General features: G+C 60.9%; 52 protein-coding genes and 1 pseudogene (2 of these 53 cut by a window edge). 31 read left to right on the top strand and 22 right to left on the bottom strand.

What is annotated here, in order from left to right:
• Positions 1-658 (bottom strand): annotated as a pseudogene (locus AACW30_RS23740) (serine hydrolase domain-containing protein); it reaches 420 nt to the left of the window's first position.
• A gap of 185 nt (positions 659-843) precedes the next feature.
• Between AACW30_RS23740 and olsB the strand changes: the two are divergent.
• Positions 844-1,599 (top strand): L-ornithine N(alpha)-acyltransferase, encoded by a 756-nt coding sequence (gene olsB, locus AACW30_RS23735; protein WP_200623578.1) that lies wholly within the window; start codon positions 844-846, stop codon positions 1,597-1,599.
• Entirely contained in the window at positions 1,599-2,390 is a 792-nt protein-coding gene (locus AACW30_RS23730) for a lysophospholipid acyltransferase family protein (RefSeq protein WP_200623577.1), read from the top strand. The genes olsB and AACW30_RS23730 overlap by 1 nt, the downstream gene beginning before the upstream one ends.
• A 116-nt stretch (positions 2,391-2,506) precedes the next feature.
• Here the strand turns inward: AACW30_RS23730 and AACW30_RS23725 are convergent, their stop codons facing one another.
• Positions 2,507-3,091 (bottom strand): acyl carrier protein phosphodiesterase, encoded by a 585-nt coding sequence (locus AACW30_RS23725; RefSeq protein WP_119738883.1) that lies wholly within the window; start codon positions 3,089-3,091, stop codon positions 2,507-2,509.
• Between the two features lie 154 nt (positions 3,092-3,245).
• Between AACW30_RS23725 and AACW30_RS23720 the strand changes: the two genes are divergently transcribed.
• The 3 genes from AACW30_RS23720 to AACW30_RS23710 are packed head-to-tail and all read left to right on the top strand — an operon-like array spanning position 3,246 to position 5,830.
• Positions 3,246-3,563 (top strand): ArsR/SmtB family transcription factor, encoded by a 318-nt coding sequence (locus AACW30_RS23720; RefSeq protein WP_106577070.1) that lies wholly within the window; start codon positions 3,246-3,248, stop codon positions 3,561-3,563.
• A gap of 13 nt (positions 3,564-3,576) precedes the next feature.
• Positions 3,577-4,743: an MFS transporter gene (locus AACW30_RS23715; RefSeq protein WP_106577071.1), complete on the top strand. Its 1,167-nt coding sequence runs from the start codon at positions 3,577-3,579 to the stop codon at positions 4,741-4,743.
• Positions 4,744-4,774: 31 nt separating this feature from the next.
• Positions 4,775-5,830 carry an alkene reductase gene (locus AACW30_RS23710; protein WP_106577072.1) on the top strand — a complete coding sequence of 352 codons (1,056 nt, stop codon included), beginning with the start codon at positions 4,775-4,777 and terminating at the stop codon, positions 5,828-5,830.
• A 372-nt stretch (positions 5,831-6,202) separates the two neighbouring features.
• On the opposite strand, the gene AACW30_RS23705 is transcribed toward AACW30_RS23710, so the two are convergent.
• Positions 6,203-6,835 carry a TetR family transcriptional regulator gene (locus tag AACW30_RS23705; protein ID WP_106577073.1) on the bottom strand — a complete coding sequence of 211 codons (633 nt, stop codon included), beginning with the start codon at positions 6,833-6,835 and terminating at the stop codon, positions 6,203-6,205.
• A gap of 286 nt (positions 6,836-7,121) precedes the next feature.
• Here AACW30_RS23705 and AACW30_RS23700 point away from each other — a divergent pair, with 286 nt between their 5' ends.
• The 7 genes from AACW30_RS23700 (at position 7,122) to AACW30_RS23670 (ending at position 19,367) form a co-directional block, all read left to right on the top strand.
• Entirely contained in the window at positions 7,122-8,270 is a 1,149-nt protein-coding gene (locus AACW30_RS23700; RefSeq protein ID WP_119738874.1) for an efflux RND transporter periplasmic adaptor subunit, read from the top strand.
• A gap of 3 nt (positions 8,271-8,273) precedes the next feature.
• Entirely contained in the window at positions 8,274-11,438 is a 3,165-nt protein-coding gene (locus AACW30_RS23695) for an efflux RND transporter permease subunit (protein ID WP_119738872.1), read from the top strand.
• Positions 11,435-12,892 carry an AdeC/AdeK/OprM family multidrug efflux complex outer membrane factor gene (gene adeC, locus AACW30_RS23690; RefSeq protein WP_119738870.1) on the top strand — a complete coding sequence of 486 codons (1,458 nt, stop codon included), beginning with the start codon at positions 11,435-11,437 and terminating at the stop codon, positions 12,890-12,892. Before AACW30_RS23695 ends, adeC begins: the two co-directional genes overlap by 4 nt.
• Positions 12,893-13,438: 546 nt before the next feature.
• Positions 13,439-15,136, top strand: coding sequence for a molecular chaperone HscC (locus AACW30_RS23685; RefSeq protein ID WP_124416654.1), 1,698 nt, complete (start codon positions 13,439-13,441; stop codon positions 15,134-15,136).
• Positions 15,137-15,147: 11 nt separating this feature from the next.
• A complete protein-coding gene (locus AACW30_RS23680; RefSeq protein ID WP_200623576.1) occupies positions 15,148-16,767 on the top strand; it encodes a J domain-containing protein in 1,620 nt (539 codons plus the stop codon).
• 152 nt (positions 16,768-16,919) lie between these two features.
• On the top strand, positions 16,920-18,170 hold the full coding sequence (locus tag AACW30_RS23675; RefSeq protein WP_179606741.1) for an OprD family porin: 1,251 nt from the start codon (positions 16,920-16,922) through the stop codon (positions 18,168-18,170).
• Positions 18,171-18,482: 312 nt separating this feature from the next.
• Positions 18,483-19,367, top strand: a complete 885-nt coding sequence (locus AACW30_RS23670) for a polysaccharide deacetylase family protein (protein WP_106577080.1) — start codon at positions 18,483-18,485, stop codon at positions 19,365-19,367.
• Positions 19,368-19,481: 114 nt separating this feature from the next.
• On the opposite strand, the gene pcaC is transcribed toward AACW30_RS23670, so the two are convergent.
• The 11 genes from pcaC to pcaR all read right to left on the bottom strand — a co-directional run bounded on the left by pcaC (position 19,482) and on the right by pcaR (position 30,361).
• Positions 19,482-19,877, bottom strand: a complete 396-nt coding sequence (pcaC, locus tag AACW30_RS23665; RefSeq protein ID WP_106577081.1) for a 4-carboxymuconolactone decarboxylase — start codon at positions 19,875-19,877, stop codon at positions 19,482-19,484.
• 70 nt (positions 19,878-19,947) lie between these two features.
• Positions 19,948-20,739, bottom strand: coding sequence for a 3-oxoadipate enol-lactonase (gene pcaD / locus AACW30_RS23660; protein WP_106577082.1), 792 nt, complete (start codon positions 20,737-20,739; stop codon positions 19,948-19,950).
• 10 nt (positions 20,740-20,749) lie between these two features.
• Positions 20,750-22,114, bottom strand: a complete 1,365-nt coding sequence (locus AACW30_RS23655) for a 3-carboxy-cis,cis-muconate cycloisomerase (protein WP_200623575.1) — start codon at positions 22,112-22,114, stop codon at positions 20,750-20,752.
• Between the two features lie 9 nt (positions 22,115-22,123).
• Entirely contained in the window at positions 22,124-23,419 is a 1,296-nt protein-coding gene (locus tag AACW30_RS23650) for an MFS family transporter (protein ID WP_119738854.1), read from the bottom strand.
• A 186-nt stretch (positions 23,420-23,605) separates the two neighbouring features.
• Positions 23,606-24,172, bottom strand: coding sequence for a protocatechuate 3,4-dioxygenase subunit alpha (gene pcaG / locus AACW30_RS23645; protein ID WP_200623574.1), 567 nt, complete (start codon positions 24,170-24,172; stop codon positions 23,606-23,608).
• A 1-nt stretch (position 24,173) separates the two neighbouring features.
• Positions 24,174-24,878, bottom strand: a complete 705-nt coding sequence (pcaH, locus tag AACW30_RS23640; protein ID WP_119738850.1) for a protocatechuate 3,4-dioxygenase subunit beta — start codon at positions 24,876-24,878, stop codon at positions 24,174-24,176.
• A 17-nt stretch (positions 24,879-24,895) separates the two neighbouring features.
• Positions 24,896-26,098 carry a 3-oxoadipyl-CoA thiolase gene (pcaF, locus tag AACW30_RS23635; protein ID WP_200623608.1) on the bottom strand — a complete coding sequence of 401 codons (1,203 nt, stop codon included), beginning with the start codon at positions 26,096-26,098 and terminating at the stop codon, positions 24,896-24,898.
• Positions 26,095-26,877: a CoA-transferase subunit beta gene (locus AACW30_RS23630; protein WP_177410079.1), complete on the bottom strand. Its 783-nt coding sequence runs from the start codon at positions 26,875-26,877 to the stop codon at positions 26,095-26,097. The genes pcaF and AACW30_RS23630 overlap by 4 nt, the downstream gene beginning before the upstream one ends.
• Positions 26,874-27,731 carry a CoA transferase subunit A gene (locus AACW30_RS23625; RefSeq protein ID WP_200623573.1) on the bottom strand — a complete coding sequence of 286 codons (858 nt, stop codon included), beginning with the start codon at positions 27,729-27,731 and terminating at the stop codon, positions 26,874-26,876. The genes AACW30_RS23630 and AACW30_RS23625 overlap by 4 nt, the downstream gene beginning before the upstream one ends.
• Before the next feature lie 300 nt (positions 27,732-28,031).
• Positions 28,032-29,372: an MFS transporter gene (locus tag AACW30_RS23620; protein WP_200623572.1), complete on the bottom strand. Its 1,341-nt coding sequence runs from the start codon at positions 29,370-29,372 to the stop codon at positions 28,032-28,034.
• A gap of 146 nt (positions 29,373-29,518) precedes the next feature.
• Positions 29,519-30,361, bottom strand: a complete 843-nt coding sequence (gene pcaR, locus AACW30_RS23615) for a pca regulon transcriptional regulator PcaR (RefSeq protein ID WP_106577091.1) — start codon at positions 30,359-30,361, stop codon at positions 29,519-29,521.
• On the opposite strand from pcaR, the gene AACW30_RS23610 reads away from it, so the two are divergent.
• Entirely contained in the window at positions 30,350-30,637 is a 288-nt protein-coding gene (locus tag AACW30_RS23610) for a hypothetical protein (protein WP_200623570.1), read from the top strand. The genes pcaR and AACW30_RS23610 overlap by 12 nt on opposite strands.
• An 8-nt stretch (positions 30,638-30,645) precedes the next feature.
• Here AACW30_RS23610 and AACW30_RS23605 read toward each other — a convergent pair whose 3' ends face one another.
• Complete coding sequence (locus AACW30_RS23605; RefSeq protein WP_124416644.1) at positions 30,646-30,885, bottom strand: hypothetical protein; 240 nt, start codon at positions 30,883-30,885, stop codon at positions 30,646-30,648.
• 46 nt (positions 30,886-30,931) lie between these two features.
• Between AACW30_RS23605 and AACW30_RS23600 the strand changes: the two genes are divergently transcribed.
• Together AACW30_RS23600 and AACW30_RS23595 are read left to right on the top strand one after the other, a co-directional pair.
• Entirely contained in the window at positions 30,932-31,132 is a 201-nt protein-coding gene (locus AACW30_RS23600; RefSeq protein WP_057701255.1) for a hypothetical protein, read from the top strand.
• A 322-nt stretch (positions 31,133-31,454) separates the two neighbouring features.
• Entirely contained in the window at positions 31,455-32,930 is a 1,476-nt protein-coding gene (locus AACW30_RS23595) for an inorganic phosphate transporter (protein WP_200623568.1), read from the top strand.
• Between the two features lie 1,061 nt (positions 32,931-33,991).
• Here AACW30_RS23595 and ccoM read toward each other — a convergent pair.
• Together ccoM and AACW30_RS23585 are read right to left on the bottom strand one after the other, a co-directional pair.
• Positions 33,992-34,108, bottom strand: a complete 117-nt coding sequence (gene ccoM / locus AACW30_RS23590; protein WP_017137226.1) for a cytochrome c oxidase subunit CcoM — start codon at positions 34,106-34,108, stop codon at positions 33,992-33,994.
• A 143-nt stretch (positions 34,109-34,251) separates the two neighbouring features.
• Positions 34,252-34,413, bottom strand: coding sequence for a hypothetical protein (locus AACW30_RS23585; protein WP_017844811.1), 162 nt, complete (start codon positions 34,411-34,413; stop codon positions 34,252-34,254).
• 133 nt (positions 34,414-34,546) lie between these two features.
• Here AACW30_RS23585 and AACW30_RS23580 point away from each other — a divergent pair, with 133 nt between their 5' ends.
• From AACW30_RS23580 to AACW30_RS23570, 3 genes are all read left to right on the top strand, one after another.
• Positions 34,547-35,419 (top strand): LysR substrate-binding domain-containing protein, encoded by an 873-nt coding sequence (locus tag AACW30_RS23580; RefSeq protein ID WP_200623566.1) that lies wholly within the window; start codon positions 34,547-34,549, stop codon positions 35,417-35,419.
• Between the two features lie 90 nt (positions 35,420-35,509).
• Entirely contained in the window at positions 35,510-35,980 is a 471-nt protein-coding gene (locus AACW30_RS23575) for a RidA family protein (protein ID WP_200623564.1), read from the top strand.
• Positions 35,977-37,158, top strand: a complete 1,182-nt coding sequence (locus AACW30_RS23570; protein WP_200623562.1) for an aminotransferase class V-fold PLP-dependent enzyme — start codon at positions 35,977-35,979, stop codon at positions 37,156-37,158. The genes AACW30_RS23575 and AACW30_RS23570 overlap by 4 nt, the downstream gene beginning before the upstream one ends.
• On the opposite strand, the gene AACW30_RS23565 is transcribed toward AACW30_RS23570, so the two are convergent.
• Entirely contained in the window at positions 37,155-37,496 is a 342-nt protein-coding gene (locus AACW30_RS23565) for an aspartate-semialdehyde dehydrogenase (RefSeq protein WP_106577096.1), read from the bottom strand. The two genes, AACW30_RS23570 and AACW30_RS23565, sit on opposite strands and share 4 nt — an antisense overlap.
• A 219-nt stretch (positions 37,497-37,715) precedes the next feature.
• Between AACW30_RS23565 and rapA the strand changes: the two genes are divergently transcribed.
• Positions 37,716-40,562, top strand: coding sequence for an RNA polymerase-associated protein RapA (gene rapA / locus AACW30_RS23560; protein ID WP_200623560.1), 2,847 nt, complete (start codon positions 37,716-37,718; stop codon positions 40,560-40,562).
• 156 nt (positions 40,563-40,718) lie between these two features.
• Here the strand turns inward: rapA and AACW30_RS23555 are convergent, their stop codons facing one another.
• Positions 40,719-42,065, bottom strand: coding sequence for a spinster family MFS transporter (locus AACW30_RS23555; RefSeq protein WP_200623558.1), 1,347 nt, complete (start codon positions 42,063-42,065; stop codon positions 40,719-40,721).
• 251 nt (positions 42,066-42,316) lie between these two features.
• Here AACW30_RS23555 and AACW30_RS23550 point away from each other — a divergent pair, with 251 nt between their 5' ends.
• From AACW30_RS23550 to AACW30_RS23540, 3 genes are all read left to right on the top strand, one after another.
• Complete coding sequence (locus AACW30_RS23550) at positions 42,317-42,682, top strand: YkgJ family cysteine cluster protein (RefSeq protein ID WP_106577100.1); 366 nt, start codon at positions 42,317-42,319, stop codon at positions 42,680-42,682.
• A gap of 139 nt (positions 42,683-42,821) precedes the next feature.
• The gene (locus AACW30_RS23545) at positions 42,822-45,086 is read left to right on the top strand and encodes a putative bifunctional diguanylate cyclase/phosphodiesterase (RefSeq protein ID WP_106577101.1); all 2,265 of its coding nucleotides are present in this window, start codon (positions 42,822-42,824) and stop codon (positions 45,084-45,086) included.
• Positions 45,087-45,276: 190 nt separating this feature from the next.
• Entirely contained in the window at positions 45,277-47,454 is a 2,178-nt protein-coding gene (locus tag AACW30_RS23540; protein WP_200623556.1) for a hypothetical protein, read from the top strand.
• Between the two features lie 292 nt (positions 47,455-47,746).
• Here the strand turns inward: AACW30_RS23540 and AACW30_RS23535 are convergent, their stop codons facing one another.
• Positions 47,747-48,049: a DUF2288 domain-containing protein gene (locus tag AACW30_RS23535; protein WP_200623555.1), complete on the bottom strand. Its 303-nt coding sequence runs from the start codon at positions 48,047-48,049 to the stop codon at positions 47,747-47,749.
• A gap of 341 nt (positions 48,050-48,390) precedes the next feature.
• Here AACW30_RS23535 and AACW30_RS23530 point away from each other — a divergent pair, with 341 nt between their 5' ends.
• The 5 genes from AACW30_RS23530 (at position 48,391) to AACW30_RS23510 (ending at position 53,386) form a co-directional block, all read left to right on the top strand.
• A complete protein-coding gene (locus AACW30_RS23530) occupies positions 48,391-49,518 on the top strand; it encodes a branched-chain amino acid ABC transporter substrate-binding protein (RefSeq protein ID WP_106577103.1) in 1,128 nt (375 codons plus the stop codon).
• Between the two features lie 228 nt (positions 49,519-49,746).
• Positions 49,747-50,670 (top strand): high-affinity branched-chain amino acid ABC transporter permease LivH, encoded by a 924-nt coding sequence (livH, locus tag AACW30_RS23525; protein WP_106577104.1) that lies wholly within the window; start codon positions 49,747-49,749, stop codon positions 50,668-50,670.
• A complete protein-coding gene (locus AACW30_RS23520) occupies positions 50,667-51,920 on the top strand; it encodes a high-affinity branched-chain amino acid ABC transporter permease LivM (protein ID WP_064451210.1) in 1,254 nt (417 codons plus the stop codon). The genes livH and AACW30_RS23520 overlap by 4 nt, the downstream gene beginning before the upstream one ends.
• Positions 51,917-52,684 (top strand): high-affinity branched-chain amino acid ABC transporter ATP-binding protein LivG, encoded by a 768-nt coding sequence (gene livG, locus AACW30_RS23515; RefSeq protein ID WP_016975067.1) that lies wholly within the window; start codon positions 51,917-51,919, stop codon positions 52,682-52,684. Before AACW30_RS23520 ends, livG begins: the two co-directional genes overlap by 4 nt.
• Positions 52,685-53,386 (top strand): ABC transporter ATP-binding protein, encoded by a 702-nt coding sequence (locus AACW30_RS23510; protein WP_200623554.1) that lies wholly within the window; start codon positions 52,685-52,687, stop codon positions 53,384-53,386.
• Here AACW30_RS23510 and AACW30_RS23505 read toward each other — a convergent pair.
• Positions 53,346-53,948, bottom strand: a complete 603-nt coding sequence (locus tag AACW30_RS23505) for a hypothetical protein (protein ID WP_200623553.1) — start codon at positions 53,946-53,948, stop codon at positions 53,346-53,348. The two genes, AACW30_RS23510 and AACW30_RS23505, sit on opposite strands and share 41 nt — an antisense overlap.
• A 117-nt stretch (positions 53,949-54,065) precedes the next feature.
• Here AACW30_RS23505 and AACW30_RS23500 point away from each other — a divergent pair, with 117 nt between their 5' ends.
• The 4 genes from AACW30_RS23500 to AACW30_RS23485 are packed head-to-tail and all read left to right on the top strand — an operon-like array spanning position 54,066 to position 56,522.
• Entirely contained in the window at positions 54,066-54,365 is a 300-nt protein-coding gene (locus AACW30_RS23500) for a BufA1 family periplasmic bufferin-type metallophore (RefSeq protein WP_200623552.1), read from the top strand.
• A 23-nt stretch (positions 54,366-54,388) separates the two neighbouring features.
• Positions 54,389-55,267 carry an MNIO family bufferin maturase gene (bufB, locus tag AACW30_RS23495; RefSeq protein ID WP_200623551.1) on the top strand — a complete coding sequence of 293 codons (879 nt, stop codon included), beginning with the start codon at positions 54,389-54,391 and terminating at the stop codon, positions 55,265-55,267.
• A complete protein-coding gene (locus AACW30_RS23490) occupies positions 55,264-56,040 on the top strand; it encodes an HvfC/BufC N-terminal domain-containing protein (RefSeq protein ID WP_200623550.1) in 777 nt (258 codons plus the stop codon). The genes bufB and AACW30_RS23490 overlap by 4 nt, the downstream gene beginning before the upstream one ends.
• Positions 56,037-56,522: a DoxX family protein gene (locus AACW30_RS23485; RefSeq protein WP_106577109.1), complete on the top strand. Its 486-nt coding sequence runs from the start codon at positions 56,037-56,039 to the stop codon at positions 56,520-56,522. Before AACW30_RS23490 ends, AACW30_RS23485 begins: the two co-directional genes overlap by 4 nt.
• Here AACW30_RS23485 and AACW30_RS23480 read toward each other — a convergent pair.
• A protein-coding gene (locus AACW30_RS23480; RefSeq protein ID WP_200623548.1) for a LysR family transcriptional regulator crosses the window boundary here: on the bottom strand, positions 56,513-57,422 show its 3' portion. It continues 5 nt past the right edge of the window; only the last 910 of its 915 coding nucleotides appear in the window; its start codon lies beyond the right edge, outside the window; its stop codon occupies positions 56,513-56,515. The two genes, AACW30_RS23485 and AACW30_RS23480, sit on opposite strands and share 10 nt — an antisense overlap.

Genomic DNA, 57,422 nt, shown 5'->3' with positions numbered 1-57,422 from the left:
TGCCCAGCGGCTTGAACAGCGCGTCCCACGGGTAACTCATATAGGCCTTGTGGCCGAGCATGCCTTTGAGGGTGGCGGAGAGGATGTTGCTGTCGCCGCTGGAGTAACGGAAGGCTTGACCCGGTGCCGCTGCGGCCTCGGTGTCGGCGGCAAACTCGGCCATGTCGGCGCGGCCGCGGGTGTAGAGCATCGCCACCACCGAGGATTTCAACGGCGCGTATTCGTAATCTTCCTGCCAGTCCAGGCCCGAGGCCCAGTGCAGCAGGTCGGCCATCGTCACCTTGGGGTGCTGCTTCATCGGCGGGTAAAAGCGTGCGGCGGGGTCGCTAAGTTTGAAGCGATTTTCGCCATAGGCCACGCCGAGCACGGTGGCCATCAGGCTTTTGCTGATCGACCAGGTCAGGTGCGGCGTGCTCGCGGTAGTGGGTGCGGCGTAGCGTTCGTAGATGACTTCGCCGTCACGGATCACCAGCAGCGCGTCGGTGCGAATGCCTTGGCGGGTGGCGTCGTCACGGGTTGGGAACGCATAGGCAGTCAGAGCATCGACAGCGGGGCCGGTGAGTGCTGTGCCCTGGCCCCAGTCCTTGTCAGGCCAGGTGTCGGCGTGGGCGGCAACGGTGACGAACAGCAGGGCAACACACAACAAGCCTCGGACCATGGACGCGAACTCAAGGGGGCATTCAAGCCCGCGAGCCTAGCCCAGGCGCATGACAGATTGGCGACATCAACGGCTGTCATCTAAGCGTCACCGTAACTTCATGGCGCTGACACCGAGCCTACATAGCCTGAGTTTGGACAAACAAGTCGACCGGCCGGAACGTGGCTGGCACTCGGAGATTCGCCATGACTCAGATCGCCCGCATCAGCGACACCGGCAATGAACGCCGCCTGCAAGCCGAACGCCTGATTGGCGCCAAGGCGTTGCAGGAAGCCCAGGCCCTGCGGTTCAACGTGTTCAGCGGCGAGTTCAACGCCAAGCTGAAAGGCGCGGAACTGGGTCTGGACATGGATGACTATGATGTTCACTGCAGCCACATCGGCGTGCGGGATTTGAACAACGGTCGATTGGTCGCCACCACCCGTTTGCTCGACCACCAGGCCGCCAGCACCCTGGGCCGGTTCTACAGCGAAGAAGAATTCAGCCTGCACGGCTTGCTGCACCTGCAAGGCCCGATCCTGGAAATCGGCCGCACCTGCGTCGACCCGGCCTACCGCAACGGCGGCACCATTGCCGTGTTGTGGGGCGAGTTGGCGGAAGTCTTGAACCAGGGCGGCTACAGCTACTTGATGGGCTGCGCGAGCATCCCGATGCACGACGGCGGCATCCAGGCCCACGCGATCATGCAGCGCCTGCGCGAACGCTACCTGTGCAACGAACACCTGCGCGCCGAGCCGAAAAAGCCACTGCCGGCACTGGACCTGCCGTCCAACGTGATCGCCGAAATGCCGCCACTGCTCAAGGCCTACATGCGCCTGGGTGCGAAGATCTGCGGGGAGCCGTGCTGGGATGAAGATTTCCAGGTAGCCGACGTGTTCATCCTGCTCAAGCGTGACGAGCTGTGCCCACGTTACGCCCGCCACTTCAAGGCGGCCATGTAATGGCCCGCCTACGCGTGTACGGGCGCATCGCCCGGGTGCTGCTGGTGGTCGCACTGGGGCTGAGCATGGCCAGTGTGTTTGGCGTGTTCGAGCGTTTGGGCGTGGCCAACTCGATGGTGCGCCGCCAGCGCTGGTCGCGATTCTTTATGGCGCGGCTGACCCATGCCCTGCCCTTTCGCGTGACGGTGCACGGTGAGTTGCCCAAAACGCCGATGCTGTGGGTGAGCAATCACGTGTCCTGGACCGATATCCCACTGCTGGGCGCTGTGGCGCCGATGTCCTTTTTGTCCAAGGCCGAAGTGCGCACCTGGCCGGTGGCCGGCTGGTTGGCGGCCAAAGCCGGCAGCTTGTTTATCCGCCGGGGTTCGGGCGACAGCCAATTGATCCGCAAGCAGATGACCCGTCACCTGGCGCAACAGCACCCGCTGCTGATGTTCCCCGAAGGCACTACGACCGACGGGCGCAGCCTGCGCACTTTCCACGGGCGGTTGCTGGCCAGTGCGATTGAAGCCGATGTGTCGCTGCAACCGGTGGCCATTCGTTATCTGCGTGATGGGCAAGTGGACCCGCTGGCACCGTTTATTGGTGACGACGATTTACTCTCGCACCTGATGCGCCTGTTTTCCAACGACCAGGGCGATGTCGAGATTCATGTGCTGCAGCCGATTGCGTGTGCTGGGCAGGAACGCGCAGCGCTGGCATTCCAGGCGCAGCAGGCGGTGCAGAAGGCGTTGTTTGGGCCGTTGCCGGAGGCTGAGCGAGTGGATGCTCGACCGGCGTTCGCAGCTTGAGATGAACTGAACACAGTTCAACATGTGGGAGCTGGCTTGCCTGCGATTGCGATCTACCTGTGAATGCATCTGTTGCTGACACACCGCTATCGCAGGCAAGCCAGCTCCCACTTGTTTTAGAGCTCAGTGGTCAGATGGGCTCGTGCAAACTCCTGCAACTCGGGGTAGAACACCCGAAAGTCCTCACTCAACGGCTCATACAACACCCGCAACTCCTGCATGGCGTGCCTCAATTCCTCGGGCTGGGTCAAACGCCGTGAGATCCCGCGCAACACCTGCTCCATCACCGCGAACTCGCGGTACGAACCCAACCAATCATCCGCCGCCATATAGGGTGCGATCTGCGCCAGCCGTCCCGGCAACTGCGGCTCGGCTGCCAGCACGCGGTACACCTGCGCCGTGAAGCGCTCCAGCGGCTGGTCGGCATACCGCGCCCAGTCCCGCGCCAGGCAGTGATCGAAAAACACATCCAGGACAATCCCGGCGTAGCGCTTGCGGGTCAGGCTGAAGCGTGACAACGCCTCGCCTACCAAGGGGTGGCTGTCGGTGAAGCGATCGATGGAGCGATGCAACTGGATCGCCGCCTCGATTTGCGGGCTGAACTGGCCCTGCAGGCGGCCTTTGACGAAGTCGCCATAGAGGCTGCCCAGCAATTGCGCAGGAAGTTGGCCGCCCAGGTGCAGATGTGCGAGATAATTCATGGCGCGCAGTCTACCACTGCCGTCCATGTATCGTTATAACCCGATATACCGAAATAGCCGGTCTTAAGACCAAAAGCATATTGGTGTATCGGGATGTAACGATTTAAAGTTCGCCTCATCGCGATATAACGTTTTACGAAAACGAGCCTCTGCCATGTCCATCGACCTCGACGAAATAATAAAAGCCCTGGCGCACCCAGTACGACGAGACATCCTCACCTGGCTGAAAGACCCGAAAGTGCAGTTCCCCGAGCAATTGCACAACCACGAATACGGCATCTGCGCCGGGCAGATCGACCAGCGTTGCGGCTTGTCCCAGTCGACCGTGTCGGCCCACCTGGCAACCTTGCAACGGGCGGGTTTGATCAGCAGCCAGAAGGCCGGGCAGTGGCACTTTTTCAGACGCAATGAGGAAGTGATCCAAGCCTTTCTCACGGCGCTTATTACAGAACTCAGCGCACCGGCGCTGTAACAAGGAAACGCAAATGCCCCTCTCGCTACTCATACTGGCCCTGAGCGCCTTCGCCATCGGCACCACCGAGTTCGTCATCATGGGCTTGCTGCCCGATGTGGCGGCGGACCTTGGTGTGTCGATTCCCGGCGCCGGCTGGCTGGTCACCGGCTACGCCTTGGGCGTGGCCATCGGCGCACCCTTCATGGCACTGGCCACCGCCAAGCTGCCGCGCAAGGCTGCCCTGGTCGCGTTGATGGGCATCTTTATCATTGGCAACCTGCTCTGCGCCCTGGCCAGTGACTACAACGTGCTGATGTTTGCCCGTGTGGTCACCGCGCTGTGCCACGGTGCGTTCTTTGGTATCGGTTCAGTGGTCGCCGCCAACCTGGTGCCGGCCAACAAGCGCGCTTCGGCAGTGGCCTTGATGTTCACCGGCTTGACCCTGGCCAATGTGCTCGGCGTGCCGCTGGGTACCGCGCTGGGCCAGGAAGCCGGCTGGCGCTCGACCTTCTGGGCCGTGACGGTGATCGGCGTTGTGGCGCTGATCGGCCTGATCCGCTTTCTGCCGGCCAAGCGTGACGAAGAAAAACTCGACATGCGCGCCGAGCTGGCCGCGCTCAAAGGCGCCGGCATCTGGTTGTCGCTGACCATGACCGCGCTGTTCGCCGCCTCCATGTTCACCCTCTTCACCTACGTCGCGCCGCTGCTGGGCGACGTCACCGGCGTGTCGCCCAAAGGCGTGACCTGGACCCTGCTGCTGATCGGCCTGGGCCTCACCGTGGGCAACATCATCGGCGGCAAGCTGGCGGACAAACGCCTGGCGGCCACCTTGATCGGTGTGTTCATCAGCATGGCGGTGGTGTCCACGGTACTGACCTGGACCAGCGTCGCGGTGATCCCGACTGAAATCACCCTGTTCCTGTGGGCCACCGCCTCGTTCGCCGCCGTACCGGCGCTGCAGATCAACGTGGTGACTTTCGGCAAGGCCGCACCGAACCTGGTGTCCACCCTGAATATCGGCGCCTTCAACATCGGCAACGCCCTCGGCGCCTGGGTCGGCGGCAGTGTGATTGCCCACGGTTTCGGCCTGACCAGCGTGCCGTTGGCGGCTGCGGCCCTGGCGATCCTGGCCCTGCTGGTGACCCTGATTACTTTCCGTCAGAGCGGCGATGCCGACCTGGCCCCTGCGACCAACTGATCAATCCACTTAAAGAGAAGGGTGTTATCCCATGACGACTATTTTCGATCCGATCAAACTGGGCGACCTGCAATTGTCCAACCGCATCATCATGGCGCCGCTGACCCGCTGCCGTGCCGATGAAGGCCGCGTACCCAACGCGCTGATGGCCGAGTACTACGTGCAACGCGCGTCTGCCGGGCTGATCCTCAGCGAAGCCACCTCCGTGACGCCGCTGGGCGTGGGCTACCCGGACACCCCGGGCATCTGGTCCAACGACCAGGTACGCGGCTGGGCCAATGTGACCAAGGCCGTGCACGGCGCGGGCGGCAAGATCTTCCTGCAACTGTGGCACGTCGGCCGCATTTCCCACGAGTCGTACCTGAACGGCGAAACCCCGGTGGCACCGAGCGCGATCCAGCCCAAGGGCCACGTTAGCCTGGTGCGTCCGCTGGCCGACTACCCGACGCCACGCGCGCTGGAAACCGCTGAAATCGCCGATATCGTCGACGCTTACCGCGTCGGCGCCGAAAACGCCAAGGCCGCAGGCTTTGACGGCGTGGAAATCCACGGCGCCAACGGTTACCTGCTCGACCAATTCCTGCAAAGCAGCACCAACCAGCGCACCGACAACTACGGCGGCTCCCTGGAAAACCGTGCGCGCCTGCTGCTGGAAGTGACCGACGCCGCCATCGACGTCTGGGGCGCCGGCCGCGTGGGTGTGCACCTGGCACCGCGTGCCGACTCCCATGACATGGGCGACGACAACCTGGCCGAAACCTTCACCTACGTCGCCAGTGAACTGGGCAAGCGTGGCATCGCGTTCATCTGCTCGCGCGAAAAAGAAGCCGGCGACAGCCTCGGTCCACAACTGAAAAAAGCCTTCGGTGGCCCGTACATTGCCAACGAACGCTTCACCAAGGACAGCGCCAACGCCTGGCTGGCCTCGGGCAAGGCAGACGCGGTGGCCTTCGGCGTACCGTTTATTGCCAACCCGGACCTGCCGGCCCGCCTGAAGGCCGACGCGCCGCTGAACGAAGCGCACCCGGAAACCTTCTACGCCAAGGGCCCGGTCGGCTACATCGACTACCCAACCCTGGCGCTTTGATCGTCTGAAACGCAAAAAGCCCCGGTTCGCAGGAACCGGGGCTTTTTACTGCACGCTGGAATACTCAGAGATCTGAATGTGGGAGCTGGCTTGCCTGCGATAGCAGCGTTGTGGTGCCTCTGGCGGACCGAGGTGTCTGCATTGCGGGCAAGCCCGGCTCCCACACAAGCCGCCACACCATCTTGATTTGCGCCAGCTTTGGAAACATTCCTTCACAGGCTTGCAACAATATTGCTACAAAATACTTAGGCGGCTACCTATCAACCGGCCGCCAGCCCGTATATAAAGTCACCCCACCCTTCAGGCGCAAGGACGATTGACTGTCTCTCGTCTTTACTGTTGACACAACTGGACGCAATTACGCATTTTGTCTTAATTGCGCAGGCTGGGGCTCAGGCGCAGCATGTCCAGCCCTGCATCAACCCAGCGCTCAGCCTCTTGATGCAATTGAAAGCTGTCGGGCACCAGAAGCCATTGGCCGATCAGCCCATTGATGTAGGCATGCATGCACACCGCACCACGGGTGGTGTCGAGATTTTCCGGAAGCTGCCCGCGATGGACCGCGTTACGCAATGTCAGGCCGATACGCAGGTTGCATTCCAGGCTATGGGTCTGGCGCTGGCGACGCATGTCACACATTTCATCGGTGAACTCGCACTTATGAAACAAAATCTCATTGATGCGCCGGGTTTTCGGGTCCAGGGCCACCTGATGAAACAAATGAATCAGCAGCTTGCGCATACAGCCAAGCGGGTCGACTTCATCCTCGCTTTCACTCGCCCGGGCCAGTTCGTCCAAGGGTTCGTGCAGCGTGTCCAGCAATGCCTGGAGCAAATCGGACTTGTTGCTGAAATGCCAGTAGATGGCACCGCGCGTCACACCGGCCAGCGCCGCAATGTCCGCGAGCGTCGTGCGCGCAACGCCGCGCTCATAAAAGGCCTGTTCAGCGGCTTCGAGAATCTGGCTGCGCGTTTCCTGAGCTTCCTCTTTGGTGCGACGAACCATGGCAGTAAAACCTCAATCAGAACACTTGGGACTATCGGTAACGCAGCTTTAATAGGCGGTAACGATCATCTGAATAATTGTGGGACGACACCGTCATGGGCGCCGAACGTACTAAAATCGAGGCTTTTGGACATGCTTTGTCAACATTCCGCGAAGCCTGTCAAGAGTTTACAAACAACCATGAACGTAAGTATATTGCGTAGCAAGCTACTTATCTACTCACAGCTTGTTTTTTACCCTTCCACACTTCTTGTGCGCATTCTGCGCGCCTGACCCGAGGATCTTCATGCAACTTAAGCCAGCTGTTACCGCTCTGGTCACTGCCGTCGCCCTGGCATCGCTGCTCAGCGGATGTAAAAAGGAAGAAGCGGCTCCGCCCGCTCAAACCCCTCAGGTCGGCGTGGTCACCATTCAACCGCAAGCCTTTACCCTGACCTCCGAATTGCCGGGGCGTACCACCGCCTTCCGAATTGCGGAAGTTCGGCCTCAGGTCAACGGCATCATTCTCAAGCGCCTGTTCAAGGAAGGCGCCGACGTGAAGGAAGGGCAACAGCTCTACCAGATCGACCCGTCGGTGTATGACGCGACTCTGAAAAGCGCACAAGCCAGCCTGACCCAGACCAAGTCCATCACCGACCGCTACAAGCAGTTGGTCGATGAGCAAGCCGTCAGCCGCCAGGAATACGACACGGCCGTCGCCAACCGCATGACTGCCGAAGCAAACGTTCAAACCGCCCAGATCAACGTGCGCTACACCAAAGTGTTCGCGCCGATCTCCGGGCGTATTGGCCGTTCTTCGGTCACCGAAGGCGCACTGGTCAGCAATGGCCAGGCCGATGCCATGGCCGTCATCCAGCAACTGGACCCGATCTACGTCGACGTCACGCAGTCTTCGGCTGAAATGCTGAAACTGCGCCGTGACCTGGAAAGCGGCCAGCTGGAAAAAGCCGGCGAAAATGCCGCCAAGGTAAAACTGACCCTGGAAGATGGCAGCGCCTATGGCCAGGACGGCAAGCTGGAATTCTCTGAAGTGTCGGTCGACCAGACCACCGGTTCCGTGACCCTGCGCGCCGTGTTCCCGAACCCTGATCACACCCTGCTGCCGGGCATGTTCGTCCACGCCCAGCTGCAAGCCGGTGTGAACAGCAAGGCCATTCTGGCCCCGCAGCAAGGCGTGACCCGTGACCTCAAGGGCATCCCGACTGCGCTGATCGTGAACAAGGACAACAAGGTCGAGCAACGTCAGCTGGTCGCCAACCGTACAGCCGGCGCCTACTGGCTGGTGGAAAAAGGCCTGGACGCCGGTGACCGCGTGATCACCGAAGGCCTGCAATTCATCAAACCGGGCATCGAAGTCAAGGTCAAGGACGCAGACAACGCCAAACCCGCCGGCACTGCCGCAGCGCCTGCTGCCGATGCTGGTAAAGGGGAGTAATCCATGTCGAAATTTTTTATCGACCGTCCCATTTTCGCCTGGGTAATTGCCCTGGTGATCATGCTGGTCGGGGCACTGTCGATCCTGAAGTTGCCCATCAACCAATACCCGGCCATTGCGCCGACCGCCATCGACATCCAGGTGACCTACCCAGGCGCGTCCGCACAAACCGTGCAGGACACCGTGGTGCAGGTCATCGAGCAACAGCTCAACGGTATCGACAACCTGCGTTATGTCGCCTCGGACAGTAACTCCGACGGCAGCATGACCATCACCGCGACGTTCAACCAGGGTACCAACCCGGACATCGCCCAGGTTCAGGTGCAGAACAAGCTGAACCTGGCGACCCCACTGCTGCCGCAAGAAGTGCAGCAGCAGGGTATCCGCGTGACCAAGTCGGTGAAGAACTTCCTGATGGTGATCGGTCTGGTGTCGGAAGACGGCAGCATGACCAAGGACGACTTGTCCAACTACATCGTGTCGAACATCCAGGACCCGATCTCCCGTACCGCCGGTGTGGGTGACTTCCAGGTGTTCGGTTCGCAGTACGCCATGCGTATCTGGCTCGACCCGGCCAAGTTGAACAACTACCAGCTGACGCCGGTGGATGTCAGCAACGCCATTCAGGCGCAGAACGTCCAGGTGGCCACCGGTCAATTGGGCGGCCTGCCTGCCCTGCCCGGCACTCAGCTGAACGCCACCATCATCGGCAAGACACGTCTGCAATCGGCCGAAGAGTTCGGCAAGATCCTGATGAAGGTCAATGCCGACGGCTCGCAAGTTCGCCTGGGTGATGTTGCCCGTATCGAACTGGGCGGCCAGAACTACAGCATCAGCGCGCAGTTCAACGGCAAGCCGGCCTCGGGTATGGCGCTCAAACTGGCCGCCGGTGCCAACGCACTGGACACCGCCAAGGCGATCCGTGCCACGGTTGCGTCCCTGGAACCGTTCTTCCCGCCTGGCATGAAGGCGGTGGTGCCGTATGACACCACGCCGGTTGTGACCGAATCGATTTCCGGTGTGGTTCACACCCTGGTCGAAGCGATCGTGCTGGTGTTCCTGGTGATGTTCCTGTTCCTGCAGAATTTCCGCGCCACCATCATCACCACCATGACCGTACCGGTGGTATTGCTGGGCACCTTCGGGATCCTCGCAGCGTTCGGTTTTACCATCAACACCCTGACCATGTTCGGCATGATCCTGGCCATCGGCCTGCTGGTGGACGACGCCATCGTTGTGGTGGAAAACGTCGAGCGGGTAATGGCCGAGGAACACCTGTCGCCCAAGGAGGCGACAATCAAGTCCATGGGCCAGATCCAGGGCGCCCTGGTCGGTATCGCGCTGGTACTGTCGGCGGTACTGCTGCCAATGGCGTTCTTCGGGGGCTCCACCGGTGTGATCTACCGGCAATTCTCCATCACGATTGTTTCGGCGATGGCGTTGTCGGTACTGGTTGCGCTGATCTTCACCCCGGCCTTGTGCGCCACCATGCTCAAGCCGATCGATCCGGAAAAGCACGGCCAACCCAAGCGTGGTTTCTTCGGCTGGTTCAACCGCACCTTCGATCGTGGCGTACTGAGCTACGAGCGCGGCGTGGGCAACATGATCAAGCACAAGCTCCCGGCATTCCTGGTGTATGCGCTGATCCTGGCCGGCATGATCTGGATGTTCACCCGCATTCCAAGCGCGTTCCTGCCCGACGAAGACCAGGGTGTGATCTTTGCCCAGGTGCAGACGCCGGTTGGCTCTTCGGCCGAACGCACGCAAAAAGTCATCGACGATATGCGCGCCTACTTGCTCAACAACAAGGAAGGCGAGCCAGGCGAAGGCAAAGGCGTTCAATCGGTGTTCACCGTGAACGGCTTCAACTTTGCCGGTCGTGGCCAGAGCTCTGGCCTGGCGTTCGTCATGCTCAAGTCGTGGGACGAGCGTGACTCATCCACGTCGGTGTTCGAGATTGCCAAGCGCGCCCAAGGCTACTTCTCGCAGACGTTCAAGGACGCCATGGTGTATGCCGTCGTTCCACCGTCTGTACTGGAGCTGGGTAACGCCACCGGTTTCGACGTGTTCCTGCAAGACCAGGGCGGCGTTGGCCACCAGAAGCTGATGGATGCGCGCAACCAGTTCCTGGGTGCGGCGGCACAAAGCAAGATCCTGGCGGGCGTGCGCCCCAACGGCGTGAACGACGAGCCGCAGTACGAGCTGTCGGTCGACGACGAAAAAGCCAGCGCCCAAGGCATCAGCCTGTCGGACATCCAGCAGACCCTGGCCATTGCCCTGGGGGGTAGCTACATCAACGACTTCATCGACCGTGGTCGTGTGAAGAAGGTGTATGTGCAGGGTGACGCGGCCAGCCGCATGTCTCCGGAAGACCTGGATAAGTGGTACGTGCGCAGCACCTCCGGGAAGATGGTGCCACTGTCGGCCATCTCGTCGGGCAAGTGGATCTACGGTTCGCCGAAGCTCTCGCGCTATAACGGTGTAGCGGCAATGGAAATCCTCGGGACTCCAGCGCCTGGCTACAGTACCGGTGACGCGATGGCGGAAGTCGAGCGCATCGCCAAGGATCTGCCGTCCGGTATTGGTTACTCGTGGACCGGCCTGTCGTATGAAGAACGTCTGTCCGGCTCCCAGGCACCTGCGCTGTACGCCCTGTCGTTGCTGGTGGTGTTCCTCTGTCTGGCAGCGCTGTACGAAAGCTGGTCGATTCCAATCGCGGTGATCCTGGTGGTGCCACTGGGTGTGATCGGTGCATTGATCGCCACCAGTCTGCGCGGCCTGTCCAACGACGTGTTCTTCCAGGTGGGCTTGCTGGTGACGGTGGGTCTGGCAGCGAAAAACGCCATCCTGATCGTGGAATTCGCCAAAGAGCTTCACGAGCAGGGCAAAGGTATTGTCGAGTCGGCCATCGAAGCCTCTCGTATGCGTCTGCGCCCGATCATCATGACGTCCATGGCGTTCATGCTCGGCGTATTGCCGCTGGCCATCTCCTCGGGCGCAGGCTCAGGCAGCCAGCACGCGATCGGTACCGGCGTAATTGGCGGTATGATCACCGCCACCGTCCTGGCGATCTTCTGGGTGCCACTGTTCTTTGCAACCGTGTCGTCTGCTGGCGAGCGCAACAAAAAGACGGACACTACTGAAACTCCTAAAGAGGCTGGCCAATGAGCAAGTCGCTACTTTCCCTAGCCGTCACGGCATTCGTGCTCAGTGGCTGCTCGCTGATACCTGACTACCAGCGCCCTGAAGCGCCGGTCGCAGCGCAGTACCCGCAGGGGCCGGCGTATTCGTCGGCCCAGGCGCCGGGCCAGGCCGCTGCCGAGCAGGGCTGGAAGCAGTTTTTCCATGACCCGGCCCTGCAGCAACTGATCCAGACCGCGCTGGTCAACAACCGTGACCTGCGTGTCGCGGCCCTGAACATCGATGCCTATGCGGCGCAGTACCAGATCCAGCGCGCCGACCTGTTCCCGGCCATCTCGGCCACTGGCAGCGGCAGCCGCACACGCACCCCGGCCAAGTTGTCGCAGACCGGCGAAGCGGGCATCACCAGCCAGTACTCGGCCGGCCTGGGGATCAGTTCCTATGAGCTGGACCTGTTCGGCCGCGTGCGCAGCCTCAGCGAAGAAGCACTGCAAAAGTACTTCGCCACTGAAGAAGCGCGGCGCAGCACCCAGATCAGCCTGGTGGCCAGTGTGGCCAACGCCTACCTGACCTGGCAGGCCGACAAGGAACTGCTCAAGCTGACCCAGGACACCCTCGGTGCCTTCGAGCAGAGCTACAAGCTGACCTCGCGCAGCAACGAAGTCGGCGTGGCCTCGGCCCTCGACCTCAGCCAGGCGCGCACCTCGGTGGAAAACGCGCGGGTGCAACTGGCGCGCTATACACGCCAGGTGGCCCAGGACGAAAACAGCCTGACCCTGCTGCTTGGCACCGGTTTGCCGGCCAATATCGCCAGCAAGCCGCTGTCGGATGACCTGCTCAGCGAAGTGCCAGCCGGGTTGCCATCGGACCTGCTGCAACGTCGTCCCGACATTGTGCAGGCCGAGTACAACCTCAAGGCCGCCAACGCCAACATCGGCGCGGCGCGTGCAGCGTTCTTCCCGAGCATCAGCCTCACCGCCAGTGCCGGTACTGCCAGCCCAACTTTGGGCGGCCTGTTCAAAGGCGGTTCGGGCACCTGGTCGTTTGCGCCGCAGATCAACATCCCGATCTTCAACGCCGGTAGCCTGCGCGCAAGCCTGGACTACTCGAAGATCCAGAAAGAGATCAACGTGGCCAACTACGAGAAGGCCATCCAGACCGGCTTCCAGGAAGTCTCTGACGGCCTCGCCGCGCGCGCGACTTACAAGCAGCAACTGGACGCCCAGCGTGGCTTCGTCGCGGCCAACCAGGATTACTACCGCCTGGCCGAGCGTCGCTACCGCATTGGTGTCGACAGCAACCTGACGTTCCTCGACGCCCAGCGCCAACTGTTCAGTGCCCAGCAATCGCTGATCACCGACCGTCTGGCGCAGCTCAACAGCGAGGTCAACCTGTACAAGGCCCTTGGTGGTGGCTGGAACGAGCAGACCGCGAAGAACGAGCCTGTGAAAGAAGAAGCACCGGCACTGAAGTTGTTCTGATCGTGCTGCTGTAAATAAAACCGCTTCCCTTACCGGAAGCGGTTTTTTTTGCCGCTTCATTAAGCACCGTGAATCAAAGGTGGGAGCTGGCTTGCCTGCGATAGCGGTGTGTCAGCCACACCTGTACTGACTGACCCGCCGCTATCGCAGGCAAGCCAGCTCCCACAGAAAAGCAAAACAGAAGCGGTGTGCCAGTCGACCTAAAGGGGGAGCTGAACTCGGTTAAATTGTGGGAGCGGGCTTGCTCGCGAAGGCGGTGGGTCAGTTAAAAATGAGCTGACTGACACACCGCATTCGCGAGCAAGCCCGCTCCCACATTTGGACCTCATCACCTCAGGAGGTCCTCTACTGCTTTGTTTTTGCTGTGCTTTTACCTCTGCCAACTCAAGCCCACTGTACTGTGCTTTTTATTTTGATCTGGCAGGCCCCGCGCATTCCCGACCCCACACGGCGACCCGTATCAAGTCTCGCACCTTGCTTTCTGCGGAACCTTTCAGGGTAAAATTGGTTACAGATTCTTACAGACCACAAAGGGAGCTTGTCGTAATGATCGTAGGAATCGACCTGGGCACAACCAACAGCCTGGCCGCTGTCTGGCGCGGTGACGCTGCCGAAATGGTGCCCAATGCCCTTGGCCAGTTGCTGACCCCGAGTGTGGTCGGCCTGGATGACCAAGGCCGTATCCTGGTGGGCCAAGCCGCCAAGGAACGCCTGCACACCCACCCGCACCTGACCACCTCGCTGTTCAAGCGCTACATGGGCAGTGCCACCGAAGTGCGCCTGGGCGACCGCTCGTTCCGCCCCGAAGAACTCTCGGCGCTGGTGCTCAAAAGCCTGAAAGAAGACATCGAGCGCACCTACGGCCAAAGCGTCACTGAAGCCGTGATCAGCGTGCCCGCCTACTTCAGCGACGGCCAGCGCAAGGCCACGCGCATCGCCGGTGAACTGGCCGGGCTCAACGTTGAAAAACTCATCAACGAACCCACCGCCGCTGCCCTGGCTTACGGCCTGCACCAGCGTGACAAGGAAACCTCGTTCCTGGTGTTCGACCTCGGCGGCGGCACCTTCGACGTGTCGATCATCGAGCTGTTCGACGGCGTGATGGAAGTGCGCGCCAGCGCCGGCGACAACTTCCTGGGCGGCGAAGATTTCGACACCTTATTGCTCGAACACTTTGTCGACAGCCAGCGCAACGCCCAGGGCTTCCCGCCCACCAGCACCGTACTGCAAGCCCTGCGCCGCGAGGCCGAGCGCGTGCGCAAAGCCTTGGGCCAGGACGACAGCGCCGAGTTCGCCCTGCGCGTTGACGGCCAGCAATGGGTCACAACCATCACCCAGGCTGAACTCGCCAAGCTTTACACACCCTTGCTGGAACGCCTGCGCGCGCCGATTGAGCGCGCCCTGCGTGACGCACGGATTCGGGTCGGCGATCTGGATGAAATCCTGCTGGTCGGCGGCACCACGCGCATGCCGCTGGTGCGCAAACTGGCCGCCGGCTTGTTCGGACGCTTCCCGTCCATCAGCCTCGATCCGGACCAGGTGGTCGCTCACGGCGCGGCGATTCAGGCAGCACTCAAGGCGCGTTCGGCAGCGCTGGAAGAGATCGTGCTGACCGACGTCTGCCCCTACACCCTGGGCATCGAAACCTCGAACCAATATGGCGGCCATATCGAAAGCGGGCATTACCTGCCGCTGATCGAGCGCAACAGCAGCGTGCCGGTCAGCCGGGTCAAGAGTGTGGTCACCCTCCACGACGACCAAAGCCGCGTGCTGTTGAAAATCTACCAGGGCGAAAGCCGTCTGGTGAAAGACAACATCGAACTGGGCCAGCTGGAAATTCCCGTGCCCAAGCGCAAGGCCGGCGAGGTCTCGCTGGACGTGCGCTTCACCTACGACAACAACGGCTTGCTCGAAGCCCAGGTGAACATCCCGCTGACCGGCGAGCAGCACTCACTGGTGATCGAGAACAACCCCGGCGTGCTCAGCCCGCAGGAGATCCAGCAACGTCTGCAAGCCCTGGCGCTGTTGAAGATTCACCCGCGCGACCAGCAGGTCAACACCGTGCTGACCGCCCGCCTCGAACGGCTCTACCAGGAAAACCTCGGCGAGTTGCGCGAGCAGCTCGGGCACTGGGCCGCGCAGTTCCAGCAAGTGCTCGACACCCAGGACGAACGCCGCATCCGTGAGGCCCGCAGCGAACTCACCCGTCAACTAGAGCAACTCGACAACGGGTTCTGGCGCTGAGGGAGAACGACATGGACTGTTGGGCAGTGTTGCAACTGGCGGACGACGCCGACGAGCGCACCATCAAGCGCACTTACGCGCGGCTGCTCAAAAGCTGCCGCCCGGACGACGACGCCGAGGGTTTCCAGCGCCTGCGCGAAGCCTATGAACAAGCGCTGCATATCGCGCGCTGGCGGGCCGAGCAAGAGGACGAAGCGGTCGAAGTCATCGACGCACCCGTGGCCGAACTGGCCGACGGCAACCCGCATGAATACGCGGAGTTTGACGATACTCGCCCCGTCAGCCCTGCCCTGTTCGACCTGCCGCCCGAGCAGACGCGCGCGCAAGCGCTGATCAACGGGCTGGACGCTCACACCCTCGATGAGCGCTGGGAACAGGCCCAGCATCAACTCTGCGCCGATGCCTTCCAGGCAGCTCTGCTGCGCCACTGTTTCGATGCCCCTGGTCAGCGTGCGGCAATTGCCGCCTGGGCGGTGCAGCACTTGGAATGGCTGACGCCCTGGCAGCGTGTGGCGATGAGCCCCTGGCAACATGAGGCGCTAAGCGGCGAACTGCTGCAGGCTTATCGTCAGGCGCTGCAGGAACAGCTGGAGCAAAAGGCCGAGCGCGAGTTCATCAACCAGCTCAAAACCTACAACCAGCAACCCTGGCTGCGCGTGTTCGACCTGCAACAACAATGGCAGCGCATCGTCCTGCAATTGCTCCACGACACCACGTGGAGCGTGCCGTTGTTTGAGCGCGTCTGCCAGGTCTTTGGCTGGGATGACCAGAAAGGCATGCACCCCGAGCCCGAGTGGATGTGGCGGGGCCTGGTTGAACGCTGCGAGCAGGAGAGTTTCTACGACACCCTGCTGGAAAAAGCCCAAAACGGCCCGCGCAACGCACCCGACACCTTGCCCGCACGCGTGCTGCTGACGCAGATGCCGACCGCCGAACAGCACCGTTTGATGTCCCAGTTTGGGGATGACCAGTGGAACGCGTGCCAGCAACTGTCGCAAAAGTTTGCCTGGCGCTACCCGTCGTTACTGGAACGCCTGCCGCAACCCGATGTATTTTTTTGGCGAAAATTTTTGCCGCGCCCGGTCTCCGAACAAACCTGGGGCAGAGTGTGGGGCGGGCTGGCCATTGCTACGTGCGTGGCCTCCATTCACCTGAAAAAAGGGCCGGTGCCGCTCGAACTCTTCATGTTCATGTTGATGACCTTCCTGCCGACCGTCGTCGCCATGCGCCTCACTCAAGGCTGGGCCGCCATCACCTCGCGTTTGCTCGTTGCCGACTTATGGCTGAGCGAGAGGCTGTTGCCCCAACGCTTCAACCCCCGCCAATACTGGTTGGTACTGCGCCACGGTATTCCGCAAGTGGGGATGCTGTTGATGTTCGGCTTTTTGCTCGGGCTGATGGGCATAGTGACGTACCTGGGCATGGTCCTGATCCACTTGTTCAGCCACCGGCGCATGGGCTCGGTCGACGAATCCTTCAATGCCAAATGGCCGTGGATCAGCGGCTTGCATTGGAGTTACTGGAGCCCCTGGCAACTGGTGTTCCTGGTGGTCATGGTGGTACTGACGCTCGCGTGCCAGCTATACCTGCCAGCCTTCCCTTTGACCCGCCTGGTTGAATCTCGACTGTAACCGTCACAAGGGCGGGCAGCCCATGCAGGGATGCCCGTCAACTTGCGTTCGATCATCGCCCACAACCCGCCCTGCCCCACTTTCATCGCGCCCACACCGCCCCGCACCATGGCCGGCACCTGCATAACCCCAATAACAACAGGTCCAACACCATGAGCACTTTGCACCCGCGCCAGCTGTGGCTGGCGACCGCTGTCGCCAGTCTTGCCCTCCCCGTCGTCGCTGAAGAACACGGCTTTCTCGAAGACGCCAGCGCCAACCTCAACCTGCGCAATTTCTTCTTCAACCGCAATTACACCAACCCGACCAAAGCCCAGGGCGGCGCGCAGGAATGGACGCAAAGTTTCATTCTCGACGCCCGCTCCGGCTTCACCCAGGGCACGTTGGGTTTCGGCGTGGATGTGCTGGGCCTGTACTCACAAAAGCTCGATGGCGGGCGCGGCACCGGTGGCACCCAGCTGTTGCCGCTGGACCACGACGGCCGCCCGGCCGATAACTTCGGGCGCCTGGGAGTGGCGTTCAAGGCGCGGCTTTCCAAGACCGAATTGAAGGTCGGCGAGTGGATGCCGGTGCTGCCGATCCTGCGCTCCGACGATGGCCGTTCACTGCCGCAAACCCTGCGCGGCGGGCAGATCACCTCCAGGGAAATCGACGGCCTTACGCTTTACGGCGGTCAGTTCCGCGCCAACAGCCCACGCGATGACAGCAGCATGACGGACATGTCGATGTTCGGTAAAACCGCCTTCACCTCCGACCGCTTCAACTTCCAGGGCGGCGAATATGCGTTCAACGACAAACGCACCCAGATCGGTGTGTGGAATGCCCAGCTCAAGGACATCTACCGCCAGCAGTACGTCAACCTGATCCACAGCCAGCCCGTGGGTGACTGGACCCTGGGCGCCAACCTCGGGTTCTTCTACGGCAAGGATGACGGCAGCGCCCGCGCCGGTGACCTGGACAACAAGACCTGGTCCGGCCTGTTTTCCGCGCGTTACGGCGGCAACACCTTCTACGTCGGCCTGCAAAAACTCACCGGCAACAGCGCGTGGATGCGCGTCAACGGTACCAGCGGCGGCACCCTGGCCAACGACAGCTATAACGCCAGCTACGACAACGCCCAGGAAAAGTCCTGGCAGGTGCGCCACGATTTCAACTTCGTCGTCCTCGGCCTCCCGGGCCTGACCCTGATGAACCGCTATATCAGCGGCAGCAACGTGCACACAGGCGCCATCACCGACGGCAAGGAGTGGGGCCGTGAGAGCGAACTGGGCTACACCGTGCAAAGCGGCGCCCTCAAGGATTTGAACGTGCGTTGGCGCAACTCCAGCATGCGCCGCGACTACAGCAACAATGAGTTCGACGAGAACCGCTTGATCGTCAGTTACCCGATCAGCCTGTTGTAGGCGTCTGTCAGGGCGAATGGCAGCCGCGACTTGATTGATCGCGGCTGCTTTTCAGCAAGTTGCCTCAATGGGAGCGGGAACGTTCACCGCCACTGCCTCGACTGACGGCCACCGGCGCCTGCGCAACTCACGCGGGCGCGGCAATGGCGGCGAAGACCCGAACCCCTTACGCGTGAAGACAGCCCGCCCCTTCAAGACAAGCGGCACGATTTACCGCTGCTGGCAGCCGCGCTCATGCTGTATCGTGCACGCGCCCATCACCCGGCACAGGGACTCAACGACACGGATGACCAGCTCTGAACCCAGGCCGCCATGAAATACCTGATTGTCATTCTGTCGATTCTGCTCAGCGGCTGCATCGGCGCGCCTATCGCGCTGACGCCGCAGACCGAGCAGCGCCTGCAAGCCCAGGCGCCGATCCGTTTCCTGTTGACCTTTGATGACGGCCCCAGCGCCTCGGGCTACAACAACCCCAGCCGCTCGGTGGTGGCTGACCTGGCGAATAACCCGGTGTTGCCGGGCATCAAGGCGGTGTTCTTCCTGCAGACCGAAGCCTCTCGCTCAGGCGGCAGCCCGCGAGGCCGCAAGACCATGGTGCGTGAATACGCGGCGGGCCACGTGCTGGCCTTCCACACCGCCACCGGGTTTCACACCAACCACCGCTGGTTGAGTGACGCCGAGCTTGAAAGCACCCTCAGCCAGGGCGCGGCCGATATCGCCGCCATCACCGGCGCCTCACCCGCGCTGGTACGTCCGCCCTTCTGGAACTACGACAAGCGCACTTTCGCCGCCTACCAGCGCCACGGCATGCACGTATTGCTGACCGACCTGAGTGCCAATGACGGCAAGATCTGGGGCTTCAACGGCAGCCCACGGCGCCGAGCGAATTTGTATCGGCAGCTGTCGGTGGTGCGCGAGCGAATCGCGCTGGGCGAGTTACCGACAGTGGACGGCGTGATACCGGTGGTCGTGACCTTCCATGACATCAACCGCTACACCGCGCGGCACCTGCAGGAGTACTTGCAGATCCTGATGGACAGCGCTCGGATCAACGGCATGAAGACTGCGGCCGAGCCGTTCTACACCGACCGCGCCACGCTGGAACGCGCGGCGCTGGCGCGCACGGTCAAGGATGTGAATGAAGGGGTGCACCTGCCGGGAGTGTGGAACTGGATATGGGATGCGGATTCCCACTGAAACCAATGTGGGAGCGGGCTTGCTCGCGAAGGCGGTGGGTCAGTCAATTTATCTTTAACTGATCTACCGCATTCGCGAGCAAGCCCGCTCCCACCTTTTTGACCGTGTTTCAAATCAGTCCTGGCGCGATTCCACGCCGAGTTCATCCCATACCGACTCGGCGAGATGGAAGGTCGCATTCGCCGCCGGAATCCCACAATAGATCGCGCTCTGCATCAGCACTTCCTTGATCTCGGCGCGGGTCACGCCGTTGCTGGCAGCGGCGCGCAGGTGCAGTTTCAGTTCTTCACTGCGGTTCATGCCGATCAGCATGGCGATGGTGATCAGGCTGCGGGTGTGCCGCGGCAGGCCGGGGCGGGTCCAGATATCACCCCAGGCGTGGCGGGTGATCATTTCCTGGAACTCGCTGTTGAATTCGGTCAGGGCATTCAGGCTGCGGTCGACATGTGCGTCGCCCAACACTTCGCGGCGCACCTGCAGGCCGTCGGCGTAACGGTGTTTCTCGTCCACAAAAAAGCTCCTGGTTCAATTGGATCTCGGCTCGATCACCGATGGCGGCGGCAAGCGCTCGTCACCGGGTTTATTCAGCCAGCAAGAACGTCAGCACCCGGTGACTGAAATCAGCCCCGGCCTGGACGTTGGACAGGTGGGCCGCATAGAACTCGGCGTACTCGGCGCCCTTCACGTGGTGCTGGATAAAGTGGCCACCGGCAGGCGGTGTCACCGCATCCTCGGTCCCGGCAATCACCAGGGTCGGCACTTTGATCGATGCCAACTGTTCGCGAAAATCCGCATCGCGCACGGCGGCGCAATTGGCGGCGTAACCCTCGGGCGACGTGGCAGCGAGCATGTCGGTAATCTGCCTGGCCTGGTGCGGGTTGGCGGCGGCGAAATCGGCGGTGAACCAGCGGGCGATAGACGCGTCACGCAGCGCCACCATGGCGGCCGGGCCATCGCGCAGAACCATCTCGATACGCGGGTTCCACACATCCGGCGTACCGATCTTGGCCGCGGTGTTACACACCACCAGCCGCTGCAAACGGTCTCCGGCATGGATGCCCAGCCATTGACCGATCAGGCCGCCCATGGACAGCCCGCAAAAATGCGCACGCTGGATCTGCAGCGCATCCAACAGCGCGATCACGTCGTGGCCCAGTTGCTCAATGCTGTAAGGTCCCTCGGTGACCAAGGACTTGCCGTGGCCACGGGTGTCGAAACGCACCACGCGAAAATGCTCGGTGAAGGCCGGAATCTGGATGTCCCACATATGCAGGTCGGTGCCCAGGGAGTTGGACAGCACCAGCACCGGCGCGTCGAGCGGGCCGTCCAGTTGGTAATGCAGTTCGCCCTCGGCGAGTTGTACAAATGGCACAGCGGTCTCCTTACACGGTCAAGGCAAAATGATCGGTCACCGCGCGGGTGACCCACGTGTGCGCCTGGCCAAGGTAGTGGGCCGGGTCGAGCAGGCGGTCCAGTTCAGCGGCTGACAACTCGGCGGTAACCTGCGGTTCGTCCGCCAGCACTGCACGCAGAGGGCGCCCGTCGGCAACGGCGCGTTTGCAGCATTGCTCCAACAGATGGTGTGCGGTTTCCCGGCCCAGGCGTTGGGCAAGCACGCTGCTGACGGCTTCGGCCAGCACCAGGCCCTGGGTCAACTCAAGATTGCGCGCCATGCGCTCAGGGTCGACCTCCAGCCCGTCGGCCACCAGCAGCGCCTGCTTCAGTGCGCCGGACACCAACCGGCAAATGTCCGGCAGGGTTTCCCATTCGGCATGCCACAGGCCAAGGCTGCGCTCGTGTTCCTGAGGCATGGCGCTCAACATCGTCGCCACCAGGCCCGGCACGCGGGTCGCGGTGCTGATGAGTACGGCGGCGCCCACCGGGTTGCGCTTGTGCGGCATGGTCGATGAACCACCTTTGCCGGGCGCCGAAGGTTCGAACACTTCCGCCGCTTCGGTCTGCATCAACAGACTGATATCACGCCCCATTTTGCCCAGGCTGCCGGCGATCAGGCCAAGCACACTGGCGAACTCCACCAGCCGGTCACGGTGGGTGTGCCAGGGTTGCTCGGGTAAATTCAATTGCAACTGCGCAGCCAAGGCTTCGGCCACCGGCATTGCCTGCTCACCCAGCGCCGCCAGCGTGCCGGACGCGCCGCCAAACTGCAGCACCAGCAGGCGCGGTTTGAGCTCGGCAAGACGCTGACGACTGCGCGTCACCGCCCCCAGCCAACCGGCGATTTTCATGCCCAGGGTCACCGGTGTCGCATGCTGCAACCAGGTGCGCCCGGCCAATGGCACGCGCGCATAACGCTGGGCCTGCACGGCAAGGGTCTCACCCAATTGCGCCAGGTCAGTGTCGATCAACGCCAGCGCGCGCCGCAGTTGCAGGACCAGGCCGGTGTCCATCACATCCTGGCTGGTCGCGCCCAGATGCACATAACGTTCGGCGCCGGCGTCTTCACTTGCGACCAATGTGCCCAGCGCTTTCACCAACGGAATCGCCGAATTGCCCGCCGTGGCAATCGCCACGCCGAGTGCATCCACATCGTACAAAGACGCCAGGCACGCCTGGGCAATCGGCGCGACGGCGGCCTGGGGAATCAACCCGACCTGGGCCTCGGCGCGCGCCAGCGCGGCTTCGAAGTCCAGCATGCCCTGCAAACGCCCCTGGTCGCAGAACACGTCGGCCATGCTGTCAGCGCTGAAGTAGGCGTCGAACAGTTGATTGCTCGTGCGCAGTGTCATAACTCTTCCTTACAGATCGTGGTGCAGATACGCCGCCTGCTTGGGCAGGCGCAGGCTGAACAGGAAAGCAATCGCCATCATCACGGTGACGTACCAATAGAAGCCGTTCTCCATGCCCATGGATTTCAGGCCCAGCGCGACCACTTCAGCCGAGCCGCCAAAAATCGCGTTGGCCACCGCGTACGCCAGGCCCACACCCAATGCACGTACCTGGGGCGGGAACATTTCGGCTTTGACCAGGCCGCTGATGGAGGTATAGAAGCTGACAATCGCCAGGGCCAGGGTGATCAGCACAAAGGCCAGGAACGGGCTGCTGACGGTTTTCAGGGTCAGCAGGATCGGCACGGTGCACAGCGTGCCCAGGGCGCCGAACCACAGCATGGAATTGCGTCGGCCGATCTTGTCCGCCAGCATCCCGAACAGCGGCTGCATGCACATGTAGAGGAACAGCGCGCCGGTCATGATGTAACTGGCGGTCTTGGCATGCATCCCGGCCGTGTTCACCAGGTACTTCTGCATGTACGTGGTGAACGTGTAGAAAATCAGCGAGCCGCCGGCGGTGTAGCCCAGCACCGTGATAAAGGCCGCGGTGTGATTGCGCAGCAGCGCGGTGATGCTGCCGGCGTCCTTGTGTTCGCGCATTTCCTTGGTGGTGGTCTCTTTCAAGGTACGGCGCAGCAGTAAAGAGATGAGCGCCGCGACGGCACCGACCACAAACGGAATCCGCCAGCCCCAGGCGCGCAGTTCGTCTTCACTGAGAAATTGCTGCAGGATCACCACCACCAGTACCGCGAGCAATTGCCCGCCGATCAAGGTCACGTACTGGAACGAGGCAAAGAACCCGCGCTGGCCCTTGAGGGCGACCTCACTCATGTAGGTGGCGGTGGTGCCGTACTCGCCGCCCACCGATAAGCCTTGAAACAGGCGGGCCACCAACAACAGGATCGGCGCCCAGATGCCGATGTCTTTGTAGGTCGGCAAAAACGCAATAACCAGCGAGCCGGCGCACATCATCAGCACCGCGATCATCATCGAATTCTTGCGACCGTGCTTGTCGGCCAGACTGCCGAACACCCAGCTGCCAATAGGACGCATCAAGAAGCCGGCAGCGAACACACCGGCGGTGCTGAGCAGTTGTACGGTGGGGCTCTCCGACGGAAAAAATGCCGGGGCGAAATAGATGGCGCAGAAGGCATAAACGTAGAAGTCGAACCATTCGACAAGGTTGCCGGACGAGGCCCCGACAATTGCAAAAATCCGTTTGCTGCGTTCTTCTCCGGTGTAGTGAATCGTTTTTGTTGTCATGTTTTTTTCACTCAGTGGGAACGGTTATAGCCTAGACATACTTTGCAACAACCATGTTCCGCAAGCAGACTTTTGGATACTTGTCGCCAGCAAGGGCCTCATCGCGGGCAGGCCCGCTCCCACATTTTGATTGCGGACACCTTCAAATGTGGTAGCAGGCTTGCCTGCGACAGGTTTCAGGCCACCTCAGTAATCGAAGAACACCGTTTCCTTGTCTGTGCCCTGCAAAATCACATTCCACTGATACACACCGCCCGCATCCGCCTTGGCAATCAGGGTGCCGCGACGCTCTGCCGGCACACACCCCAGCAACGGGTCATCGCCATTCAACGCTTCACCGTCAAAATAAATCCGTGTCAGCAAGTGCTTCACCAGCCCACGCGCAAATACCAGCACCACCAGGTGCGGCGCCTGGGTCGTACCCGCAAGCCCCGGCACGCTGCCCGGCTTGATCGTGGTAAAGCGAAAGCGCCCTTGGGCATCCACCGGCACTCGGCCAAAGCCTTCGAAGTTGGGATCGACGGCTTTGGCCTGTTCATCTTCCGGGTGATCGTATTTGCCCGCAGCATTGGCCTGCCAGACTTCAAGCATGGCGTCGTTGACGACATCACCGTTGCCGTCCACCACTTGCCCACTGATCGCCACGCGTTCGCCAAGGGTGGCCGGCACGGTCAGGTCTTCGCGGTTCAGCCAGGTCAGGCCAATGTGGTAATACGGCCCGACGGTGTGGGACGTGGTCGCGTAAAGGCTCATCTCATTTCTCCATCGGCGTGGCGTCGCGGCCGCGCAGGACGATGTCCCAGCGGTAGCCGAGGGCATAGGAAGGAATGGTTTTTTCCAGGTCGAAGCTGGCGATCAAGCGCTGCTTGGCCGAGGTGTCCGGCACGCAGTTGTAGATCGGGTCGTATTCCAGCAGCGGGTCACCGGGGAAGTACATCTGCGTGACCAAGCGCGTCAGCACGCTGGGGCCAAACAGCGAAAAATGGATATGCGCCGGGCGCCACGCGTTGTGGTGGTTGCCCCACGGGTAGGCGCCGGGCTTGATGGTCTGGAACTGGTACCAGCCCTGCGCGTCAGTGACGGTGCGGCCGGTGCCGGTGAAGTTCGGGTCCAGTGGCGCGTCATGCAGGTCCCGCTTGTGGTTGTAGCGACCGGCAGCGTTGGCTTGCCAGATCTCCACCAGAATGCCCGGCACCGGCAGGCCGTTTTCATCCAGCACGCGGCCATGAATGATGATGCGCTCGCCCTGAGGCTCGCCCTCGTGCTGGGCAGTCAGGTCGTTGTCCTTCTCATTGACGCGTTCGGCGCCGATGCTTGGGCCGGTGATCTCCGACAAGGAATGCGGCAGAAACACCAACGGCTGAGACGGCGAACGCAAGTTCGTCGACTGGTAGGCCGGGTGCAGATAATCGGGTTGAGTGCCCGCTTGCGGGCGCCGGTATCCGGGCTTGTCACTCATGGAGCCATCCTCTTTTATTAGACGCGTTCAATCGCCAGGGCCAAACCTTGGCCGACGCCCACACACATAGTGGCCAGGCCTTTGCGGCCGCCGGTTTTTTCCAATTGGTGCAACGCCGTCAACACCAACCGCGCGCCGCTCATGCCCAGCGGGTGGCCGAGGGCGATGGCGCCGCCGTTCGGGTTCACTTGCGGGGCGTCGTCAGCGATGCCCAACTCACGCAGCACTGCCAGGCCCTGGCTGGCGAAGGCTTCGTTGAGTTCGATGACATCAAAGTCGGTAACCGCCAGACCAAGGCGCTCCACCAGTTTGCGCACCGCCGGCACCGGGCCGATGCCCATCACGCGCGGTGCAACACCGGCACTGGCCATGCCCAACACACGGGCGCGGGCCGTAAGGCCATGTTTTTTCACGGCCTCGGCCGAGGCCAGAATCAGCGCCGCCGCACCGTCATTCACGCCCGAAGCGTTGCCGGCGGTGACGGTCTTGTCCGGGCCATTCACCGGCTTGAGTTTGGCCAGGGCCTCCAGGGTTGTGTCCCGTGGATGCTCATCCTGCTCGACCACGGTCTCGCCTTTTTTATGCGCGACGCGCACCGGCACGATTTCTTCGGCGAAAAACCCGGCGGCTTGCGCAGCGGCGGTACGTTGCTGGCTGCGCAGGGCAAAAGCGTCCTGGTCGGCGCGGGACACGTTGTAGTCGTCGGCGACGTTATCGGCGGTCTGCGGCATCGCGTCCACACCGTATTGGGCCTTCATCAACGGGTTGATAAAACGCCAGCCGATGGTGGTGTCTTCAAGCTTCATGTTGCGTGAAAACGCCGCATCAGCCTTGCCCATCACGAACGGTGCACGGGACATCGACTCAACGCCGCCGGCAATCGCCAGCTCCATTTCGCCGCTGGCGATGGCACGGAATGCCGTGCCAATCGCGTCCATGCCCGAGGCGCACAAACGGTTGAGGGTCACGCCGGGAATGCTCTGCGGCAGGCCCGCCAACAGCAGGGCCATGCGCGCGACGTTGCGGTTGTCCTCGCCGGCCTGGTTGGCACAACCGAGGAACACTTCATCCACCGCCGTCCACTCCACCTGGGGGTTGCGCTCGATCAGGGCCTTGATCGGCAAGGCCGCCAGGTCATCGGCACGCACCGTGGACAAACCACCGCCAAAGCGGCCGATGGGCGTGCGAATGGCATCACAGATAAACACGTCACGCATCAGGCTTCTCCTGGCGCTTGGCCATGGGCGGCGGCAGTGCGGGCTTCGAGATCACGCAGGGCCTTGAGTTCGATGTCCGTCGGTGCGTCGGTGGTGCTCACCTGATCGGCAAACCGAATCGCCCAACCGGTGGCCGCGATCACTTGTTCGCGGGTGACGCCCGGGTGCAGCGCGGTGACCACAAATTCATGGCTGCCCTCTTCCGGCTCCATGATGCACAGGTCGGTAATAATCCCTACAGGGCCGGCGCCTGGCAGACCCAGGCGCTTGCGTGAGTCGCCGCCTTCGCCATGGCCGACGGAGGTGATGAAGTCCAGCTTGTCGACAAACGAACGCGCCGACTGCTTGAGGATGATCAGCACGCTCTTGGCCGAGCCGGCAATCTCCGGCGCGCCACCGGCACCCGGCAGGCGCACTTTGGGCTGGTGGTAGTCACCGACCACGGTGGTGTTGATATTGCCGAATCGGTCGACCTGGGCCGCGCCAAGAAAACCGACGTCGATGCGCCCGCCTTGCAGCCAGTAGCGGAAAATCTCGCCGGTCGGCACCACGGTGTCAGCGGTTTCTGCCAGTTCGCCGTCGCCGATGGACAGCGGCAAGACGCTGGGCTTGGCGCCAATCGGGCCCGATTCGTAGATCAGCACCACGTCGGGCGATGAGGTCAGGCGCGCCAGGTTGGCGGCCTTGGAAGGCAAGCCGATGCCGACGAAGCACACCGAGCCGTTCTTGAGGCGACGCGCGGCGGCGACGGTCATCATTTCATTGGTGGAGTAAGCCATCACTTGGCCTCCTGCGCGGTGGCCAGCTTGGCCTGGAATTCACGGAAGTCGGCAGTGCCGTGGATGTATTCGTTGATCCAGGCGGTAAAGGTCCCACGATCACGGGCGATCGGGTCCCACGCCTGATAGAAGCGGTTATCACGCTCGTTGTAGCCGTGGGCGTAGGACGGATGCGCGCCACCGGGTACATGACACACCGCCGTCAACGCCCAGGTCGGCAGCACGCAGCTGTTCATCGGCGCATTCAGGTCGTCAACGATCTCTTCGACGGTGACGATGCAGCGCTTGGCCGCCAGGGCCGCTTCTTTCTGCACACCGAGAATGCCCCAGAGCAACACGTTGCCCTTGCGGTCAGCCTTCTGTGCATGGATCACGGTGACGTCCGGGCGAACCGACGGCACCGCCGCCAGCACTTCGCCGGTGAACGGGCAGGTCACGGTTTTGATCAGCGGATTGACCTTGGGCAAGTCAGAACCGGCATAGGCGCGCAGCACCGCAAACGGCAGGCCGGATGCACCGGCGACGTAGGCATTGGCCAGGTCGGCGTGGCTGTGTTCTTCGATCTCCAGCGGTTGCGGCCATTGCTTCTCGACCGCGTCGCGCAGGCGATGCAGGGAGCCTACACCGGGGTTGCCGCCCCAGGAGAAAATCAACTTGCGGGCGCAGCCGGCCCCGATCAACTGGTCGTAGATCAAGTCAGGCGTCATACGCACCAGCGTCAGGTCTTTCTTGCCCTGACGAATGATTTCATGACCCGCCGCCGTAGGGATCAGGTGGGTGAAGCCTTCCAGCGCGACGGTGTCGCCGTCGTTCACGAAGTGCTTCACCGCGTCGCGCAGCGCAAGGATTTCAGCCATGGGGTTGGGGCTCCCGGTGTTGATCGAAAAAGGCGCTGAGGTGGCGCCCAAGTGCCTGAAGATTAAGCCGGGGAAAGGGGTCGAACAATCCGATAATCGACTCAGTGTTCGATTATCGAACGGATTGTTGTCTAGCTAATCTTTTGTACGAAACACTGAAACTCAACTGGGCTTAGTCCATGTGGGAGCTGGCTTGCCTGCGATGCAAACGACTCGGTTCGGCAGGTGAACTGAGTTGATGCAATCGCAGGCAAGCCAGCTCCCACAGAGGCGCCGGCAGCCACAAGATCGGGTAAAGCCTCAGGTCGCGTCCGCATGGCTGACCATGCCCTTGATCAACACGGCCGCCGTGGCCAATGCCGCCGGAATCACCAGCGCCGTCAGCACCTGCTCGAAGTTCCAGCCCAACCCCAGCAACGTCGCGCCCATCCACGCACCGAGAATCGCGCCAAAGCGGCCGATGCCGAGCATCCACGACACGCCGGTAGCGCGGCCTTGGGTCGGGTAGAAGCGTGCGGCCAGTGACGGCATCGCCGATTGCGCACCGTTGACGCACATCCCGGCGACCAGCACCAAGGTGGCCAGCAGCGTGATATTGCCCAGGCTCTGCCCTACCGCGTAGGCGAACACCCCGGCCAGCAGATAGAAAGTGCCGATGACCTTGTGCGGATTGAACCGGTCCATCGCCCAGCCCACGCCGACCGCACTCAACACGCCACCAAACTGGAAGAGCGCGCCGATAAATGCAGCCTGTTCCATGCTGGCACCGCTGTCGCGCATCAGGGTCGGCAACCAACTGGTCAGCAGGTACACGATCACCAGGCCCATAAAGTAGGTGAGCCACAGCAACAAGGTGCCGGCGCTGTAAGTGCCGGAGAAAATCACCGCGAACACGTTGCGCGCCTTGACGGTTTTTTGCTCGGGCACGCTGAAGCTGGTGGCGCGGGCGACGAGGTTGGGCTCGATGGGTGACAAGGTTTTGCGCACCTTGTCGGTGCCACGATTGCGCACCACGAGGTAGCGCGCCGATTCCGGCAACCACACCAACAGCACCACCGCCAGGATCAACGGCAGGATGCCGCCAATCATCAGCAAGCTGTGCCAGCCGAACGCTGGAATCAGCTTGGCCGAGATAAATCCGCCACCGGCCATGCCCAGGTTGAACCCACAGAACATGCTGGTGACCAGCAGCGACTTGTGACGCTCGGGCGTGTACTCGGAGAGCAGCGTGGTGGCATTCGGCATCCCCGCGCCCAGGCCCAGCCCGGTGAGGAAACGCAACACCAGCAACTGGTCGACGTGAGTGCTGTAGGCCGAGGCCAGGCTGAACGCGCCAAACACCAGCACCGCGCTCACCAGCACCACTTTGCGCCCGAAGCGGTCGGCCAACGGGCCGGAGACCAGCGCGCCGAACACCATGCCGATCAATGCGGCGCTCATCACCGGGCCGAGGCTGGCGCGGTCGATGCCCCAGTCCTGCGAAAGGGCGGGCGCGATAAAGCCCATGGCGGCGGTGTCGAGCCCGTCGAGGAAGACAATCAGGAAACACAGGATCACCACGCGCCATTGGTAGCGTGACAACGGCTGGGCATTGATAAAGGACTGCACGTCCAGGTTAGTACCGACAGAGGGCTGATTCATTATTGTTATTTCCACACCGATGGGCGGGCGAACGACCTGAGGTCGTCATTATCATTGGGGCGGCGCTGACAGCGCTGCCGCACATTAATAAGCCAGGGGAAACACCGTCAATTGATCAAGCCGGGATCTGTGCGGTCATCGAACACTTAGGCAAACAGTTGCGCACTCAGCTCACGGCTCGCGCTGAGCATGCTCGGCAGGAAACGCTGCTCCAGCTCGCTGCGGCTGACCCGACCGGCGTGAGTACTCACGTTGAGCGCGGCCAACACTTGGCCGGACGCGTCGTACACCGGCACGGCGATTGAACGCAGGCCTTGCTCCAACTCCTGATCGACAATGCACCAGCCCTGCTGGCGTACTTGCTGCAGGCATTCGAACAACGCGTCGGCGGTGGTCAGGGTGCGGCTGGTCTTGGTTTGCAGGTCGGCGTGGTCGAGGTAGTCCTGCAGCGAGGCATCGTCGAGTGCCGCGAGCAGAATGCGGCCCATGGACGTGCAGTACGCCGGCAAGCGCCCGCCCACCGACAAGTCCACGGAAATCAGGCGCTGGGTGGTGGCGGACCGGGCGATATAGAGGATGTCGTCGCCCTCCAGCGTCGCCATGTTGCAGGCTTCATGCAGTTGCTCGCTCATGCGATCAAGATAAGGCTGGGCCGACACCGCCAGTGGCGTAGAGGATAAATAGGCGTGCCCCAGGGTCAAGACTTTGGGCAACAGTGAATAGGTCCGCCCGTCGGTGGTGGCGTAGCCGAGCTTGATCAACGTGTGCAGGCAACGACGCACCGCGGCGCGGGGGATTTCGGTGCGGTGGCTGATCTGGGCGATGGTCAGGTGGCGCTTGCGCTCCTGGAAGGCCTGCACCACGGCCAGGCCACGGGCCAGGGAAGTCATGAAGTCCGGATCACCGGTAAACGCCTGGATGCGCTTGGCCGGGGACGCCACGATCGGCGGCGCCACTGACGCGAAGGAGTTGCGCAATTGATCGTTCATTTCAGGGTCCTTTCTCTTATTTTCAACCGCTGGGAGGGTTGGCCGCTATTACAAGCCGCGCTGGCCAGAATGCACAAGGCGGGGCCAGCAACTTTGGGCGATTATCGGACGATCATGCGATTATCGCAATTTGCTGGTCCCGCAATGGCGTTCAACGAACGAGCACACTTAACGGATGCGCCGAAGGGATCGCTCACGTTTAAACAGCCATCCGACATTTGTAAAAGTGCAGAACGTCAACACGGGTTTTTAGAAAAGACTGACACCTGTATGTAACAAAACCCTCACGCAACGTTGACGCTTTTTAACTTCACGCCGATAGTGTTATTCAAATACGCCGCTATAATGCAACCTGTGCAGAGGTCGGCCCGATAACAATAATCGGGATTGGAGCTCGCCAGGCTTTGCAGCGTTCCAGCATCGCCGGTCACACGTATCCGCTTAAACGTTTTGCCCCTGGTGCCTTCTTTCAAACTTGAACAGTTCGCCTGTTCAACTTGAAACAGACCGAGGACGACTTTCAAGCGTGGCGCTGCACATTCAATACACTCAACTCATTTAGGTAACACTGTGACGAAAGACGAACTGCGCGCGGAACTTGAGCGCCAGGAGCAACGTTACAAGGACGTTTACGGCGGGGAAATCACCACCTACGCCGCCCAGCCTGAGCCCGAGCGCAAGCCCTGGCGCAAACGAGCCAGTTTGCTCGATCAGGCATTTGCCCAGGAAATCCAAAAGATTGAACAGGAACTCAAAACCGAAGAGCCATAAGCGCTTCGATTTGAGCTTCAAGGTTTTGCCACCGCCGCTGGCGCATTGCCAGCGGCGGGCAACCTGATTTAATCAGGCTCCTACAGCCTTGAACGAAATTTCGTACAAATGTTTCAAATGTGACAATTCGGTCAAAAAATCCCGCTTTTTCGACCCTGCGCTTTATAAATCAAAGACTTGCCAAAGCCCCGAAAACCCTGGGATGCGCACCCCTGCCCGGTTTTTTTTCAATGAAGATTGTTACCGATGAGCAGCTAGTGCATCGATTACTGAGGTTTTCTGGCATAATCGCGCCCCCTTACGACCGGGTCAGAAAACCTTCATGATCGATTTATTCAGCGGACTGGATGCGTGGGTTCTAGTGAGCCTGTTGCTCGCCCTGGCCTTTGTCCTCGCCTTCGAGTTCATCAATGGCTTTCATGACACCGCTAACGCGGTGGCCACAGTCATCTATACCAAAGCCATGCCGCCGCACCTGGCCGTGTTCTTCTCCGGGGTGTTCAACTTCCTCGGCGTGTTGCTCGGTGGTGTCGGTGTCGCGTACGCCATCGTGCATTTGCTGCCGGTGGAGTTGCTGATCAATGTGAACACTGGCCATGGTCTGGCTATGGTCTTCTCTTTGCTCGCAGCGGCGATCACCTGGAACCTGGGCACCTGGTACTTCGGTATCCCGGCCTCCAGTTCCCACACCCTGATCGGCTCGATCCTGGGTGTCGGCCTGGCCAATGCCCTGATCAACGATATTCCGCTGGCTGACGGTGTGAACTGGCAGAAAGCGATCGATATCGGCGCATCGCTGGTGTTCTCGCCGATGGCCGGTTTCCTGGTCGCAGCCCTGGTGCTGCTTGGCCTGAAATGGTGGCGCCCGCTGTCGAAGATGCACAAGACCCCGGACCAGCGCCGCAAGCTCGACGACAAGAAACACCCGCCGTTCTGGAACCGCCTGGTGCTGGTGATTTCCGCGATGGCCGTGAGCTTTGTGCACGGCTCCAACGATGGTCAGAAAGGTATCGGCCTGATCATGCTGGTGCTGATCGGTATCGTGCCGGCGCAGTTCGTACTCGACCTGGGCAGCACCACCTACCAGATCGAGCGCACCCGTGACGCCACCGTGCACTTGAGCCAGTTCTACCAGCGTAACAACGCCACCCTCGGCGAGTTCCTGGCACTGGGCAAAAGCGTGAAGGATGACCTGCCGGGCAAGTTCCAGTGCAACCCGCAGCAGACCGAGCCCACCATCAGCGCGCTGATGGACACTTTGAAAGGTGTCTCGGACTACCACTCGCTGACCTCCGAGCACCGTATCGAAGTGCGCCGCTACCTGCTGTGCCTGGACGACACCGCGAAGAAAGTCGGCAAGCTGCCGGGCCTGGATGCGCGTGAGAAGTCCGACCTGGACAAGCTGCGTAAAGACCTGACTGCCACGACCGAGTACGCGCCGTTCTGGGTGATCCTGGCGGTGGCACTGGCCTTGGGCCTGGGCACGATGGTGGGTTGGAAGCGTGTGGTGCTGACCATCGGCGAGAAGATCGGCAAGCAGGGCATGACGTATGCCCAGGGCATGTCGGCGCAGATCACCACGGCGAGCATGATTGGCCTGGCGAACATCTTTAGCCTGCCGGTTTCGACTACCCATGTGCTGTCGTCCGGTGTTGCCGGGACCATGGTTGCCAATAAAAGCGGCCTGCAGGGTGGTACGGTGAAGACCATTCTGATGGCTTGGGTGTTGACCTTGCCGGCGACGGTGGGCTTGTCGGCCGGGTTGTTCTGGTTGGCGTCCAAGGCGCTGGGTAGTTGATAGGCTACTAGGCTGCGGCTGATAAAGAAGGCGCGATCTCTGATGGGGGTCGCGCCTTTTTTTTGGGCTGCGGGTTAGTGTGAATATCCGATGTTTGGGTGATGGCTGCTTTGGGTTCCGCCCTTACGGCGGGTCACTTTGGAAAAACCCCAAAGTAACCAAAGGGCTCTTGCCCCACCACTCGGCACCTCGCTTAGGCTCGGTGTGCCCGAACGAAGGTACTACGGAGCGGGCCGCCGCGACGGGCCGTCCCTGCCCCGTCGCGGCTAAACCGGCGTCCTGCCGGTTTACCCGCTCCGTACTACCTGCGTTCGGCCAGCGTGGTTTAACGGGGCGCCTAAGATCAAAGTCAAAAGCAGATCAAGATCAAAAGCAGAGCACGGCGGCCTAGTAGCCGACCTGAGTGGTTAGATCAAAAACGAAGGCGAGGCGGCCTGACAGCCGACCTGATCTTGGAGGCTGAACTCAATCAAATGTGGGAGCTGGCTTGCCTGCGATGGCATCGACTGGGTGTGCCTGATAGACCGGGGTGCCTGCATCGCAGGCAAGCCAGCTCCCACAGAAAAGCCAAGCAGAGCGGTGCTGGCGGCTGGACTCGCTCCCACATTTGGATATCTGTGTATCAGGTTGATGTGGTGTTGATCTGTTTCTGCTGTGCTTTTGCTTCTACCACTCAGGTCGGCTACTAGGCCGCCGTGCTCTGCTTTTGATCTTGCTTTTGATCTGACAGGCCCCGTCAACCACGCTGGCCGAACGCAGGCTTGAATCCGTGGGTAACCCGGCAGGACGCCGGGTTAGCCGTGTTGGGCCATGGATGGCCCGTCACGGCGGCCCACGGATTCAAGCCGGAGTGAGGGCACACCGAGCCTAGGCGAGGTGCCGAGTGGTGGGGCAAGAGCCCTTTGGTTACTTTGGGGCTTTTCCAAAGTGACCCGCTGTAAGAGCGCAACCCCCAGCCGCCGTTACCGCAGCAACGGATATACCCCCTAAAAACGCGGCCAAAAAAAAGGGCGACCGAAGTCGCCCAAAATGCCTTGCGTGCTCATATAACCCAGAAGAACTTACGGTTCTTTACGCTTATTAGCGTCCTTCCAGATAAAAATTCCAAACCCTACAAAAAACAACACCATGAGGCTGACAGTCAACACTCCGGCAAACACTACATTATCGAAAAACATGACCGGCCTCCTGCTCGTGCCCTGTTGCGATAGGGCTAAGTTAAGGGAGAAGGCGGATTGGAAAATTGACGAGGATCAATGTCGCCCGCAACGGGGCGTAAAGAAGGGCAATAACTGACCTGCATCAACAGATGCAGGTTGTTTCAACGCTTTTTCGGCTTGTTCTTCGGCTTTTTCTTAACTTTGCCCAGTGGCATCGCTTGCTCAAACGCCTGGCGCACTTCATTCAGGCGCTTGTCATTAAGGTCATGCACGCGTTTGGCGCGTTCAGCATTCAGGTCAATCAGCTTGTCGTCATCACTCATGGCTTGGCTTACGTTGTGGCGGGAATGGCCCAATAATGCGGCCTCCCCCGCCCAACGGCAAATCAGCGGGCGACAAAATGCAGGGCATCGCCCAAAATCGACCCTTCCCACTCGACTCAGGAGGCGCACTCAGGTGGCACTGCACAAGGACCTTCCGCCGCTGCTGGCCCTGCGCGCCTTCGAAGCCGTCGCGCGGCACTTGAGTTTTATCAAGGCGGCGAACGAGCTGTCGGTCACTCAAAGTGCCCTGAGCCACCAGGTGCACAAACTCGAACAGCATCTGGGCAAACCGCTGTTTATCCGCCGCACCCGCGCGATAGACCTGACCGCCGACGGCCAACGTTACTACGCCGACATCCGCCCCGCCCTCGACACCCTCGCCGCCGCCACGCGCGCCCAAAAAACCACGCCCGCTACCACCGTGCTACGCGTCGGCCTGCTGGCATCCTTCGCCACCCTGTGGCTGGCCCCACGCCTGCCCGGCTTTCTCAACCGTTACCCGCATATCCAGGTCGAGTTGCTGCCGGCGATTCAATTGGCCAACGTCGCCGCGGCCGAGGTGGATCTGGCCATTCGCTATGGCAAAGGCGATTGGCCGGACGTACACGCCACCCGCCTGATGCCCGAAGTGATCTCGCCGGTGTGCAGCCCGGCCTTCAAGGCCGGCCAACTGCACAATGGCGCGTTATTGATGGCCACCTCGCACCGTCCCTTCGAATGGACGGACTGGTGCGCGCATTATCACGTCGACCTCGAGCACCACCCCCGCGTGATGCTGCACGACTACAACATCGTGGTCGAAGCCGCCGTGGCCGGCCAGGGCATCGCCATGGGCCGGCACCGTCTGATCGAGCGCAAGCTGCAGGAGGGCAGCCTGGTGGAAGCCTTCGACCGGCCGCCCTATCACAGCGAAATCGGCTACTGGCTGATCGCGCCCCAAGGCCCCACCAGCGACGCGGCCGAATGCTTCAGCCAGTGGTTGAAGGATGCCTGCCGCGACGCGTGAGTTTTTTCGATACGTCAGGTGAGATCTATCCGTTTGTCGCCCGACGGCTCAGCCCACATGCTGAAACCTTACTCCCCTAGAGGATTCAACATGCGCGACTCCCTTCGCCAACGCGTGCAAGCCCTTGGCCTGACGCTGCCAACGCCCAGCCAGCCGGCGGCCAACTACATCAACCATGTGATCAGCCAGAACCAGCTGTTTATCTCTGGGCAAATTCCTATGATCGATGGCAAACCGGCCTACATCGGCCGGTTAGGCGAAACCCTCAGCGATGAAGAAGGCGCCCAGGCGGCAGAGTTGGCGGCGCTGGGCCTGTTGGGGCAATTGAGCGATGCCGTCGGTGATGACCTGTCGCGCGTGGTGCGCATTCTGCGCCTGGGTGTGTTCATTGCCAGCAGCGGCGACTTCCAGCGCCAAAGCATGGTCGCCAATGGCGCATCGAACCTGGTGGTCAACGCCCTGGGTGACAAAGGCCGGCATGTGCGGACTGCCGTCGGTGTGTCCAGCCTGCCGGCCGGCGTGGCGGTGGAGGTTGATGCGATTTTCGAGTTGCAGCCGTGAGCCCGCTCGAAGTCCAGCAGCTGCGCGACGCAACGCCCGGCTGCCAGTCGGGCATCGTGCACTTTAACCACGCGGGTGCCTCGCTGCCCAGCCAGGCCACGCTGGACGCAATCATCGACCAGTTGCAACGCGAAGCCCGCAACGGACCGATGGAGGCCGGCGAGCAGGGTGCCGTGCTGGTAGAAAAGGCCCGGCGCGCAGCCGCGCAACTGCTCAATGCGCCGACCTCGTCGATCGCATTCGCCAGCAGCGGTTCAAGCGCCTGGAGCATGGCCTTCCAGGCCTTGGGCCCATGGCAACCTGGCGAGCGCATTCTGGTCGGTCGCCACGAATGGGGCGGCAACCTGGCGAGCATGCAGCAGGCGGTGCAAGCCGGCGCACGGATAGAAGTCATTCCCTGCGATGAAGCCGGCGCAGTCTGCCCGGTGGCGCTGGAGTCGATGATTGATGCCAGGGTCAAGCTGATCGACTTGACCTGGCTGCCGGCCAACGGCGGCGTGATCAACCCTGCCCAGGCGATCGGCGCAGTGGCCAGGCGCCACGCCATTGCCTATTTCATCGACGCCGGCCAAGCGGTCGGCCAACTGCCGGTGGATGTGCAGGCGCTGCACTGCGATGTGCTCAAGTCGGCCGGCCGCAAACACCTGCGTGGGCCACGCGGCACGGCGTTACTGTATGTGCGACCGGATTTTCTCTCGCAGCTCAATCCCGCCCAGCGCGATGTGTTTTCCGCACCCTGGAGCGCCGAAGGCTTCGACCTGCGCGATGACGCCCGGCGCTTTGAAACCAGCGAGGTGTCTTTTGCCTTGTTGGCTGGCTTGGGCAATGCGTTGCAGGAGGTGAATCGACTGGGCGTGGAGCACACGTGGGAAAGGGTCTTACAACTCAGTGAGCGAATCCGTGAAGCATTGCGTCAGCTGCCGGGAGTTTCCCTTCACGACCTGGGCACGGCGCATTCAGGACTGATCGCCTTCAACCTCGCAGGCTGGGACGCCTTCGAACTCAAACGACGCCTGGGGTTGAAACGAATCAACATCGGCGCAAATGGCGTGGGCTACACGCCGCTGGACATGCAGGCGCGAGGGCTGACGAGCGTTGCGCGGGTGTCGGTCAGCCCGCTCAACACCGAACACGACATTGAACTGCTGATCAGCGCGCTACGCGAATTGCGTGACTAAACCTCGACGTCCACCCACAGGCCCTGGCGCGGCGCATCTTCGATCAGCGGCACCACCGGCACAGTGTTGTCGGCGTTGAGCACATCGCCGGGGATCGCCAGGTGTACTTCGGGGTCTTCATCGGCTTCGCGCCGGCGCTTCTGCTGTTCCTGCTGGCGGCGCTGTTCCTCGCGCAGCAGCAAGGTTGACTGCTCGGCATCGCCCTTTTTCAGGTCGATCGTGCTTTCGTTGGAGCCTGCTTGCACTGGCACCACGGGCGGGATATCCGGCTTCTGACGCACCGGGTCAAGTTGTGACGTGACCGGCACAACGCTGACGGGCAGCATGGGTGGCAGCATAATAATTATTCTCCTGATCAACAGGCTGTCGGCGGGTTGCAGGGCGACTTGAGCTCAAGCTCGCCAAGCTGTGACCCAGTCGACACTCGCAAGTGCCCGCCACCCGTCGATCCAGCTTTCGAACCCGCGCGTTAACGGAGTAGTTTTTGTCAGAGTCCTTTGGCTGAGGGCCTTGTTCCGTTAAGATAGTCGGCTTTTTCACGGCGGGAGTCAGGCAGCATGGCGCAGCAGTATCAACCGGGGCAACGCTGGATTAGTGACAGCGAAGCAGAGCTGGGGTTAGGCACCGTTCTGGCACAGGACGGCCGCTTGTTGACCGTGCTCTATCCGGCCACTGGCGACACTCGTCAGTATGCGCTACGGAATGCGCCCCTCACTCGCGTGAGGTTTTCGCCGGGTGATTCGATCACCCATTTCGAAGGCTGGAAAATGACCGTACAGGAAGTCGACGACGTCGATGGCCTGCTGGTTTACCACGGCCTCAATGGGCAGAACGAGCAGGTCACCCTGCCGGAAACCCAACTGTCCAACTTCATCCAGTTCCGCCTGGCCAGCGACCGTCTGTTCGCCGGCCAGATCGACCCGCTGGCCTGGTTCTCGCTGCGTTACCACACCCTGGAACACACCAGCCGCCAACTGCAGTCCTCGCTGTGGGGCTTGGGTGGCGCGCGTGCGCAACCTATTGCTCACCAACTGCACATCGCCCGTGAAGTCGCTGACCGTATCGCGCCGCGGGTATTGCTGGCTGACGAAGTGGGCCTGGGCAAGACCATCGAAGCTGGCCTGGTGATCCATCGCCAGCTGCTTTCCGGTCGCGCCAGCCGCGTGCTGATCCTGGTGCCGGAAAATCTGCAACACCAGTGGCTGGTGGAAATGCGCCGCCGCTTCAACCTGCAGGTTGCGTTGTTCGACGAAGAACGCTTCATCGAAAGCGATGCCACCAACCCGTTCGAAGACACCCAGTTGGCCCTTGTGGCCCTGGAATGGCTGGTGGACGACGAGAAGGCCCAGGACGCGCTGTTCGCGGCCGGCTGGGACTTGCTGGTGGTCGACGAGGCCCACCACCTGGTTTGGCATGAAGACAAGGCCAGCCCGGAGTATTCGCTGGTCGAGCAACTTGCCGAGGTGATTCCTGGCGTGCTGCTGCTGACCGCCACGCCGGAGCAACTGGGCCAGGACAGCCACTTTGCGCGCCTGCGCCTGCTGGACCCGAACCGCTTCCACGACCTGCACGCCTTCCGCGCCGAAAGCGAGAACTATCGCCCGGTGGCCGAAGCCGTGCAGGAGCTGCTGGACAAGGGCCGCCTGTCGCCGACCGCACACAAGACCATCCAGGGTTTCCTCGGCGACGAAGGTGAAGCGCTGCTCACCGCCGTCAACGATGGCGACACCGAAGCCAGTGCGCGCCTGGTGCGTGAGCTGCTTGACCGCCACGGCACCGGCCGCGTGCTGTTCCGTAACACCCGGGCTGCCGTGCAAGGTTTTCCGGAGCGCAAACTGCACGCCTACCCGCTGCCGAACCCGGACGAATACCTCGAGTTGCCGCTGGGCGAACACGCCGAGCTGTACCCGGAAGTCAGCTTCCAGTCGCAGCCGGACATGGATGAAGAAAACCGCTGGTGGCGCTTCGACCCACGCGTGGAATGGCTGATCGATCAGCTGAAAATGCTCAAGCGCACCAAAGTGCTGGTGATCTGCGCCCACGCCGAAACCGCCATGGACCTGGAAGACGCCCTGCGCGTGCGTTCCGGCATTCCGGCCACGGTGTTCCACGAGGGCATGAACATCCTCGAGCGTGACCGCGCCGCCGCTTACTTCGCCGACGAAGAGTTCGGCGCCCAGGTGCTGATCTGCTCGGAAATCGGCAGTGAAGGCCGCAACTTCCAGTTCTCTCACCACTTGGTGCTGTTCGACCTGCCGTCCCACCCTGACCTGCTGGAACAGCGGATCGGGCGTCTGGACCGGATCGGTCAGAAGCACGTGATTGAATTGCACGTGCCGTACCTGGAAACCAGCCCGCAAGAGCGCCTGTTCCAGTGGTACCACGAAGCGCTGAACGCGTTCCTCAACACCTGCCCGACCGGCAACGCCCTGCAACATCAGTTCGGCCCGCGCCTGCTGCCGTTGCTGGAAAACGCCGACGATGGCGAGTGGCAAGCCCTGATCGACGAGGCCCGCGCCGAGCGCGAGCGCCTGGAGCAAGAGCTGCACACCGGCCGCGACCGCTTGCTGGAGCTCAACTCCGGCGGCGCGGGTGAAGGCGATGCGCTGGTGGAGGCCATCCTGGAGCAAGACGACCAGTTTGCCCTGCCGATCTACATGGAAACCCTGTTCGACGCCTTTGGCATCGACAGCGAAGACCATTCGGAAAACGCGCTGATCCTCAAGCCCAGCGAAAAAATGCTCGACGCCAGCTTCCCGCTGGGCGACGACGAAGGTGTGACCATCACCTACGACCGTAACCAGGCGCTGTCGCGCGAAGACATGCAGTTCATCACCTGGGAACACCCGATGGTGCAGGGCGGCATGGACCTGGTGCTGTCCGGGTCGATGGGCAACACCGCCGTGGCGCTGATCAAGAACAAGGCGCTCAAGCCGGGCACCGTGTTGCTCGAATTGCTGTACGTGAGTGAAGTGGTTGCGCCGCGCTCCTTGCAACTGGGCCGCTACTTGCCACCGGCAGCCCTGCGCTGCCTGCTGGATGCCAATGGCAATGACCTGTCCGGCCGCGTGTCGTTTGAAACCCTGAACGACCAGCTCGAAAGCGTGCCACGCGCCAGCGCCAACAAGTTCGTGCAGGCTCAGCGTGACCAACTCACGCCGCGTATCAACGCCGGTGAAGAAAAGATCACCCCGCGCCACGCCGAGCGTGTGGCCGAGGCCAAGCGCCGCCTGGCGGCGGACACCGACGAAGAGCTTGCGCGCCTGACCGCGTTGCAAGCGGTCAACCCGACCGTGCGTGACAGCGAGCTGGTTGCCCTGCGTCAGCAACGCGAGCAAGGTTTGGCCATGCTCGACAAAGCGGCGCTGCGACTGGAAGCGATTCGGGTGCTGGTGGCGGGTTGATCACCGCCCTGCCCTGCTAAAAAGAAGGCCCGCGCAATGCGGGCCTTTTTTGTTTGGCTTGAGGGCCTCATCGCGGCCAAGCCCGCTCCCATATTTTGATGTGTGAATACCTTCAAATGTGGGAGCGGGCTTGCCTGCGACAGGGTCAACTCGGTATCAAGCGGTAGCCGCCGCAGCCGGCACCTCTAGCGCTTCCAACCCATCTTTCATGCGCTTGGCATCGCGCACAAAACTGCGCGACGCCTGGAACAGAAACAACAGGGTCAAAAACAGCGCCACCGGAATCAGGTACATGGCGTCGTGCAGCCCCACTGCTTTATAAGCTTCGGTCATCTGCGCCGCGCCATCGGCATACATCGCCGAATGGGCAAAGTGATCAGACAGCCCACCCACCACAATCGGCCCCATGCCGCCGCCCAACAGGTACAACCCGGCGAAGAACAGCGCCATCGCCGTGGCCCGCAGGCGCGGCTCAACCACATCCTGAATCGCCGTGTACACGCAGGTATAGAAGTTGTAGGCGAACAGCCAGCCCACACTGAACAGCGCCACAAACACACCAATCTCGATGCGTCCGGCGTGCAACGCCCACGCGGTGGTGACGGTGGAGATGATCAAGCTGCAGGCCGCGAACAGCAGTCGGCCATTGGCGATGCGCTGATGGATCTTGTCGGCAATCCAGCCGCCCAATGTCAGGCCCACCAGGCCGGTGACGCCAACGATTAAGCCAGTGGCAACCGCCGCCTCCTGCAGCGGCATCAGGAAGTAGCGCTGCAACATCGGCACCAGAAACGAGTTGCACGCATAGGTGGCGAAGTTGAAGCACAGCCCGGCCAGTACCAGCCACAGGAAGGTCGGCACCGCCAGCACGCGGCGGATCGGGCGATCGACGCGTTCCTGCGAGACCTGCACGGTTTCGGCCGCGCCGCGCTTGGGTTCCTTGATATAGAACATGAACACCGCCAGGATCAGCCCCGGCACGGCGGCGATAAAGAACGGCGCGCGCCAGCTGTCGAACGCCTTGACCATCGCGCCGATGGTGAAGAACGCCAGCAGCAGGCCCAACGGCAGGCCCAGCATGAAAATGCCCATGGCGCGGGCGCGGCGGTGAGCGGGAAACAGGTCGCCGATCAGTGAGTTGGCCGCCGGCGCGTAGCTGGCTTCGCCAATGCCGATGCCCATGCGCACCAGCAGGAAGGTCCAGAAACTGCCGACCATGCCATTAATAGCCGTGAGCCCGCTCCAGGCAAACAAGCCCCAGCCCATTAGCTTGCTGCGCGAACCGGTGTCGGCCAGGCGGCCCAGCGGCAAACCGGCGATGGCATAGACAATGGTGAAGGCGGTGCCGATGATGCCGAGCTGAAAGTCGCTCAGGTGCCATTCCATACGGATGGGTTCGATGATGATCGCGGGGATGGTGCGGTCGAAGAAATTGAACAGGTTGGCCAGGAACAGCAGGAACAGAATGCGCCAGGCATTCGCCGCTTGGGTCGAGTTCTGCATGGGTCCGTCTCTTTTATTGTTATGAGAGCTGCGATGCCCGATGCATCCTGCCCGGTACCTGCAACATAGTCAGGCAGGTGCCGGTTGTCTGTAATGATTCGTAAAGCTGATAGGGCATGATTTCACCCGGTATCACGGGACTTCGCCTACAAAAATATAAGTTCACGCCCCCCTTCCCAACGGCAACGCCAAGGATAGAATGGCGAGCCTTCCGTAACACCCACATCCTACTTTTCTTATCGATGACGCCCATGTCCGAAGCCAGTCCGTGTCTGAGTTGCGGTGCCTGCTGTTCACACTTTCGTGTGTCTTTCTTCTGGGGTGAGTGCGCCTCATCGGGAGGCACTGTGCCCGATGACCTGGTGGTGCAGATCAATCCCACGCGCGTGGCGATGATCGGCACCGACCAAAAACCCGCGCGTTGCTGCAGCCTTGAGGGTGAAGTCGGCAAAGGCACCCGTTGCACGATTTATGAGCAGCGTTCGAGCCCGTGTCGCGAGTTCGACGCGTCGTGGAGCCAGGGTGAACAGAACGTCGATTGCGACACGGCACGCGCCGCCTTTGGCTTGCCGCCCCTCGAGGCGCCCTTCGAGTTCGAGCTGCCGATCAGCGCTTAGCATCAAACGCTATGGTGGGCATGCCAAAATCATTCAGAGCAAAGTGCCATTATTCCTGGCAAATCCCGCGAGGCTTCTATACTCGAGGTCATAGGCCATTGCTGTAGGCAATGACGTACTGACTTTGACGGGACATGCTATGGAATGGCGAGGTATGTATTTTTTTACCGAGCTTCCAGATAACGGGCATTTATTACTCAATTGCAGTCATAACCCCTTTCTGGTGCTGCTGGCGTACCTGGTCGCTTGTGCAGCAGGGTTCGGAACCCTGGACATGGCCGAGCGCGTCGGCCACGTGGAAGACCCTACTGCCCGCCGCCACTGGCGCTGGCTGGGGGCGGGATGCCTGGCAGGCGGCATCTGGTCGACTCACTTCATCAGCATGCTGGCCTTCCAGGCACCCATCGCCATTCACTACGAATTGCTCATGACGTTCGCCTCACTGGTGATCGCCCTGATTGCCTCGTTGTTTGCCATGCAAACCCTCAGTCACGCTCATTTGCGCTTTCATCAATACCTGCTGGCATCGGTATGGATGGGGCTGGGCATTGCCTTGATGCACTACGTCGGCATGTCGGCCATGCGCTCCCAGGCAAAGGTGTACTTCGATTCGGGGCTGTTCCTGGCGTCGGTGGGCATCGCCATTGGCGCCAGCCTGGCCGCGCTGCTGTTGTCGTGCTACCTGCGCAACGGCGCCGGGGTGTTCCATCAATTGCTCAAATACGCCGCCAGCCTGGTGCTGGGCGCCGGGATCCTGAGCATGCACTTCACCGGCATGGCGGCCATGCAAATGCTGGTGCCCAATGGCGCGGACCTCGCCTTGCCACTGGACAACAACCCCATCCAGCTTGGTCTGTCCGTGGCCGTGATCACCCTGTTGGTGATTGGCAGCAGCGTCAGTGCAGCACTGGCCGACAAGAAACTGCAGCACAAGGAACGCGACCTGCGCCGGGTCAACGCGCTGCTCAGCGAACTGGACCAGGCCCGCGCCTCGCTGCAACAGGTAGCGCACTTTGACGCGCTGACCAGCCTGCTCAACCGCCGCGGTTTCAATCAGATTTTTGCGGAGAAAGTCGCCGAGAAAACTGCAAGCCACGGCATGATGGCGGTGATTTTCCTCGATATCGATCACTTCAAGCGCATCAACGACAGCCTTGGGCATGATGCCGGTGACCAGTTACTTACCGTGTTGGCCGGGCACATCAAGGGCTCTGTACGCAGCCATGACGATGTGGTCGCGCGCTTTGGCGGCGATGAGTTCTGCATCCTGATCAGCATTCACCATCGTGACGAAGCGCGGCATATGGCGCAGCGCATCATGCAGAAGATGAAAGAGCCGATCGAACTGGCCGGCCGGCGCATGGTGATGACCACCAGCATTGGCATCAGCCTGTTTCCCGATGACGGCGTGACCTGTGAGGAGCTGCTGAAAACCGCCGACCTGGCGCTTTACCAGTCCAAAGACACCGGGCGCAACAGCCTGAACTTTTTCAGTTCCAACCTCAAAACCCGCGCGTTTCTCGAACTGCAACTGGAAGAAGAGCTGCGCGCCGCCCTGCGCACGCGCAACCAGCTGGTCCTGTTTTATCAGCCGATCTTCGACATGAAACTCGGCAAGGTTACCCGCCTGGAAGCCCTGGTGCGCTGGCAACACCCGCAACACGGGCTGCTGGCGCCGGACCGGTTTATCGCCATTGCAGAAAGCAACGGGCTGATTGCCGAGTTGGACCACTGGGTATTACGCCAGGCGTGCCACGATTTGAGCCTGCTGTCTGACCGCGGCTATACCGAGCTGACCATGGCCGTGAACTGTTCGGCCCTCAACCTGGCGCGTGACGAACTGGCGGATGAAATCGAAGACGCCCTGCGCTTCGCCGGCATCGCCGCCGGGCGCCTGGAACTGGAAGTCACCGAAAACGCCCTGATGGGCAACATCAGCAGCACGCTCGCGCTGTTGCGGCAAATCCGGGCACTGGGCGTGTCGCTGGCGATTGACGACTTCGGCACTGGCTACTCGTCACTGGCCTACCTCAAGCGCCTGCCGCTCAATACGTTGAAGATCGACCGCTCCTTTATTCAGGACATTCCCAAATCGACTGCCGATATCGAAATCGTCCAGGCGATTATCGGCATGGCCCACACGCTGCACCTGCACGTTGTCACCGAAGGCGTGGAAACCCAGGCGCAATTCGAACTGCTGCTCAACCATGGCTGTGACTTCATTCAGGGCTACTTGCTGAGCCCAGCGGTGCCTTTGAGCGATGTGGTTGGCGTGATCCAGGGCATTCAGATGCGTAACCCGCTCTACCCTTTCAGCGTGGAAGGCAGCAAAGACGCCACGCCGCCCAAAGACCCTGTTACCGGCCGTATCGGCCCACCTTCCATCGTCAGGCCAATTCGCTGACGCCGAATATTTGGCATTTAGCCATCATTTGCCTAAAGAACGCCGACGAACGGCCGATTCATCAGAGTCCACGTGGCGTTGCCCTGGTTCAGTAGGCGCGCTTGCGCCGATGGCACGGCGAAGTCGCGAACTCTCATTCAGTGATGGCTCCGTGCTTTTTTTGGCCATCCGTCCAGGTACATGGCGCCCAATGACTTCCAACAATAATTCTGTCTCCGAGATCTGCGACGCAGTGCCGACAGCACCGGCGGAAAAATTCCCAGCCGCAAAGTCATTGAGCATCGCCCGCCCGTTGGCTACCCAGCAGTACTTGTACTTCACCGAAACCAATACCGACCGCATCCTCGACAACCTCGACGGCCTGCGTGACATGGTGTTCCCGCGCCTGCCCCAGCAGGAAGGTGATGGCGATGCGCGCAATGAGCAGGAATTTCCGTCGGTGTGCCTGATCGGCCTGGGCCGCTGCGGCTCCAACATTGCCCTGGACGTGGCAGAGCTGGTGTACAACGCGCGCAAGTTCTACCTCAACGAATTCAGTACCGAAGACAAGTCGGCCGATAAAGGCTACAGCCCGGCCCAGTGGATTCGAAACAACCTGCGTTTGGGTGGCGGTAAGGCCACCAAACCGGTGTTCCTGGTGGAGCCGCTGGTCATGCTGGGCGACCTGGACAAAGACATCGCCGGGCGCATCCGTTTCTCGCGCAAGGGCGAAAAAAGCGGCTTCCTGCGCGACTACAGCAAAATGAAAATCATGGACCTGTCGGAAGTGCACGCCGGCGGCGCCGGTAACGCGCCGATTCTGGGCCAGTACCTGGCCAAGATCATCCTCAACAAAGACACCCAGCGTTTTTCCAGCCCCGACTGGAAGATGATCCACTCCTACCTGATCGACTCCTGTGGCATCAAGGCCAACCAGTCGCGTCTGTATTTCTCGATCTTCAGCGCCGGCGGCGGTACGGGTTCGGGCATGGCCTCGGAGTTCGGCCTGGCCCAGCAGCACTCGTACATGAACAAGACGTTCGACACCAAGCCGGCCGACGAGCATGACAGCAAGAGCGGCCACGCCTTCGTGTTCGAGCCGATCTTCACCAGTGGCATTTGCGTGCTGCCGAATATCTCCGACCACCGCAGCGAAATGTCCGAGGCACTGCACATCAACGCCGGGCGGCTGTTGTGCAAATACCTGTCGGAAGAATGGGATTTCTCATACAACTTCGACAATGAAGACAGCAGCGAAGCCAGCGTGAAAGGCCGCATCCGGCCGTGGAACGCGATGATGCTGATCTCCAACGACATCATGCGTTACGCCGAGGAGAGCGATGACGGCAACATCCAGAACATTGACGTCAATGCCATGGAAAAACACGCCAACCAATACATCTCGCAGCAGATCTTCAACATCCTCACGGCTCAGGCGGTGACCACCGACTACGACCAGAACTACTTCCGGCGGGCCGGCATCGACATTGGCGAAACCATCCGCCTGGATGCCAACGACTTGTTCATGAGCCTGGCCGGGCCGGTGGCGATTGCCTACGCCGAATCGGTGGTGCCGGAGACGCCGGTGCCCTCGGGCGACAAGTTCAAGGTGTTCGATAAAGAGCCGCAGCGGCTGAACATCGATGACCTGTTTTTCCGCTCGATTGATTTGCCGCACTTCAACAAAGTGACACAGGCGATCGAGGGCATCAGCCTGTTGCCGATCGAGTCCAAGCGCTACAAAGCGTCGTTGGAGCAGTACAAGAACTCCGGGTATGACGCCGCGGCGCTGCATGACCTGCACTTCTTCAAGAACTGCTCGTCGGTGGTGTCGATTGTGTCCTTGCCCAAGGATTACAAGCTGTCCTACATGGACTTGAACCGGCTCAAAACTCATTTGAACAGCCTGTTCCCCAACACCACGCTCAAGCGTTACGCCCTGGTGATCGGCGCGTCGGCCAACTTGTCGCTGACCACGCTGATCGCCAAGAGCCCGTGCCTGTCGGATGATTTCCTCACGCTGATCGTGGCGTTCATCAAGCGTTGCTTTGCGCGTAACCCGTACCGGTTTGATGACACGCTGGATAACTCGATCCTGGACTTCATCATCCATGATGACTTTGATGAGGACCGGATTGACGAGTTGCTCAATGAGTTCGAGAACCCGGCGAAGATACTCGACACCAATTGGTACGCGATCAAGCCGATGTACGAGAAGAAGTACCGCGAGTTGATTAACGACAAGGAGAAGTTCGTGTCGATTAACGATATTCGCCTGTCACGGGATTGCGTGAAGAAAGCGATCAAGTATTTGCGTGAGATTTATCGTCATCGGATTGGGAAGACCAAGGTTATTTCGTTGAATAACCATACTGGCAAGACGGCTTAGACCGAGACGCGGCCATCGTAGGCAAGCCAGCTCCCACACTTGGAATGCATTTCAAATGTGGGCGCTGGCTTGCCTGCGATAGCGGTCTGCCAGGCAAGCAAAATCCTCATCACTGCCACACCCAGAAACAATTCCCCGAGCCTTCGGCCCCGCGCAAAACTGTTCCCGTGACGCGCACGTCACCTTCACCTGTGACCTTTCTCTACGGCAAGGTGCCATCACGGCGTCGGCGGTTACTCCGCTACACACTTGCAAGGGTCCGAGCAGCGCACCTTTTTAGTGCGCAGGTTTCTTACGCCGCCCTTTCCTGGATCAGAATCCACGGCGAAACCACGACCGCCCACAGGCTTGGATCCCTCTCGACCAGGTCCAATGCCCGCGTCGCAGACACCTCGCCCAGGCTCCCTGCAGCCAGCCACGCAGCGACTTTGTCACGGTTATCCTCGGCCATTCTCTCGGCCGCTTCGATCAAATCCAGGCCGGCGTCGACCCACAATAGGGCACCCTTGGCAAAGAACGGTTCAAGCTCCTTCCAGGAAATTTCGGCGGTTTCACCGAGCAGCTTGGCATAGAGGGTGCTAGGTTCTTGCGTCATGGGAATTCACCTGAATAAAAAATCGGCGCAATCATAGCGTCAGGCGTCAGGCAGAAAAACCCAGTTGCAAATGAGGCATCGAACGAAAGTGTCAGGAAAGCCAAGGATTGCCCGAAACTCTGGCATCACCCCGCCGCAATTCTGTCTTTTTCTTTCATTAAAGCGACACCCCCGGCGTTTGCCCCCAGCAGCCAGCTTTTCAAGCGATCAACCGGCGCTCTACACTGTACCGGTACAGTTGCCAGGGCAATGCCGGGGGGATATTCGAGATATCTGATCCGGTTCTGCAGCTCACAAGGCCGCTAGAACTATAAAAAATACAACAGTAAGAGTGGAGCACTATGAATAAGGCTACTAAGCAGATTTCCAAACTGTTTGCCGCTATGGTCCTGGCTGGGGTTGCCGGCCATTCGTTCGCAGCCGACACCATCAAGATCGGCATCGCAGGTCCAAAGACCGGTCCTGTGACGCAATACGGCGACATGCAATTCATGGGTGCCAAGCAGGCGATCGCCGACATCAACGCCAAGGGCGGCGTCGACGGCAAAATGCTTGAAGCCAAAGAATACGACGACGCTTGCGATCCGAAACAAGCCGTTGCCGTAGCCAACAAAGTGGTCAACGACGGCGTCAAGTTCGTGGTGGGTCACCTTTGCTCCAGCTCCACTCAGCCAGCAACCGACATCTACGAAGACGAAGGCGTGATCATGATCACTCCGGCGGCTACCAGCCCGGAAATCACCGCCCGTGGTTATAAACTGGTATTCCGCACCATCGGCCTGGACAGCGCCCAGGGCCCGGCCGCCGGCAACTACATCGCCGACTTCGTGAAGCCCAAGGTGGTTGCCGTACTGCACGACAAACAGCAATACGGTGAAGGCATCGCTACTGCCGTTAAACAGACCCTTGAGAAGAAAGGCGTGAAAGTCGCTGTCTTCGAAGGCCTGAACGCCGGCGATAAAGACTTCTCCTCGATCATCCAGAAGCTCAAGCAAGCCAACGTCGACTTCGTCTACTACGGCGGCTACCACCCAGAGCTGGGCCTGATCCTGCGCCAAGCCAAGGAAAAAGGCCTGAGCGCCAAGTTCATGGGCCCGGAAGGCGTTGGCAACGACTCCATCTCGCAAATTGCCCAGGACGCTTCCGAAGGCCTGCTGGTAACCCTGCCTAAATCCTTCGACACCGACCCTGCCAACAAAGCCATTGTTGAAGAGTTCGCCAAGAACAAGCAGGACCCAACCGGTCCGTTCGTGTTCCCGGCTTACTCTGCGGTTGAAGTCATCGCCGGCGGTATCGCTGCCGCGAAGAGCGAAGACACCGCCAAGGTGGCAGCTGCCATCCACGCAGGTACTTTCAAGACCCCTACGGGCGATCTGAGCTTCGACGCCAAGGGCGACCTGAAGGACTTCAAGTTCGTGGTCTACGAATGGCACTTCGGTAAACCAAAAACCGAAGTTTCCCCTCAGTAAGCCAGGCGTTACTGGTTAACAAGCCCACTGTGAAAGCAGTGGGCTTTGTTTTACGAGGTTTATGGGCCTGTCACCCGCGATCCGGGCGCTGGCTCACCTGAAAATCTTAAAACCGTCACCAGCGGTTCGCTGGCAAACGCTTTGTGCAAATGTGCTCATAGAACACAGCGCAGGGCCGGAACATGACTCCACCAGTGAAATGCGTATCGGGTTTTTAGGAGCGCTGTAATGCCTGAGATCTATCATTTTTTCCAACAGCTGGTTAATGGCCTGACCATTGGCAGCACCTATGCCTTGATAGCCATTGGCTACACAATGGTTTACGGCATCATTGGAATGATCAACTTCGCCCATGGCGAGGTGTACATGATTGGTTCCTACGTGGCCTTCATCGCCCTTGCCGGGCTGGCCATGATGGGTATCCACTCTCTGCCGCTGTTGATGACCGCCGCGTTTATCGCGTCGATTGTTGTAACCAGTGCCTACGGCTACAGCATCGAGCGGGTTGCCTATCGTCCCTTGCGTGGCAGCAACCGTTTGATCCCGCTGATTTCCGCCATCGGCATGTCGATATTCCTGCAGAACACTGTATTGCTGTCCCAGGACTCCAAGGACAAGTCCATTCCCAACCTGATTCCGGGGAGCATCTCCTTCGGCCCAGGTGGCGCACAAGAAGTGCTGATTTCCTACATGCAGATCCTGGTGTTCGTCGTCACGCTGGTGGCGATGCTGGGCCTGACGCTGTTCATTTCCCGCTCCCGTCTGGGGCGCGCCTGCCGGGCCTGCGCCGAAGACATCAAGATGGCCAACCTGCTGGGCATCAACACCAACAACATCATTGCCCTGACCTTCGTCATCGGTGCTGCGCTGGCGGCCGTCGCGGCGGTGCTGCTGAGCATGCAGTACGGCGTGATCAACCCCAACGCCGGTTTCCTGGTAGGCCTCAAGGCCTTTACCGCAGCGGTATTGGGCGGCATCGGCAGTATTCCGGGCGCCATGCTCGGCGGGCTGGTGCTGGGCGTGGCTGAAGCCTTTGGTGCCGATATCTTCGGCGACCAGTACAAGGACGTGGTGGCGTTCGGCCTGTTGGTTCTGGTGCTGTTGTTCCGTCCGACCGGCATTCTGGGCCGTCCGGAGGTTGAGAAAGTATGAGCAGATATCTTAAATCGGCGTTTTTCAGCGCCTTGCTGGTGTGGGCCGTGGCCTTTCCGGTACTGGGCCTCAAGCTGAGCATTGTTGGCATCAACCTGGAAGTGCATGGCACCGGTCCCGTGACCCTGACCATCATCGCCCTGTGCTCGGTGCTGATGTTCCTGCGCGTGCTGTTCACCCAGCAGGTCGGCGCCTTGTTCAAGGGCAACCGTGGGCCATTGGTATCGCCCAAGGTCAGCCAGTTCCTGACCCTGCCGCGCACCCAACGCTACATCATCATCGGCCTGATCGTTGCCGCGCTGATCTGGCCGTTCTTCGGCTCACGCGGCGCGGTGGATATCGCGACGCTGATCCTGATCTACGTGTTGCTGGGCCTGGGCCTGAACATCGTGGTGGGCCTGGCCGGCCTGCTTGACCTGGGTTATGTGGGCTTCTACGCCGTGGGTGCCTACACCTACGCGTTGCTCTCGCATTACCTGGGCTGGGGCTTCTGGATCTGCCTGCCGCTGGCGGGTATGGCGGCGGCCACGTTCGGCTTCCTGCTGGGCTTCCCGGTGCTGCGCCTGCGCGGTGACTATTTGGCGATCGTGACCCTGGGCTTCGGTGAAATCATCCGGCTGTTCCTGCGTAACCTCACCGATATCACCGGCGGCCCCAATGGCATCAGCAGCATCCCCAAGCCGACGTTCTTTGGGCTGTCGTTCGACCGCACCGCCGCCGAGGGCATGCAGACGTTCCACGAGTACTTCGGGATCGACTACAACCCGGTGAGCAAAGTGGTGTTCCTGTACCTGGTGGCCCTGTTGCTGGCACTGGCGGCACTGTTCGTGATCAACCGCCTGCTGCGCATGCCGATCGGACGGGCGTGGGAAGCGTTGCGCGAAGATGAGATCGCCTGCCGAGCGCTAGGCATGAACCCGACCGTCATCAAACTTTCGGCCTTCACCCTCGGGGCAACGTTCGCCGGTTTCGCCGGCAGCTTCTTCGCGGCGCGCCAAGGCTTGGTGACCCCGGAGTCGTTCACCTTTATCGAGTCGGCGATCATCCTCGCCATCGTCGTACTGGGTGGCATGGGCTCGCAGCTAGGCGTGATCCTGGCGGCTATCGTAATGATCCTGCTGCCGGAGATGATGCGAGAGTTCAGCGAATACCGCATGTTGATGTTCGGCGCCATGATGGTGCTGATGATGATTTGGCGTCCTCAAGGTCTGCTGCCGATGCAACGCCCACACATGGAGCTGCGCAAATGAGCCGCGAGATCCTGAAAGTCGAAAACTTGAGTATGCGCTTCGGCGGTTTGCTGGCGGTCAACGGCGTGGCCCTGACCGTGAAAGAAAAACAGGTAGTGGCACTGATCGGCCCGAACGGCGCCGGCAAAACCACGGTGTTCAACTGCCTCACCGGCTTTTACAAGCCGAGCGGTGGCAGCATCCTGCTGGACGGCCAGCCGATCCAGGGCCTGGCCGGCCACGAAATCGCCCGTAAGGGCGTGGTGCGCACCTTCCAGAACGTGCGGTTGTTCAAGGACATGACGGCGGTCGAGAACCTGCTGATTGCCCAGCACCGTCACTTGAACACCAACTTCTTTGCTGGCCTGTTCAAAACCCCGGCGTTCCGCAAGAGCGAACGCGAGGCGATGGAATACGCCGAGTACTGGCTGGACAAGGTCAACCTCACCGAGTTTGCCAACCGCCCTGCCGGCACCCTGGCTTACGGGCAGCAACGTCGCCTGGAAATCGCCCGCTGCATGATGACCCGCCCGCGGATCCTCATGCTCGACGAACCGGCCGCCGGCCTGAACCCCAAGGAAACCGAAGACCTCAAGGCGCTGATCAGCGTGTTGCGTGAGGAAAACAACGCCACGGTGCTGTTGATCGAACACGACATGAAACTGGTCATGAGCATTTCCGACCACATCGTGGTGATCAACCAGGGCACGCCGCTGGCCGACGGGACACCGGAACAGATCCGCGACAATCCTGAAGTGATCAAAGCCTATTTGGGGGAAGCGTAAATGCTGCAATTCGAAAACGTTTCCACTTTCTACGGCAAGATCCAGGCCCTGCACAGCGTCAACGTGGAAGTGCGCCAAGGTGAAATCGTCACGCTGATCGGCGCCAACGGTGCCGGCAAATCGACCTTGCTGATGACACTGTGCGGTTCGCCGCAGGCGCACAGCGGCAGCATCAGCTACATGGGTGAAGAGCTGGTGGGGCAACAGTCCTCGCAGATCATGCGCAAGAGCATTGCGGTGGTGCCCGAAGGCCGTCGCGTGTTCTCGCGCCTGACCGTGGAGGAGAACCTGGCCATGGGCGGGTTCTTCACCGACAAGGGCGACTACCAGGAGCAGATGGACAAGGTGTTGCACTTGTTCCCCAGGCTCAAGGAACGCTTCAGCCAGCGCGGCGGCACCATGTCCGGCGGCGAGCAGCAAATGCTCGCCATCGGCCGCGCGCTGATGAGCAAGCCCAAGCTGCTGCTGCTCGACGAACCTTCGCTGGGCCTGGCACCGATCATCATCCAGCAGATCTTCGACATCATCGAACAGCTGCGCAAGGACGGTGTAACGGTGTTCCTGGTCGAGCAAAACGCCAACCAGGCGCTGAAAATCGCCGACCGCGCCTACGTGCTGGAAAACGGCCGGGTGGTGATGCAGGGTACCGGGGAGCAGTTGCTCACGGATCCGAAAGTGCGTGAAGCCTACCTCGGTGGCTGAGCCATTGGCGTAAACAAAAACGGCCCTCGGGCCGTTTTTTTATGTGGTTTTTAGCGCGTCGTGCCCAGTGACCTTTGCTGGCCCGTTGGCCGACGAGCATCAAGCCAGCGCCCGTGAGCAGCAAGCCCGCAGCGAGAAAGATATACACGCCATACACGTCGAACGGCATGTCGAAATACCCGATAACGTGCTGCGCCAGGTTTAGGGTCTGGGAACACACCAGCGTGCCGGCAAGCGAGGCGATGGCCAGTGGTGCCACCAGCACACGAGGTATCGCCGAGGCAGCCACTGCCAGACCTACGGCCGTCGGCAGAAAGGCGCTGTTGTGAAACTGGTCCGTCACCCACCAGACGATGACAGTGCTCTCAAAAACAAACTCATCAAACGACGAAAGCGCTTGCCCAAGCCAAAGAAATGAAAATTCCTGCTGATGAAAAAATCTGTAAAGCGCTTGTTCAACACCAAAGCTCCCTATTGGTCGTAACGTCGCCGGGCATTGCGCGATCCTACTGCAAGGTGGTGCAGCGCCACCGATACCAGAACCCTCAGGCTCAGGGCCCATTGGCTGTGAATCGAAAATTTATTTGCAACCTGCTGTAACGCAACCTGAAGCCTTGACTCTAGAGGGGTAAGCAAGCACAAACGCTTCCTTACCCACCCTCATTGCTGGAGATACACCATGACCACTAAATTGTCCGCCGCAACCCTGATCCTGGCCCTCGGTTCGGCCCTGAGCCTGTCTGCCCTGTCGAACATAGCCCACGCCGACGACGCCAAGATGGACAAATGCTTCGGCGTCGCTGAAGCCGGCAAGAACGATTGCGCTGCGGGCGCCGGCACATCCTGCGCCGGCACCTCGAAAGTCAAAGACCAGGCCAACGCCTGGAAACTGGTCCCGGCCGGCACTTGCGCCAAGACCCCAAGCTCCACCTCGCCGACCGGTTTCGGCCAGGCAGCCGCCTTCACCGCCAAGTCCTGAAACAGCCCACAGCCTGAGTACTGATGATGACGCTTTTACCCCAACACACCGTCTCACCGGCTCAGGTGCCCGGCCTTCCCCACAGGGCCGGGCTGGGGCTGAAGAGCGAGCACTTCATCGAAGTGCTCGAGACCTCGCCCGATATCGGTTTTTTTGAAGTGCACGCCGAAAACTACATGGTGGCCGGCGGGCCGTTCCATCATTACCTGCGGTTGATCCGCGAGCAGTACCCGCTGTCACTGCACGGCGTGGGCCTGTCCATCGGCGGCGAAGGCCCGCTCAACCGTGAGCACCTGGCACGGTTGGCCTTGCTGATCGAACGCTATCAACCCCACTCGTTTTCCGAACACCTGGCCTGGTCGAGCCACGGCCCGGTGTTTCTCAATGACTTGCTGCCGCTGGCCTACGATGCCGCCACACTGAACCGGGTGTGCGAGCACATCGACCAGGTGCAAAGCACGCTCAAACGGACGATGCTGCTGGAAAATCCATCGACCTATCTGCAATTCGAGCGCTCCACCCTGGACGAAACGGACTTCATCAGCGAGGTCATCCGCCGCACGGGCTGCGGCCTGCTGCTGGACGTCAACAACGTCTATGTATCGTGCATCAATCACCAGCGCGAGGCGCTTTCCTACATCGACGCGCTGCCATTACACGCCGTCCGGGAGATACATCTGGCGGGGTTTGCCGAAGACACTGACAGCCTGGGCGATCGCCTGCTGATCGACGACCATGGCGCGCCCATCGATAACGCGGTGTGGCAGTTATACGAACAGGTACTCACGCGCACGGGCCCGGTGGCCACACTGATCGAGCGGGATAACCAGTTGCCTGCGTTCAGTGTGCTGCATGCCGAAGCTCAACACGCCGACTGGCATCTATTACAGGTGAACGTATGAGCCATCACGCTGCGTTTGCCGACGCCCTGATCGATCCCGACCTGGCGTGCCCCGACGGCCTGTTCAGCCGCAACGGCGCCGACCCGGCCAGCCGTTTCGCGGTGTATCGCAACAATGTTCACAGCGCGTTAATCAACGCGTTGGCAACCGCTTACCCCGTAACCTTGCAGTTGGTCGGCGATGAGTTTTTTCGCGCCATGGCTGGTCTTTTTGTTCAGGCGAGCCCACCTGACAGCCCGCTGATGAGCGAGTACGGCAGCGCGTTCGCAGGGTTTATTCAGGCCTTTGAGCCGGCGGCCAGCGTGCCCTATCTGGCTGACGTCGCCAGACTAGAGCGCTTGCGGGTTTGTGCCTATCACGCGGCAGACACCCAGCCGCTGGACCAGCAAGCCATTCTCCAAACACTGCAAGGCCAGACAGACCTGGGCAAGCTGCGCCTGCACCTGCATCCATCCCTGGCCACCCTGAATAGCCCTTACGCGGTGGTGGCCGTTTGGGCTGCGCACCAGACCGAAGGTGGCCTGGCCACCCTGAATCCCTGGCACGCCCAAAGCGCGCTGGTGTTACGCCAAGGCTTGGCGGTCAAGGTATTCGCCATCGACAGCGGCTCGGTCGCGTTCATCGACAGCCTGAATCACGGCTCGGCACTGGAGACGGCAGTGCAGCACGCGCTTGAAGCGTCGGCGCAGTTCGACCTGAACCAATGCCTGGCCCTGTTGATCAGCCACGACGCCATCACTCATTTGCACCTCGAACAAAAGGTATTGCCATGAACACATCCCCTTCGAGTCTGGTCAATCGGGTCATTGCTCTGTTCGAGAAAATCCCCTACAGCCTGATCGCCTTTCTCGCACGATTTTCCATTGCCGCGGTGTTTTGGAAATCCGGGCAGACCAAGGTCGAGGGCTTTGCCATCGACTTGATCAGCGGCACGTTCCAATTCGGCGAGCCGCGTCTTGCGGCGTCCACACTGCCGCTGTTTCGCAGCGAATACCACGTGCCCCTGCTGTCACCGGAAATCGCCGCGCACATGGCGGCGTTTGCCGAGCATTTCTTCCCGGTGCTGATCCTGGTGGGTTTTGCCACGCGGTTCTCGGCCCTGGCCCTGATCGGCATGACCTTGACCATTCAACTCTTCGTTTACCCGGACGCCTACCCGACCCACGGCACCTGGATCACCGTGCTGCTGCTGTTGGTCGCCAAGGGCCCGGGCTGCCTGTCCATCGACCATTTGATTGCACGCCGCTACCGCTGAAGACGGTCCAGGGCCTCGCCGCTGCGCTTGAACCAATCCACCAGGTAATCGGCCAGCACCTGGGTGCGACGCGGCAAGCCACCCTGATACGGGTGAACCAGGTACATCGGCATGCTACGCGTCTGATAATCGCGCAGGAGCCAGCGCAATCTCCCGTCAGCCAGTTCCGCAGGTAACACGTAGGACGGCAGGCGGGCGATTCCGGCGCCCACCAATGCGGCCTTTTTCAACAGGTTGTAATGGTTGGAGGCAAAGGTGCCACTGACCCGCACTCGCAGCAGTTCGTGCTGCTGGTGGTACAGCCATTCTTCGCGCCCGCTGTAGTGGCTGTTGAGCAGGCAGGTGTGCGTCGCCAGGTCTGCCGGGGTCAGCGGCTCGCCATGTTGCTCCAGGTAGGCCGGGCTGGCGCAGGTCATTTCATGCCAGGCCAGCAGCGGTTTGGCCACCAGACGCTCATTTTCGATGGCGCCGGAACGCACACCCAAGTCAAACCCATCCCGCGCCAGGTCTCGATAACGGTTGTTCAATTCCAGTTCGATCTGCACTTGGTGGTACTGTTTGGAGAACTCCAGCAGCAAGCCATCGAAGAAGGTTTCTCCCAACGACACCGGAACCGTCATACGCACTGGCCCGGCCAAATCGTCCTTGAGCCGCGCCAATGCCTGACGGGCGCGTTCCACTTGAACCACCAGCGCCTGAGCCTGGGGCAACAGCGCTGCACCGGCTGCGGTCAGGCTGAGCTTGCGGGTGGTGCGGTGCAGCAACACCACGCAAAACTGCGCCTCCAACTGGCTGATACGCTTGGACAACTGGCCCTTGCTGCACCCCAGTTGCTCGGCCGCCAGGGTGAAACTGCCGGCTTCGATCAGAACCGCAAAGGCCGCCAAGTCATCCATCTCG

The organism is Pseudomonas sp. MF6747, assembly GCF_963890955.1.
Taxonomy (GTDB): domain Bacteria; phylum Pseudomonadota; class Gammaproteobacteria; order Pseudomonadales; family Pseudomonadaceae; genus Aquipseudomonas.
The sequence above is the reverse complement of the archived record's forward strand: the minus strand, read 5'-3'. Positions and strand labels throughout refer to the sequence as shown.

Coding starts and splice junctions, on each gene's coding strand:
- olsB (WP_200623578.1), top strand. CDS start 844: ATGACTCAGATCGCCCGCATCAGCGACACCGGCAATGAACGCCGCCTG.
- AACW30_RS23730 (WP_200623577.1), top strand. CDS start 1,599: ATGGCCCGCCTACGCGTGTACGGGCGCATCGCCCGGGTGCTGCTGGTG.
- AACW30_RS23725 (WP_119738883.1), bottom strand. CDS start 3,091: ATGAATTATCTCGCACATCTGCACCTGGGCGGCCAACTTCCTGCGCAA.
- AACW30_RS23720 (WP_106577070.1), top strand. CDS start 3,246: ATGTCCATCGACCTCGACGAAATAATAAAAGCCCTGGCGCACCCAGTA.
- AACW30_RS23715 (WP_106577071.1), top strand. CDS start 3,577: ATGCCCCTCTCGCTACTCATACTGGCCCTGAGCGCCTTCGCCATCGGC.
- AACW30_RS23710 (WP_106577072.1), top strand. CDS start 4,775: ATGACGACTATTTTCGATCCGATCAAACTGGGCGACCTGCAATTGTCC.
- AACW30_RS23705 (WP_106577073.1), bottom strand. CDS start 6,835: ATGGTTCGTCGCACCAAAGAGGAAGCTCAGGAAACGCGCAGCCAGATT.
- AACW30_RS23700 (WP_119738874.1), top strand. CDS start 7,122: ATGCAACTTAAGCCAGCTGTTACCGCTCTGGTCACTGCCGTCGCCCTG.
- AACW30_RS23695 (WP_119738872.1), top strand. CDS start 8,274: ATGTCGAAATTTTTTATCGACCGTCCCATTTTCGCCTGGGTAATTGCC.
- adeC (WP_119738870.1), top strand. CDS start 11,435: ATGAGCAAGTCGCTACTTTCCCTAGCCGTCACGGCATTCGTGCTCAGT.
- AACW30_RS23685 (WP_124416654.1), top strand. CDS start 13,439: ATGATCGTAGGAATCGACCTGGGCACAACCAACAGCCTGGCCGCTGTC.
- AACW30_RS23680 (WP_200623576.1), top strand. CDS start 15,148: ATGGACTGTTGGGCAGTGTTGCAACTGGCGGACGACGCCGACGAGCGC.
- AACW30_RS23675 (WP_179606741.1), top strand. CDS start 16,920: ATGAGCACTTTGCACCCGCGCCAGCTGTGGCTGGCGACCGCTGTCGCC.
- AACW30_RS23670 (WP_106577080.1), top strand. CDS start 18,483: ATGAAATACCTGATTGTCATTCTGTCGATTCTGCTCAGCGGCTGCATC.
- AACW30_RS23655 (WP_200623575.1), bottom strand. CDS start 22,114: ATGACACTGCGCACGAGCAATCAACTGTTCGACGCCTACTTCAGCGCT.
- AACW30_RS23650 (WP_119738854.1), bottom strand. CDS start 23,419: ATGACAACAAAAACGATTCACTACACCGGAGAAGAACGCAGCAAACGG.
- pcaG (WP_200623574.1), bottom strand. CDS start 24,172: ATGAGCCTTTACGCGACCACGTCCCACACCGTCGGGCCGTATTACCAC.
- pcaH (WP_119738850.1), bottom strand. CDS start 24,878: ATGAGTGACAAGCCCGGATACCGGCGCCCGCAAGCGGGCACTCAACCC.
- AACW30_RS23625 (WP_200623573.1), bottom strand. CDS start 27,731: ATGGCTGAAATCCTTGCGCTGCGCGACGCGGTGAAGCACTTCGTGAAC.
- AACW30_RS23620 (WP_200623572.1), bottom strand. CDS start 29,372: ATGAATCAGCCCTCTGTCGGTACTAACCTGGACGTGCAGTCCTTTATC.
- pcaR (WP_106577091.1), bottom strand. CDS start 30,361: ATGAACGATCAATTGCGCAACTCCTTCGCGTCAGTGGCGCCGCCGATC.
- AACW30_RS23595 (WP_200623568.1), top strand. CDS start 31,455: ATGATCGATTTATTCAGCGGACTGGATGCGTGGGTTCTAGTGAGCCTG.
- ccoM (WP_017137226.1), bottom strand. CDS start 34,108: ATGTTTTTCGATAATGTAGTGTTTGCCGGAGTGTTGACTGTCAGCCTC.
- AACW30_RS23585 (WP_017844811.1), bottom strand. CDS start 34,413: ATGAGTGATGACGACAAGCTGATTGACCTGAATGCTGAACGCGCCAAA.
- AACW30_RS23575 (WP_200623564.1), top strand. CDS start 35,510: ATGCGCGACTCCCTTCGCCAACGCGTGCAAGCCCTTGGCCTGACGCTG.
- AACW30_RS23565 (WP_106577096.1), bottom strand. CDS start 37,496: ATGCTGCCACCCATGCTGCCCGTCAGCGTTGTGCCGGTCACGTCACAA.
- rapA (WP_200623560.1), top strand. CDS start 37,716: ATGGCGCAGCAGTATCAACCGGGGCAACGCTGGATTAGTGACAGCGAA.
- AACW30_RS23555 (WP_200623558.1), bottom strand. CDS start 42,065: ATGCAGAACTCGACCCAAGCGGCGAATGCCTGGCGCATTCTGTTCCTG.
- AACW30_RS23550 (WP_106577100.1), top strand. CDS start 42,317: ATGTCCGAAGCCAGTCCGTGTCTGAGTTGCGGTGCCTGCTGTTCACAC.
- AACW30_RS23545 (WP_106577101.1), top strand. CDS start 42,822: ATGGAATGGCGAGGTATGTATTTTTTTACCGAGCTTCCAGATAACGGG.
- AACW30_RS23540 (WP_200623556.1), top strand. CDS start 45,277: ATGACTTCCAACAATAATTCTGTCTCCGAGATCTGCGACGCAGTGCCG.
- AACW30_RS23535 (WP_200623555.1), bottom strand. CDS start 48,049: ATGACGCAAGAACCTAGCACCCTCTATGCCAAGCTGCTCGGTGAAACC.
- AACW30_RS23530 (WP_106577103.1), top strand. CDS start 48,391: ATGAATAAGGCTACTAAGCAGATTTCCAAACTGTTTGCCGCTATGGTC.
- livH (WP_106577104.1), top strand. CDS start 49,747: ATGCCTGAGATCTATCATTTTTTCCAACAGCTGGTTAATGGCCTGACC.
- AACW30_RS23520 (WP_064451210.1), top strand. CDS start 50,667: ATGAGCAGATATCTTAAATCGGCGTTTTTCAGCGCCTTGCTGGTGTGG.
- livG (WP_016975067.1), top strand. CDS start 51,917: ATGAGCCGCGAGATCCTGAAAGTCGAAAACTTGAGTATGCGCTTCGGC.
- AACW30_RS23510 (WP_200623554.1), top strand. CDS start 52,685: ATGCTGCAATTCGAAAACGTTTCCACTTTCTACGGCAAGATCCAGGCC.
- AACW30_RS23505 (WP_200623553.1), bottom strand. CDS start 53,948: ATGGGCCCTGAGCCTGAGGGTTCTGGTATCGGTGGCGCTGCACCACCT.
- AACW30_RS23500 (WP_200623552.1), top strand. CDS start 54,066: ATGACCACTAAATTGTCCGCCGCAACCCTGATCCTGGCCCTCGGTTCG.
- bufB (WP_200623551.1), top strand. CDS start 54,389: ATGATGACGCTTTTACCCCAACACACCGTCTCACCGGCTCAGGTGCCC.
- AACW30_RS23490 (WP_200623550.1), top strand. CDS start 55,264: ATGAGCCATCACGCTGCGTTTGCCGACGCCCTGATCGATCCCGACCTG.
- AACW30_RS23485 (WP_106577109.1), top strand. CDS start 56,037: ATGAACACATCCCCTTCGAGTCTGGTCAATCGGGTCATTGCTCTGTTC.